Source organism: Blautia sp. OF03-15BH, from assembly GCF_003463065.1.
GTDB lineage: Bacteria > Bacillota > Clostridia > Lachnospirales > Lachnospiraceae > Limivivens.
The window spans coordinates 1-57,671 of record NZ_QSCM01000013.1; the positions used below are offsets into that span (position 1 = coordinate 1).

Sequence of the window (57,671 nt, forward strand, 5' to 3'; positions counted from 1 at the left end):
TGAACTTTCAAGGATATGTCACTGTTCAGTTATCAAGGTTCTTGGTTTGTTGCTGTTCATCAGTAACTTTTATATCATATCATGTTCGTTTCTGTTTGTCAAGAACTTTTTTCAACTTTTTTTTGAAAAGTTTTTGTTCTTTCGAACTTCTTTCGAGCATCTCTGCCGCAGCTCCCTGCGACGTTGATTATCATATCACCCCTTCCACGGAATGTCAACACCTTTTTTTGAAATTTTTCATATTTTTTAAACTGTTTATACAATATTAGAATCATTCGCGCAATTTCGTTGTTTTAGCAAGGTATTACACATTGCTGCTACTCATTCCACTTCGATCAGGACAGCCGCCAGCTTGCCAGGAATTTATTCTTTAAGAGTCCATTCACCAATTTTCCCCAGCCCAGTGGATAACCGGAAACACAAAGCAACTGCCAGCCTTTGCTGTTCTCTGCTTCTTCCGGTTCGATCCCAATGGTCTCTCCTTTCAGATAATGAAGGATCCGGGAATCGTCAGCAGGAAGATCGATCGTATTCCGGTACTGGGATTTCTTTAAAGCTGCAGCCAGAGCCTGGGAAGGTTCAAAGCGGTCTTTGCGGATCTCTCCGAGATAGAGACCGTTCCGAAGGAATACCAGACCACGAACAGCGGCAGACTCTGCCGGCACATAGTAAACCTGTCCTTTCCTTACTTCCACCCGCGAAAAATCCCAGTCTACTTTGAGATCTTCTGCAAAGGTAATGAAAGGCATCAGATCTCCTGATTTTTTTCCTGTTGGAAGTTCACCGGAAGAAGGCTGACCTTTCCTATTCTTCTTTCCCTTTTTCTCTTTTCTGATTTCTTTCTGTACATTTTTTAAAGGATCTTCTGCTTTTACCGTTGGAATCGTTTCATTTCGTAACGCTTCTTCTTCTCCTGTGTAAAAGTACATTTCAGGAAGCTTCCCATTCTCATCTTTTTTCCCGAGAAGAGCGAGGAAATGGCCTTCTCCTCCCATGCGGTGCGGCCAGATCCGGACACAGTTTTTCAAGGAAATCTTCTGTTCTTCTGTCAGATCATCAAAAATATCTTTCTCCCAGAGTTCGGACGGAAGCCATTCTTTTTCGATGAGCTCCGGACGACCGGAGGCAAAACCCTCATAGCGCTCAGGAATCGAAAGGATTTCAAACTCCGGGCGTTCCTTCATAAGAAAGGAGATCATCTGTTCATTTTCTTCCGGAGAGAACGTACAGGTCGAATAGAGAAGCATGCCACCGGGACGAAGCATATCTGCTGCCCGGAGAATGATCTCTTTCTGCATCCTGGCACACTCCAACGGTTTTTCCGGTTTCCAGGCTTTGGCTGTGTCCGGATCTTTCCGGAACATGCCTTCCCCGGAACAAGGTGCATCCACCAGGATCTTATCAAAAAATTCCGGGAAATTTTCTGCCAGTTTGGCAGGGACTTCATTGAGGATCAGCGAATTGGGAATGCCGAAGACCTCCACGTTTTTCAGGAGTGCCCGGGCTCTGGGACCACTGATGTCATTGGCTGCCAGAAGACCCTTGCCATGCAGTTTTGCTCCCAGTTCCGTGGCTTTTCCTCCTGGGGCTGCACAGAGATCCAGCACTTTATCACCAGGATTCACCGGAAGGATGTTGGCCGGTGTCATAGCACTTGGCTCCTGGAGATAATATAATCCACTATAATAGAAGGGATGGCGGGACGGACGGTCATTTTCTCCATAATAAAAACCATTATCTACCCAGGGGATCGGTGTCAGTTCAAACGGCGCCAGTTTTTCAAACTCCTCCGGCGTGATCTTATCCCGATTGATACGAAGGCCGAATTTTCGCGGGAGTTCATAGCCTTCACGAAAAGCCGGGTACTCTTCTTTCAGAATTTTTTTCATTTTTTCTTCAAAAGCCGGGGGCAGTGCAAACATAGCGTCGTTCCTTTCTCTTCCTGGGGCCTACGAATTGCTCTGCTGCAAAGCAACTCACACAATTCTATGACCATTCAACAAAATTATATGATGCTAGGGTCAAAAGTTCAAAAAGCCGTTCATGCTTGCATGATAAGGCTTTTGAACTTGGGATCCGCCAAACATGAGGTGCAGAACATCCAGTGGATGTTCGTTTTGCACCGACAGAAGCGGAGCGTAGACAGTAGCGATTTACGCAGTAAATCAGCGGATTTCGAATGTTTGTAGAATTGCGAGAGCTGCTTCACAGCGGAGCAATTCGTAAGCATCAGTTGGGGGCAAAAGACCTTTTGACCCCAACATCATTATATCCCATTCCCGGATTTCTGTCACCGGGAAATATAAAAAGGGCTGCCCAAAGCATCCAGGCAGCCCGTAAATTCAATATAAAATTTTTTCTACGTCTTCTTTTGCCGCAAAGGGACCTGGAAGGACACCGACTCCACGATGACCACCGAAATAGTCCGTGTCAAACTGAATCGCCGTTCCATCAGGATTTTCAAAAGGTTCTTCCGGCTCAAAGGCTTTTCCCAGAACTTCCGTATTGATCATACGGCTGTAGAAACCGCCGAGTACCTCGTAGAGATTCGTCTCCAACATATAGTTTCCATCTCTTTCCACGAGATCTACCTTTACTTTTTCAGAAACGGTCAGGCCATTTTTCTCATGCTCCCAGGCTTTGGCTCCATTCAGATAGACGTTTCCCTCGCTCCAGACCGGGAGATGACCCTCGTGAGCGGGATAGAGTTTTGCCATATCCGCAGGTTTGGAGAAATCAAACTGAGCGATCCATTCCTCATAAGTGGGATAACCGTCAAAGACCCAGGTACCGGCTTTCCGATTCTCGGTGTCAAAGCCTTCGGAAGAATCGCGGATTGTCACAAAATCCTCAGACGGCCATTTCTGGACAAAAATATTATTATAGAAGCGATCGTCCCCGTGGAGAATCGTCATAAAGCCCATGACCTCCGTGCGGTGAGGAATGTGGTAGGGCGTATAACGGGGCCCGGTGCCGTCTCCCACGCAGGTGAGGGCGCCGCAGATCAGGTTATGTACCATAGCAACTCCCTGAGTGGCAAAACGAAGGCTCTCATCAGAGAGCAGGATATTGTTGTCGATGAGAGTCGGGCCGTGGCCTACCTCTACGAAGATATCCTGGGACATCATGCCGCCCTTCAACGGTTTAGCGAAAGCCGGGCGCTGGTTATCATGAAGAAGGTTCTGTGAAAGGCGCGTGCCCTGGGCTTCCCAGTCGCACCAGATTCCCATGGTGCAGTGGTGAATATGGTTTCTCCGCATGACCACATCAATAGCCGCATGCATCTTGATACCTGCGATCTCCGCTCCGCCAAGCTCCATCATATTGTTGATGTGATGGATGTGGTTGTCCTCAATGAGGCTGAACACACCGCCCATCCGGCCGATGATACCGCCCTGCTCACAGTGGTGGATGTTGTTCCGACGAATGATGTGGCTTCCCACCTTTTCTTTCAGCCAGCCATGATACTGGCCACGGCAGACTGCATCACGTTCCATCTGGGTAGGACTCTTTACATATTTATAGGTAAAATAATGGTTATTGTCCGGATCCAGATATTTTCCAAGGGAAATGCCCGCGCATTTGCTGTTGGAGATCTCGCAGTCCTCAATGATCCAGCCTTTACTCCAGTGCGGGCCGATCATACCATCCTGATAAGCTGCCGGCGGTGCCCAGGTGGTAGCTGCCTTTGTCACTACGAAGCCGCTGACTGTGATATAGCCCACACCGGTTTTTGACGGCAGAAAGCACTCCCGGCGCACGTTGATCTCTACATTTTCCTCATTAGGATTTTTCCCCTGGAAATTGGCATAGATCACGGTTTCATCCTTTTTGGCGTCCTGTTCGGTATACCATTTATAGATAGATTCCTCCGGAACCCAGCTGCACTCGTAAACTTCGCCTTTCATGCATTCTTCCAGAGTGGCTGTCTCATAGAGCGCCCGATCGTTGAGATACACACATCCCGTATGTTTATCTGCTTTGGCAAAATACCAGTCTCCATATACCAGCGTGGTATACGGATTGTAAGTTCCAAAAAGACTGTTCGCCACACGGCAGACCCAGACATTCTCCTTGTATGGCGTCCAGGACTGGATTCTTTCCGCACCAGTAATAACTGCTCCCAGATGTTCTGTGCTTCGGTAACTGATTCTGGCTTCCTCTGTTCCTGCATAGATCGGATCCACATACTCCCGGTAAATGCCCGGAGAAACCAGAACTTCATCACCCGGTCTTGCGATCTTTGCCGCATCGTTGATGCGGCGGAACGGTCTTTCCTTTGTACCGTCTCCGTCACGGCCGACTTTGCCATTTACATAAATTTTCATACAAAACCCTCCCTTGAGTTCGTTTTGATGCTTCTATTTTACTCGTTTTAACTCCTGTGAAAATCTTTTTTATGACAAAAATGCCTTCTGGAGATTATTTTCCAAAGGAGTTTCTTACTTCTTTTGAGTAAAGCGGACATTCGCAATCCGCTTCGCTACTTGCTCATGAACGCAGTCGCTTCGCGATCTGTCAGTGGGAGCTTTCAACTCCCACTGACAGAAGCATCCCCCCTCACCCGCCGCTTAGTGCTCCGCGCACTTGAAGCGGGGGAATGCTTATCTGCGTTCAAACTCTTTATACGCTTCCACCACACTGCTGTTTCCGATCCATACCCGGAATGTTCCCGGTTCACTGCCAACCGTTCCATCACCCCGCAAAAAGCGGAGCATGGATTCATCGATGCGGAACGTTTCTCTTCTGCTTTCTCCCGGTTCCAGCGTAACTTTCCGGAACCCTTTCAGTTCCTTCACCGGCCGTACCACACTGGCAAAGACATCCTGGATATAGAGCTGCAGTGTTTCCGTTCCCTGGCGGGTTCCTTTGTTGGTCACTGTCACACTGGCTTCCAGACTGCCGTCTGCAGAAAGGGTATCTTCTGTCAGTTCCGGAGCGGAGATTTCAAATTCCGTGTAGCTCAGACCATAACCGAAAGGATAGAGAGGCTCATTCGGAATATCGAGATAACGGGAACGGAAATGATCCGTACAGCCCTTGAAATCACTCCGGCCTGTCGAATAAGCATTATAGTAGACCGGCACCTGTCCCACACAGTACGGAAAGCTCATAGGCAGTTTTCCGGATGGATTTACTTTTCCGGTCAGCACATCGATGATGGCATGACCGCCTTCCGTACCGGGAAGCCAGACCTCCAGAATGGCTTTCGCCAGACGGCTGACCTTTCGAAGATCCAAGGGACGACCGTTAAAAAGAACAACTGCCACATTGGGATTTACCCGTACAACCTCTTCCAGAAGTTCCAGCTGGATCTCTGGGATCTCGATATTCGCCTTACTGGCTGCTTCTCCGGATTCCTTAAAATGTTCGCCAAGAGGCATGATCACCAGATCGGCTTCTGCCGCTGCCTTCAGAGCTTCCTCTTTCATCTGTCTGCATTCTTCTTCCGAAGGCTCTTCCTCGACTTCAAGACGAAGCTGTGCCGTTCCGAAGCCCGGTGTCAGCACCGGACATCCCTGTAAATAAACCGTACGATCAGAAGCAAAGACTTCCTCTGCTGCTTCCCGGATCGTCACACTGTCTTTTGCGTCCCCGGTGATAGCCCAGCTGCTCAGCATCTCTTTCCGGTCTGTATAAGGTCCGATAAAGGCAATTTTTTTCTCTGTATCCACCGGCAGGATCCCGTCGTTTTTCAAAAGAACAAAGGATCTTTCCGCCGCTTTTCTGGCTGTCTTCCGGTGTTCCTGGCAGAGGAAGAGTTCCTTCTCTTTTTCTTCATCCGCATCTTTGTATGGATTTTCGAAGAGTCCCAGTCTGTTTTTCAGTTCCAGGATCCGCATCACGCTTTCATTCAGGAGTTCTTCTTTCAGAACGCCTTTCTGGATCAGATCTGCCACATGATCCAGATACGTAGTCGTCATCATATCAATATCCACCCCGGCACGAAGGGCATTTTCTGCGGCTTTCTCCCCATTCTCACTGTAGCCGTGGGCGATGGTTTCTTTAATGGCAGCAAAATCAGAGATCAGAACACCATCAAATCCAAGCTCTCCACGGAGAATATCTCTCATCAGATGACGGTTTGTGGATGCCGGGATTCCGTCAATGGTGTTAAAGGACGTCATGACCATACCAGCTCCGGCATCGATGCCCGCCTGATACCCTTTCAGATAAAATTCCTGAAAGGTATGGCTGTCCATGCTTACCGTGTTATAATCCCGGCCTGCCTCTGCTCCTCCATAACCTGCAAAGTGCTTGACACAGGCGCAGATTTTTCCAGGCGCTTTCATATCAGAACCCTGGAAGCCTTCCACCTGGGCTTTCACAAAACAGGAACTGAGATACGGATCCTCTCCGAAAGATTCCACCACTCTTCCCCATCTGGGATCCCGCACCAGGTCTGCCATGGGAGAAAAAGCCACATGGAGACCTGCAGCCGTTGCCTCTTTTGCCGCAATCTCAGAACCTTCTTTTGTAAGCTCCGGCTCAAAGGTAGCCGCCTGAGCCAGCGGAGCCGGAAAAATGGTCTTCATTCCATGGATCACATCCATCATAAAAAGAAGAGGGATCTGGTGGGGCTGATGCTCCATATATTCTTTCTGGATCTTTTTACTAAGTGCCGCTCCCTGAAGTCCCAGAACAGAACCTGTCAAAGCCCCGTTTTCATCGGAAAGCTTCAAGCCGCTGTCCGGCCCTGTAATAAATTTTTTTCCTTCTTCGACATAATAATAACCAATGATCTGAAAAAGCTGTCCTACTTTTTCCTCCAGGGACATCTCTTTCAGCAAGGCTTCCAGCTGCTGTTTTTCCATGGATTCTCCTCCTTGTATCAACTCCACTCAAGCTTTTCTTTTATTGTAAAGCGAATTCTTATCACTTGCAATCTCTTTTGTATTTTACCAGAATTCGCCTCCACCCCGCTATCATTTTTATCTTTTTTCTGTTATTTTTTCCCTGTATATGATACACTCGTTTCTGAAAGTCGATCAAAATTTCTGAAAACCCTACGGAGGAGCGTTTATGTCTGAAGCACAAGAAAAAATCCAATATTTCCGCACGATCCTTCTCAAGGTAAACCGGATCTTTTCCTGGGTTTATGATGAGGAGTTTTCTCTTATCGAGAGTAACTGTACCTGGGAGATGATCCTGAAAAATTTCTTTCTTCTGGACAGCCGGGAATGGCTTGACCGGATCCGAACAGAGTCCGGAACGCTCCCCTTTTATTTCACAGACGGGCTTTCCTTCAGTTGGATCGTGATCCCCTTTGAACATTCTTTTTTCGTACTGGGCCCCACCTTTTCTACCGATGTATCGGAACAATATTTCCGTAAGCAGATGGAGATCCGTGAAATGAGCGTTTCTTCCCGGATTAAGTTTTTAAAGCTCATGAAAGCTATTCCTGTGATACCGCTGACCACATTCGGTCAGCTCGCCCGAATGTTTTACTATGCCTGCTATGACAGAAATATCTTTTTTTCCAGTTTTCAGAAGCTCCGTCCCTCGGAGCCTCACGCAGAAGAGCCTTTTCAAGCCCGGGATATTCCCAGCAGCCACGGCACTTATGTGCTGGAACAGCGCTTTCTTTCCCATGTAGAAAACGGAAATATCCACTATAATGATGAAATCGACCATTTTTACGTTCAGAACAGCGACAACCATGTGACCGGAGCCCTCTGTCCCGGTGATCCCCTGCGTCAGGCCAAGGACGAGGCGATCGTTGCAACCACGCTCGTCACCCGTGCGGCCATCCGCGGCGGCATGATCCCGGAGGCAGCCTACTCCCTCAGTGATTACTATATCCAGGCCGTAGAAAACGGTACGGATATTCATGAGGTCCAGGATATCCACCAGAACATGTTCCGGGATTTCATCGCCAGAGTCCACAAGATCCGGGAGGCTCCAAAACTCTCTCTTCCGATCCAGAGCTGTCAGACTTATATCCAGCAGCATCTGGGCGAAAAGCTTTCCATGGAAATCCTTTCCCGGATCAGTGGCTACACGCCACACTATCTGGCAGCCCATTTCAAAGAAGAAACCGGCCAGTCTGTCAAGCATTACATCACTGAACAGAAGCTTGAAGCTGCCCGTCTTCTTCTGAAAAACAGTTCTCTTGACATGGCTGAGATCAGTGAGCGTCTGAATTTTACAAATCCCAGCTATTTTTCCGCCATTTTCAAAAAAAGAACCGGATGCACTCCCTCCGAATACAGAGAGGCAGAAGACCGTCACTGATCTTCTGCCTCTCTTTTATCCACTTTTCTGATTTTTTTCCGGAAAGTTATCCACACTCGCCGTCTTTATTCCACACTCTTCAGTGATTCCACCATATCGATCTTTTTCAGCTTGAAATGCATCAGAAGATTAACCAGAATGGAAAAGCAGAAGGTGATCGCTATGGAGATCAGATAACTCGGAAACTTAATGATCCGTCCAAACATATACGATTCGATCTCCACTGTCGTAATGACATAACGGTGCAGGGCAGAACCGAGCACTACACCCAGAATACAGCCAAAAACGGTAAGTAGGACATTTTCCCGAAAGACATAAGAGGAAACTTCTCCGTCAAAGAAACCCAGAACTTTAAGAGTTGCAAGTTCCCTTTTCCGTTCATTGATGTTGATGTTATTCAGGTTATAGAGAACCACAAAAGCCAACATGCCTGCGGAAATGATAAGGACCACAATAACTACATCCAGGCTTCCCAGCATATCATTCAACCGCCCCGCCAAGGTGCCAATATAGGTAACGCTCAAAGCCGCTTTATTTTTCAGAAGTTCCTGGCCAGTCTTTTCAATGGCTGCCTCATCAGAAGAATCCGTTCCCTTGAAGAGAATGTTGTTTGCTTCCGGAACAGAACCAAAAAGCTTCTCATAAAGGCCGGGGGAAATGTAGGCGAAATTCTGCATATAGTTCTCACAGATCTCTGCCACCGGAACTTCCACATCTTCTCCATCACGACTCTCCACGGTAATGCTTCCGCCGCTTTTTACCCCCAGCATTTTCGCTGTTTTTTCCGCCAGGATGATCCCCTCATCACTAAGGGTATACGCTTCCTTTGTGATCCGGTTTCTGGTGTGTATAAAGTCTGAAAAATTTTCCAGTTTCTCCGGCATCATAAGATAAACCTCACAGGTACCGTTCTCTCCCTTTGCCGCGTGCTTTTTCATATAGACATCCATACTCTCTTCCACATCGGAACGGGAAGAGAGGTCTTTCTTCAGCGCTTCCACCTCTGCATCCGAAGCATCTTCATTCAAAACGAGCATGCCGTCATAAAGCTGGATTTCGCCGTACTGGAGCAACACAACATCCATGATGGAATCCCGGAGTCCAAAGCCCACCAGAAGAAGCGCCATACAGCCGCCGATTCCGAAAACCGTCATGAAAAGACGTTTTTTATAACGGAAAAGGTTCCGCACCGTGGATTTCCAGCTGAAGCTTAAGTGTTTCCAGATAAAACCGATCCTTTCCAGAAAGACTCTTTTCCCTTCCTTGGGTGCTGGCGGACGCATAAGAACCGCCGGCATACTTGCCAGTTCCTTTCCACAGGCAGAAAGCGTTCCTGCCATGGTACAGAAAAGAGCTACCAGTGAAGCAACAAGCGCATGATCCAGCTGATAATCCAGAACCATCCCGTCCATATGCTGATACATGATCCGGTAAGCATCGATGATCACATAAGGGAAGATTTTTTCTCCCGCCAGAACACCAAGGACACTGCCTCCGACCGTAGCGAGAAGGGCATAGAAAACATATTTCCCGGCAATGGAGCTCTTGCTGTAGCCCAGCGCTTTTAACGTACCGATCTGTGTCCGTTCTTCTTCTACCATTCTGGTCATCGTCGTGAGGCTGATCAAAGCCGCTACCAGGAAAAACAGTACCGGGAAAACGGCACCCAGACTCTTCATCTGATTGGCATTATCCGCATAACCGGAGTAGTCTGTCATATCGTTCCGGTCAGAGACCGTCCACGCGGGAAATTCCAGCGCTGCCAGATCTGCTTCCGCGTCGGCAATCTTATCTTCGCCCTCAGCGATCTTATCTTCTGCTTCCTTCTTGGCCTCTTCATAATCTTTCCGGCCGTCTGCAAGCTTTGTCTCATTTTCTTTTATGGTTTCTTCCGCTTTTGCAAGTTCGGATTCTTTTGTCTCCAGCTCCTTTTCTCCTTCGGAAAGCTGCTCTCTTGCTTCTGCGATCTTTGTTTTACCCGCCTCGATCTCCGGCGTGCTTCCTCCAAACTGCGCCTCTGCCGTCTTCAGCTGTTCTTCCTGCTCATCCAGGGCCGTCTTCTGCTCATCCAGCTGTGTCCGTGCTTCTGAGAGCTGTTTTTTACCGTCCTCCAGATCTTTTTTTCCCTGCTCCAGTTCCTCTTCGCCATCCGTCAGTGTTTTCTCCGCATCGGCCAGTTTTTCATCCGATTCTTTTCTGCCGTCCGCAAGCTCCTGTTTCGCATCATCGATCTTCTCCTGCGCCTCGCCGGTGACCTCATCATACCGAACCTGACAGCGTTTTTCGGAGAGCTCTTCTACTTTTTCTTTTGCCGTCGCCACCAGGGAATCATAGGCGTCCGTAAAAGCAACCTCCTCTTCTGCTCCTTCCACCGAAAGAAAAACCTGTGTGTAAACATCCAGGTCAAAATTTTCCGGAAGAATATAGCAGAAGCCCAAAACTTCACCCGAACCGAGCGTCGTATTTCCGCGGCTGAAGGCAATATATGCCGGACTTCCGCCGATACCTGCCACCGTAAAGGTCTTTCTTTTCAGAACAGAATCACTTTCCTCTCCGTCCTCCTGTACGGTGATGGTATCTCCCACATGGACATCGAAGGCCTGAGCTGCCTGGGCATCCAGAAAACATTCATCGGCTTTTGACGGAAGCGTCCCCTCATCCGGCTGAAGCTTCTGAAAATCCTCTGTAACAGACTCCAGATGCAGAACCTTCTGGTTATCCCCTTCTCCACAGAGGACATCTGTCATATAAGCGCCTTCCGCCGTCTCTATACCTTCCGTTTTCTCAAGTTCCAGAAGATCCTCTTCTGTAAGCCCCAGTGTACTGACCACCTTCAGATCCATGAGTTTTTCCCGGTCAAAATAGACATCCCCGGAACGTTTCATATCCGGTGCAGCCGACTGGATACCGGAATAAAAAGACACACCAAGAGCCACAATAAAAAGGATCGAAAGAAAACGGTTCCGGCTTTTTCGTACTTCCACAAAAAAATCTTTTCTCAGTGCTTTCTTCTTCATACCTTCACCTACCATTCGATGGTTTCCACGGATACGGGATGTTCGTTTCTGTGCGTTTCCGATACTTTTCCGTTTTTAATCCGGATAACACGGTCTGCCATAGGCGTCAGGGCCGAATTATGGGTAATGACGATAACGGTCATTCCCCGCTCACGACACATGTCCTGAAGAAGTTTTAAAATGGCTTTTCCTGTCTGATAATCCAGCGCACCCGTCGGTTCATCGCAGAGCAGAAGTTTGGGATTTTTTGCCAGTGCCCTTGCAATGGAAACCCTCTGCTGCTCACCGCCGGAAAGCTGGGCCGGGAAGTTGTTCAGACGGTCACCCAGACCCACCTCTTGCATAACCGTCTTTGCATCCAGGGGATTTCGAGAGATCTGAAGAGCCAGTTCTACATTTTCCAGTGCGGTCAGGTTCGGAACCAGGTTATAGAACTGGAAAACGAAACCGATGTCGTTTCTCCGGTAGCCCGTCAGCTGCTTCTGGGAATAACCGGCGATGTCCTTTCCGTCCACCAGGACTTCTCCTCCGGAGGCCTTGTCCATGCCGCCGAGGATATTTAAAACCGTGGTTTTTCCGGCTCCGCTGGGGCCTACCACAACTACAAATTCGCCTTTATCAATGGAAAAATCAATGCCGTCTACCGCACGGATCTGCACTTCACCCATTTGGTATATTTTCGTCACATTTTTCAGTTTTACAAAATCTTTTTCCGCCATAATGCCTCCTTCTTACCTTTTTACTCTGTCAGTTTAATTATAACATTATTTTCAGGAATCTGTGATGCTATTTATTCTGAAAATTTTGTAAACGTCAGAAACGACTCAATCCGGTGACAACCATATTTTTTACGATGCATGGATTGACGGATTTTTTTCTCCATGCTATACTCCAACGCAGTTAGTTAGTCTTAACTTACCATTGAAAATTATTTTTAGGAGGTCTTTATGAAATTCAAAAAATTATCCGTTCTTTTTTGTTCCCTGCTGGCACTGACATCTGTTATGGCTGTTTCCGCTGCCGAGACAGAAACTGTTTCTGAAACCGAGGCAGTCTCTGCGGAGGAAAACACTGTCTCCGGAGCAGACGAGGAAACCGAATATCCCATTACGATCCAGCATGCCTACGGCGAAACCGTCATCGAGAGTAAACCGGAGCGCATTGCCACCGTCGGCTGGGAAAACCAGGACACGCCTCTGGCACTCGGCATTGCTCCCGTGGGCGTTTCCGCCGCCAACTATGGTATGGTGACAGAAAACAATCTGCATCCCTGGACAGATGAAGCCTTCCAGGAACTGGGTGTTGACGCTCCCAATGTTTTTGATGATGTGGACGGTCTGGATTTTGAAGCCATCAGCGACTGTGATCCTGATGTGATCCTGGCTTCTTACTCCGGTCTGACTCAAGAGGATTATGACACCTTAAGCCAGATTGCCCCTGTCATTCCTTATAAGGAAAATGCCTGGCAGACTACCTGGAGAGACCAGACGATCGAAAATGCCGAGGGTATGGGTATGAAAGCCGAAGGAGAAGCTAAGGTAGCTGAAGTCGAGCAGCTGATCCAGGATAAACTGGCTGACTATCCGGATCTTAAAGGCACCAAAACTGCGTTCTGCTGGATCAATGCTGACGATCTGAGTTCTTTCTATATCTATCTGCCTTCCGCAGACCCGAGAGCTGCTTATCTTCTGGATCTCGCTCTGGAACTTCCGGAAAGTGTCACCAGACTTGCCGGAGACAGCACCGATTTCAGCATCACAGTCAGCCGTGAAAATGCCGATCAGTTCAGTGATGTGGATATGATCGTTGCTTATGGCGATGAGACGCTTCTGGATGCCCTTCAGCAGGATGAACTCATGAGTCAGATCCCCGCAGTGAAAAATGGAGCCGTTGCTCTCATTGACAGCACCACTGCCCTGGCAGGTGCCGCAACTCCCTCCATCCTCTCCATTCCCGCTGAGATTGATGACTATTTAAGCCTCCTCTCTGCTGCTCAGGAAAAAATCAAATGAAAAAGCACCGGTTCCTTCTCACCGGTATCATCAGTCTGAGCTGCCTGGCCTTCTGTGTTCTGGCCTCTGTAGCCTGCGGAGCAAAATCCGTGGGCTTTCAGACTGTGATCCGGAGTCTTTTTCATCTGGGCGAGAGCAGTTTTGATGCCAATGTGGTCCAGGCAAGGATCCCACGTACGGTTTTCGGTATCCTCGCAGGAGCCGCTTTGAGTATCTCCGGTTCTCTCATGCAGGCTATCACCCGGAATCCCATTGCGGATCCCAGCATTCTGGGCGTCAATACGGGAGCTTCCCTTTTTGTCGTGTTCGGAATCGCGTTTCTTCATATAAATAGAGGAATCCAGTATATCGGTCTCGCCTTCGCAGGAGCCGCACTCACGGCTGTTCTGGTCTACGGGCTTGCCTCCATCGGGCACGGCGGCGCCACTCCCATCAAGCTGGCTCTGGCCGGTGCTGCTGCAAGCACCGCCCTCCAGTCTCTGGTCAATACCATTATGCTCCCCAGCACCCAGGTCATGGACCAGTTCCGTTTCTGGCAGACAGGCAGCATCAGCGGCGCAGACTGGGCGGATATCCGCCTGCTCCTGCCCTGCTTTCTCATTGGTTTTGCCTTAAGTATTTTTCTTGCGCCTTCCCTGAACGCTCTGGCACTCGGCGATGATGCCGCCACAGGGCTTGGGCTTAACGTCCCGCTGATCCGGGCTTTCAGCGCTCTTGCGGGAGTCCTTCTCTGTGCATCCACCACGGCTCTGGCAGGCCCCATCGGCTTTGTGGGACTGATGATCCCTCATCTCATGCGGCTGCTCCTCGGTCCGGATATGCGAAAAATCCTGCCGCTCTCTGCCGTTGGCGGAGCCTGTCTTCTTCTGTTTGCCGATGTACTTGGCCGTATATTGGGCCGCCCAGGCGAACTGGAATCCGGTATTGTCACGGCCCTGATCGGTGCTCCGGTATTTATCTTTATCATTCGGAAAGCGAAGGTGAATTCTCTGTGAAAAAACAAACAAAAAATCAGCTTTCCACGATAACGGACGGTTATCGGAAGCGCCAGCACCGGTACGTCTTTACGGCTCTTACGCTTCTTTTCCTCACTTTTGCCCTTGCCTGCATCATGATGATCTATGGAAACACCATTTACTCCCCGAAGACCGTACTGAAGGTGCTTTCCGGCGAGGACGTGGAAGGTGCTGTTTTTACGATCAGAACCCTCCGCCTTCCCCGGATGCTCACTGCCATCCTCTGTGGTCTGGCCTTTGGCATGGCCGGAAATACCTTTCAGCAGCTTCTTGGAAATCCCCTGGCCAGTCCTGACATTATTGGTGTCACCTCCGGTGCCAGTGTGGCTGCCGTTTTCGGCATTCTGGTGTTAAAGCTTAACGGAGGCACGGTCTCCCTGATGGCTGTTTTCTCCGGTCTTCTGGTTTCTGTCCTGATCTACTTTCTCTCCCAGGGCGGCGGGTTTTCCAACGCCCGGCTGATCCTCACAGGTATTGGCATGCAGGCTTTTCTGAGCGCAGTCATTTCGTGGATGCTTCTGAAAGCCTCCGAGTACGATGTGGCCAACGCACTCCGCTGGCTCAGCGGAAGCTTAAACGGCGTAAAACTGGAAAATGTCCCCCGCTTAGCGCTTGTCGTCTTCGGAGCAGGAGGTGCGATCCTTCTCCTGAACCGACAGCTCTCCATGCTTCAGCTGGGAGAAGCCCATGCCGTGACTCTGGGTGTTAACGTTAGAAGGATCCGGCTGACACTGATCCTTCTGGCACTCCTTCTGGTGGCTTTTGCCACTTCTGTGACCGGTCCGGTGGCTTCCGTAGCCTTTCTTTCCGGCCCCATCGCCACAAGACTTTCCGGAAACGGAAAAAACGGCATGCTCACCTCGGCTCTCACCGGAAGCACACTGGTACTGGCCTCTGATCTCATCGGCCAGTTCGCCCTCCCCTCCCGCTATCCCGTAGGTGTGGTCACAGGCATCCTCGGAGCACCTTACCTGTTATTTTTACTGCTTCAAATGAATGACAAAGGAGAACATGTCTGATGAACAATCCCATACTTTCTGCTGAAACAATTTCCGCCGGTTATGACGGTCGGAAAATCCTCTCTGATGTCTCACTGACGCTTCCTGAAAAGAAGATCAGTGTCATTCTGGGAGCCAACGGCTGCGGAAAATCCACGCTTCTCAAAACCTTTGCCCGGCTTTTAAAACCAGAGTCCGGTATGATTACACTGGATGGAAAAAGTATTTCTTCTCTTCCTTCCAGAGAAGTAGCCAAAACTCTGGGACTGCTTCCCCAGTCTCCGGTTGTTCCGGAAGGGATCAAGGTAACGGATCTGGTCGCCCGTGGGCGTTTTCCCTACCGGCGAGCCTTTGGCGGTATGCGTCCGGAGGATTTTGCCGCAGTGGAAGAAGCGCTGGAACTCATGGGTATCACAGAACTGGCAGACCGGAGTGTGGATGAGCTTTCCGGCGGTCAGAGACAACGGGTCTGGATCGCTCTGGCTCTCGCACAGCAGACCGATATTCTCCTGCTGGATGAACCCACCACCTATCTGGATATTGCTTATCAGGTGGAAATCCTGGATCTTCTCACGGATCTGAATAAAAAAAGAAACACCACGATCCTTATGGTGCTTCATGATATCAATCTTTCTGCCAGGTATGCAGACTATATTTTTGCCATGTATCAGGGACGGCTGGAGGCTCAGGGTGCTCCTCTTAAGATCATCACACCCGGTCTGATCAAAAAAATCTACGGACTGGACTGTCAGATCATTCCCGATCCGGTCTCCCGTACACCTCTTGTCATTCCCGAGGGACGTCATCACAAAACCATACAGGCTTAAAAAGAAACTGGAGGCCGGAGCCCATTGTAAAAAGCAATGAGTTCCGGCCTCCTGAAGTATCAGTTTTCTTCTCTGATAAAGGCCCGGAATTTTCCCGGAGTCGTCCCGCTCCATTTCTTGAACATTTTCCGAAAAGCCGCCTGGCTCTGGTAACCGGTGAGTGCCGATATCTCCGCAATGCTTTTTCCCGGATCCTTCAGAAGGACTGCCGCACGGTTCATTCGTACCTGATTGGCATAATCCCAGATCGTCTGCTGATACAGCTTTTGAAAACCTGCTTTCAGCTTCTGTTCTCCGATACTGAATTCCTGGCTCAGCGCATAGATCGTCACAAAGGTTTCCGCATGATCCCGTATCCGGTCATGAACCTGTATGATTTTCTGAAAATCCTCTTTCTTCATACGGATCTCTTTTTTCCCTACTTTGATCTTTCCGGTGAGCATCGCCTCTCCATTCGCAAAAACGGAACGGATTTCCGGACGCACCAGCTGAGATACAAACTCTGCTGCAAGAGATCTTAAAAGACTCTCCGTCATTTCTTGTTTCCGAAGAAGCTGCTCTACACGAAAGATCAGATCCTGCAGTTCCTCCGGTAAATGAAGATAACGAACGTTTTTTTCCAGAAAATCCAAAGCCTCTGCGGAAAGACCCAGGAAAGGAAGAAGTGTTTCCCGGAGATATCCCAGTTCCACGGAGATCTCCACTCCTTTGAAATGCTGGCCTTTTTTCCAGCAGTTGATGCCTCCTGCCGCCTGTTCCATCGCCAGGAACGCAGAAGGTGTAGCGAATTCCTTCATATGGTTATCCACCAGTGAATAGGTAACCCCTTCATAGATGATCCCTGCATGAAGATATTCCGTATCGTATTGAAATTCCGAAAGGAAATCCACCGGAACCGTATACTCTCCGATTCCCATCTGGATCGTATCCATCGTTCCAAAGGTATAGATATATCCCCCTTCATCGTCTCTCCAGCTGTTTCCTGTCTCCTCTTCCTGTTTCTTCAGACCGATCTGGCGGTAGAAAATCGTCTGGTAAGCGGTCGGATCCTTCGCCTGATGGTAGATCATTCCTGTCCTCCCTTCAGAATCAAAGCCACGCTGAAAGCAGCAGAGCGTCCGGTTTTCCTGTTATTCTGCTTTCCGGATAATATCATCAAACTTCGCCCGGGCAACTTTGGCCAGCGCCTGGGGCTCTACCTTGATGGAAGTGCCGATCCGGCCTCCGCTGACATAGATTTCCGGATAAGCTTCTGCACTTTCATGGATCACGGTCGGAAACTGTTTCTTCATGCCCAGAGGGCTGCAGCCGCCCCGGACATAACCGGTGATGGCGGTGATATCCTTCACATGGATCATTTCCACGGATTTTTCACCTACCGATCTTGCTGCGGCTTTTAAGTCCACTTCCTCCGCAATGGGGATCACAAAGACATAATAACCGCCGCTCTTCCCTTTCGCCACCAGCGTTTTAAAAGACTGCTCTACCGGCGCCCCTGTGGCCTGTGCGGTATGAAGACCATCGATAAACTCATCACATTCGTAATTGAGGATCTCATAGGGAACTTTATTCCGGTCGAGGATCCGCATGACGTTTGTTTTTACTTCTTTTCCCATTCTTATTTCATCTCTCCGTAAAGGCGTACCAGCTCTGTCAGGGTATCTACCACGATATCCATGCCCTCAGCAGTGGTATGTTCATAAGGACCATGGCAGGCATAGGAACCGGTACCAAGGTTCGGGCAGGGCAGACCCATGAAGCTTAACCGTGCGCCGTCTGTACCGCCGCGCACCGGGATCACCTGCGGCTCTACGCCGGATTTCTGGACTGCTTTTTTGGCATTCTCGATGAGGTGGAAATTCGGTTTGATCTTTTCTGCCATGTTGCGGTATTCTTCTTTGAGTGTCAGGCTCACCGTATCGGCTCCATATTTTTCATTGAGTTTCGCAGTGATCTCTTTCATGATCTCCTGTCTCTTTGCGATATTATCGGCATCGTGGTCTCTCAGAATATAGTTGAGATTTGCTTTCTCCACGTTTCCGCTCATGTGGTTCAAATGATAAAAGCCTTCGTATCCCTCGGTATCTCTTGGCGTCTCACCGGCCGGAAGCATACGGTCAAATTCCATAGCCACCAGAGCCGCATTGATCATGGTATTTTTGGCTGAACCCGGATGGATGTTGAAGCCTTTGAAGTCCACGTTGGCTCTTACCGCATTGAAGTTCTCATATTCGATCTCGCTCTCTGCCCCGCCATCTACGGTATAGGCAAAATCCGCGCCAAAGCCTTTGACGTCAAAATGATCTGCTCCGCTTCCGACTTCCTCGTCCGGGGTAAAGCCGATGCAGATTTTTCCGTGAGGCATATCGCTGTTTAAAACGCGCTCTGCCATGCACATGATGGCTGCCACGCCGGCCTTATCGTCTGCTCCCAGGATCGTAGTTCCGTCGCTGGTGATCAGCGTGCGGCCTTTCAGGGACGGCAGATGCGGGAAAAGGGCTACCTCCAGGGTACGACCGCTCTCTCCCAGGGGAAGATCCTTTCCATCATAGTTTTCGTGAACGATGGGCTGTACCATATGATCGGCGAAATCAGACACGGTATCCATATGGGAAATGAAGCCCAGGACTTTGCTGTCCTCGTAGCCCGGTGTAGCGGGAATGCTGGCATAAACATAGCATTTGTCATCGACTCTGGCATTTTTTACACCCATCTCCTGCAGCTCGTTTACCAGGATATGAGCCAGGTTGAACTGGCACTCGGTGGTGGGAACTGCTGCGGAATTTTCATTACTGGCCGTGGGAACCATGGCATATTTAATCAGACGTTCGTAAGCTCTCATTTTTATATTCTCCTTTACTTCAAGGCGTTTCCGCCCTTGCTGATAACCACTATACGCCCCTTTTTCTTTTCTGGCAACGAGTTTTCTTTTCAATAGCAGAAAACCGGAGCAGCTTCACGCCGCCCCGGTCTTTTTACTCTTTATTATTTGCTGATTTTGCTGTTGTAGATATCCATTGCTGCCTGGATATCGCCCATCTTGTTGATCTCTTCGATGTAGGAATCCCACTCGTCAAAGGAACGGTCGCCCTTGATGAATTTTACCTTCTGCTCTTTTGCATAGGTCTCTACCGGAGTCATGATATTCGCATATTCACTGGACTCATCTGCGGAGATAGAGGGATTCGGCTGGCCGTCTCTCGGGGTGGTGTTGCTCTCGTTCATCACGCTGCTGGAGAAAGCAACCAGTTTATCTGTTACGATCTCGCCATTCCAGTAGATCGGAGCCGGCTCAGAGATCTCGATTCTCCAGAGATCCATATCCTGCGGCTGCGGGAAGATGCCGGAACGCATGGAACCGGATACGGGCATACCATACTCTGCATACTGATCTTTGGTAACGATCAGGCTCTTCTTGCCATCTTTCATTTCATAGGTCTCGCCTTCGATTCCCCAGTTCAGAAGATTGATAACATCCTCGTCATACTGAGCGTCTACAAATTTCACGAGCTCGTCAGCGATCGGAGACTGAGCGGAGATTACCATGCTGTATCTCGGGTTGAATTCGTACTCGCTGGTGAACTCTCTCTCAAACTGCCATGCCTCATCCGGATAAGCATCGGAGGTCGGAAGCGGTACTGCTACCCATTCGTCTTCCGGACGCTCATCAGCCCAGGCTCCGGGATAACCTTCCCATGCAGAGGGCAGGATGCAGGCGGTGCCGGATTCCAGATCGGCATTACCCATATCAGTGGTGTAAGTAAAGTAATCCGGGGAGATCAGTCCTTCGGTGTAAATCTTGTTCAGATACTGCAGAGCCTGTTTGTAATCATCGGAAAGCGGGCCATATTTGAACTCGGTTCCGTCATAGTAACGGTTGGAAGCGGTGTGATAAGCGTTGAATACCACATCCTCGGGGTTCTGCCACTCTTCCAGCTGAACAATGGGATATTTGGAAACGCCGGCATCCTTGATTGCCTTGGCTACATCATAAACCTCATCCAGAGTGGTCGGGATCTCAAGGTCCAGATCTTTCAGCACGCTGTTTTTCACAGCCATCATCGTGGAGAAAGCGCCGTGAGCGGAACCAGTCGGAACGATGCTTAAGTTGTATGCACCGTAGAGGTTTCCTTCCGGAGTGTACAGAGTGCTCTGGCTCTGCGGATCCTTGTCCAGATAGCTCTTGTAGTTCGGCATATCATCCAGACGCTCGGCGAGATCGAGGAAAAGTCCCTTGGAACCGTACTCATCTACCATGAGTTTTGCGTTGCTGTTGGTGGTGTAGCAGGTCAGAATGTCAGGCAGATCGCCGCCTGCGTTGATTACCTGCAGTTTCTCTGTGTAATCGCCGGTGTGAATGTACTCGAAGGTAATGTCAAGCTTTCTTCCCAGTTTTTCCTCGCAGAGTTTGATCCATTCCTCCTGAATCTTGGTGTTCTCCGGAGACTGATCACCGAAATATACGGTAGTCACTTTGAAAGAAAGGGGCTCTTCTTCAGAAGCGTGAGCGGTAAGGCCTGCGGCGCCACTCAGCAGCATGGTTCCGCACAGTCCCAGCGCGGTGATTCTGGATACATTTTTTCTCTTCATATTGGGTTCCTCCTTTTATGGGTTCAGGCGCACCTGAACATTCTTTATTCATCAGCCCTTTACGCCTCCGACCATAACGCCTGCGGCGAAATATTTCTGGATAAAGGGGTAGATACACATGATGGGCAGCATGATGACAACGATGGTCGCCATCTGAATGTTTGCCGGGGTGATCGTGCTGTTACGGAACATCTGCATGACGGAAGGGTCCATCTGGGCAAAAACCGTAGAGTTGAACAGGATCTTTCTGAGGATCATCTGCACCGGATAATAGGCCTCAGAGTTTAAGTAGATCAGAGCGGAATACCAGTCGTTCCATTTTCCAACGATCGTGAAAAGGGAAACTGCCGCGATGATCGCTTTGGAAAGCGGCATAATGATCTGGATCAGGATGCGGAACTCTCCTGCTCCGTCGATCCGGGCGGACTCTCTCATGCAGGGGTCGATGCCCTCGAAGAAGGTCCTGAAAAGAATCAGGTTATAAGCTGTTACCACGAAGGGAACTACCATAACCAGCGGGTTGTTGATAAGATGCAGCTCCTTCATCAGAAGGTAAGTCGGGATCGCACCGCCGCTGAAGAACATTGTGATGGTGATGAAAATGGTGATTCCTTTTCTCAAGGGGAAATCCTTGATGGTCAGCGGGTAGGCCGTCAGAGCCGTGAGGATGATTACCAGAGCCGTATGGGAAAAAGCGTAAATCACAGTGTTAATGTAGGAACGGACAATCATATGGTCCTGCAGCACTTTCTTGTAGCCTTCCAGCGTAAAGCCGTGGGGCCAGAGGAAAAGGCCGCCCTTCTGGATCTCAGATCCCAGTGAAAAGGATACGCAGACCACATGGATAATGGGAGCCAGCATGACCGCCATGATGACCAGCATGATAAAGATGTTCACCGCATTGAAGATCCGGTCGCTTAAACTTAATTTGATCTTGGTTTTCTTATTCATCGCTCTTCCTCCTTACCACAGACTGTTGTCGCTGATCTTTTTGCTCAGGAAGTTTGCAGTTATCAGAAGGATGAAGGAAAAGAGTGAGGTCAGAAGGCCGATGGCCGTCGTGTACTCGAATTTTCCGCCCAGAATACCTTCTCTGTAGACGTAGGTTCCGATGATATCTGCCGTCTCATAGGTAGATTCATTATAAAGAAGCAGAACCTTCGTAAAGTCAGAGGAGATGATTTTTCCGCTCTCCAGAATCAGCATGATGGTTGTGGTCGGAACGATGGCCGGCCAGGAGACGTAACGGATACGCTGCCAGCGGTTGGCTCCGTCCAGAGTCGCTGCCTCATGAAGCTGGGGATCCACACCGGAGAGGGCTGCCAGATAAACGATGGCTCCCCATCCAAGTCCCTGCCAGATGTTGCTGGCGATGAAGATCGTCCGGAAATATTTCGGGTCCGTCATAAAGGAAACCGCATTAAGTCCGAAGAACTCGCGGATTCCATTAATCACGCCGTCCACGCTGCAGAAATCTTTTACCAGACCTACGATTACCACCGTTGAAATGAAGTAGGGCAGGTAGGAAATGGACTGCACGGTTTTTTTGAACTTCGCGTTGGTCAGCTGATCCATCAGAAGGGCAAAAATGATCGGGGCCGGGAAGCTCCAGAGCAATGTATAAATACCCAATAATAATGTATTTCGGATTAGTCGGAACAGATAGGGATTCTGTAAAAACTGCTTGAAATATTTGAATCCTACCCAGTTGTTGTGTCCAAACATTCCTTCTACGGGGTTGTAATCCTGAAAGGCAATCAGGATACCGTACATGGGAATGTAGGAGAAAATGAATACTGCGATCAGTCCCGGCAGAGACATGAGGATCAGGGAACGGTACTTCACGCAACGTTTCCAGAAGCTCCTCTGCTTCGGCACTGGCTTTTTGTTCTGTCTTGCCATTTGCTTTTTCTCTCCCTCCGTTTTTTTCGTTTTCGGCGAAACCGCTGTCCGCCCGTCTGACCTCACTATAGCGGATCATGGGAGATTACGCAATTTTCGTTTTTCTATCTCTTCTCTTATTTTAATTTTTATCTGAAGTTTTGATAAAGATGTTAAAAAATAGCAACGATTTATCCTGTTTTAATGCTTTTCGCCCAAAAGTTTTCGTGTTAAGATAAAAGCAGCTTGATTATTGACTATATTTTTTGTGTTTTGGGAAGGAGTTTTTGACATGTCATCAAAGCGAAGTATTTTAAACCGGGTCCTGTACCTGAATCTGACGATGGCCGTTGTGCTGACTTTAGTTTTTCTCTGCACCAGCGGACTCTATACCAGACAGCTCACCCGAGAGCGATACAACCTGGCCAGCACAACGCTCACCAAAGTCAATACCGATTTTCAGCTCGAAATGAACCGCCTGGATTCCCTGTTGACTCTGTGCCTTCAGGATTCCTCTCTGGTATTCAGCATCTCTGACCGGCTGGACACCAGCTTCTTCCTCGACAATGCCGAGGACGCCGCTTCCCGTCTGTCTCTGATCCGCCAATCTCTTCCTTATGCAAAACTTGTATATTTATACACTCATAATTCAGACAAGGTAGTCCGGGACAACGGCTCCCTTTATAAAGGAAAGGATTTTTCACGGATCGTTCTGGACAAGACGGTGGAGGATATCAGCCAGCTTCCCGACGGCCTTTCCTTTTTCCAGGATTCCACGGCCCTCTATGTAAAGAATCTCTACAGCCATGGATATGTAGCAGTCGAACTGGACCTTTCCAAATTTGCCAACATCAACAAGACGATCGGAGATCAGTTTCTAGGCTATGTGATCCAGCAGAAAGACGGCCGCTGCATCCTCGAAAACAGCAGCGTTCCTCTCTCAGAGGAGCAACTTTCCGCCGCCCTTGACGGAGGACTGATCGGTGTGAATGGAACCAAATATTACTGTGTTTCCGCTCCCATGAACATTCTTCCCTACACCGGCCTGGTACTCATCAACAACGACGCCCTGATGCTTCCCCTTCATTATATGTATCTTGTGATGGTGATCGCTTTCGGCGTGCTGCTGGCAAGCTCTCTCCTTCTGGTAGTGCTGAATTATAAGATTTACCTGCCTTTGCGGAAGTTCACCTCTCAGTTTTCTGATTCCAGGGAAAATGAGATTTCGATCATCGAAAACGAGATTCACGACCTTCTCTCAGAGATCAACACCTTAAGCCAGCACTCCAAAGAGCAGATTCCGGAGAAAATCGCCCTCCACTATCTTCTCTGCGGCGGTTCCCAGCTGGACGAGGGGAGTCTGAAGCTTCTGGAAGAGAAATATCCTTATTATATGATAATGGCTCTGGCTATTCAGAAGGACAGCGGCATCGAGGACCTGCTCTTCACTTCCTCTCTGGAGAAAACACTGACCTCCCAGTTTGCCCTGAAATTCATCAGTCTGGACAAATTCAGCTTCGCGGTCCTGGCCCGGCCCGAGGACAAGGAGGAAATCCTGGCCGGCCTCCAGGAAGCCGCCGAAGAAGCCTCGAAAACCACCCGGCTTTTCGCTGGCATCCGCGAATACTGTACGGATATCCGGGAACTTCAGACCGAATACAGGCTGGCTGAAAACTGTCTTCTCTCCGCCCAGGTCCTCCCCATGGAAAATTTCGCCTTCCAGGAAAATGCAGCGGTTCTTCCGAGAAAACGGCTGGGCCAGGAGGTGCAGAACCGTCTCTTTGAATATGCCCGAAACGGCGCTCTGGACCAGCTTCTGCCGGAGTTAAAGGAGATTTTTTATCCGGCAGGCGGCTGCAGCCTTTCCGACTGCCGTTTCCATTATCAGGAGGTCTGGGCTGTCTTTGAGAAGGCCTGCCTCGCCAGAAAGAAGGCCATACCGCACATGGCGGAAGAGATTCCCCTCTACAATCCGGAGTATCTCTGCCAGCAGCTCACGCGCATTGCCACGGAGTCTTTCCCCTCCCGCCGGGAGCAGCCCCAGAATATGCAGCAATGCATGGAGAAATATATTGCTGACCATCTCAGCGAACCGCTGACCCTGGACACGGTAGCGGAGGCCTTCTCCATCACGCCGGTTTATCTCTCCAGCTGGTTCAAGAAGAATCTCGGCGTAAATTTCTTGAATTACATCTCTGCCGCCCGTATGGAGCGGGCCGGCGAGCTCCTCTGCCAACCCAATCCGCCCAAGATCTACGAAGTGGCTCTGGCGGTGGGTATAGACAATACGGCGACCTTTATCCGGCAGTTCAAGAAACACACGGGTCTCACCCCGTCCCAGTATCAGAAGGAGCGGCTGCTCCAGAAACAGCAGGGTGCTCTTCTGGGTGGGAAGACATTATCATAAAAAACAGAATCCGGCCCGAAGGGCTGAAAAAGGTGCTGGCAGGCAAAAATCCAATGAAACTCGCCTTTGGCGATGGGATTTTGGCATATTCATGCCAAAACATCTCGCGAAACAGTGGCTGCTGAATAGAATAGTTAAATCAATCTACATAGTGGACCCGCTCCACCTCATAGCGATCCTCCTGAGTTCGCTCCTGGGCCGGGTAGCCGCAGGGAACGAGGGCGAAGGGCTCCAGCTCCCCAGGAATATCCAGGACCTTCCGCACGTCAACCATACGGTCCTTCTGAGGTGCAATGCCCATCCAGACAGCGCCCAGCCCCAAAGAATCGGCCTCCAGCAGAAGATTTTCCACTGCGGCGCTGAGATCGATCTCGGCATACATCGGCACCTGGCAGTTCTTTCTGTAGCAGGGAACAAAGACCACCGGCGCTCCCTTGGCACAGCCCGCATAAGGGCTTGCCTCGGACAGCTCCTTGATCTTCTCTTTATTGCGGACCACATAAAACTCCCAGGGTTGCTGATTGCAGGCGGAGGGCGCCGCCATCGCCGCCCGGAGCAGAGTCTCGATCTTCTCTGACTCTACCGGCGTTTCCTGATATTTTCTGATACTTGTTCTGTGAAAAATTGCATCCATAATTTTTATCTCCTTTTCCTGTTTCCCTCAAACCCGCCATTTTGCAGAAAAAGCGCGAAATCATTGGGTCTAAGCATACCCGGATTTCACGCTTTATAAGCCGGCCTGAAAAACAATATTTTTTGTAAAGCTGTCAATCCCAGTATAATCAAAGTTTTTGTAAAAAACAATGATTTTCTGTAACAGTTCAGAACATCAGCAAAATGAAAAATCAGACTATGCAAACTCGTTTGCAATAGGATGAATTTTCATTTTGGAATGGGCGGAACGCCCATTAGCCTCAGACAGAAGCTACGAATGCAGCGATAGCGCATGCAATGCGCGTGTCTGTGGCCTGTTGGGCTGAACGTCCTGAACAGTTACGATTTTCTTTTATAAACGATACATCACACATTAAAATTCCTTGCCTTTTCCCCAAAAATGCGCTATATTATAAAACTGCCAACGGCAAACCGAGAAGTTCGGGCTCTAAATCCTTCTCGTAAAATAAGAAAACCAAGGAGAACAAAAAAATGAATCAAGGAAAGAACCAGGGGCTCCTGGCAGAACTGAAGCTTCTGCTCCGCAGCGTGCCCTCACTCACTGTAACTGTATTTATTGTTGCCACAATTTCCATGAACCTGCTGGCGAATAAGAGTATCAATCTACCCTTTTCGTGGCTAGCTCTGGATTGTGGCATTATTGTTTCATGGATCATCTTCCTGTGCATGGACATGATCACCCGGCGTTTCGGGCCCAAAGCGGCCACGATGCTCAGTGTGGTCTCCATCGCCGTCAATCTCGGGATGTGTCTGGTATTCTATCTCGGCAGCCTGATCCCGGGAACCTGGGGCGAATCCTATGTAGATGGGTCCGAAACAGTCATAAACACCGCCCTAAACCACACCTTCGGCGGAACCTGGTATGTGCTTCTCGGAAGCACGATCGCCTTCTTCGTTTCCGCTGTCGTAAATAACTTCGTAAACTGGTACATAGGCAGAGCCATCAGGAAAGACCAGGGCTTCGCCGTCTATGCCTGCAGAACCTATATTTCCACAGGAATCGGCCAGTTTGTGGACAATCTGATTTTCGCCCTCATTGTCAGCCATAACTTCTTCGGCTGGACTCTGACACAATGCATCATGTGTGCCTTCACCGGCGCTATTGTCGAGCTGCTCTGCGAGGTCGTTTTCTCTCCCATCGGCTATCGGATTTCCAATCGCTGGAAAGAAGAGGGTGTCGGAAACGAATATCTCGCCAAGTACCCTGTAAAAGAATAATTATTGGAGGATCTGAACATGAGAATATTGATCACGGGAACAAGTTCCGGAATTGGAAAAGGAATCGCAGAGAAGTTTTTGAGTGAAGGCCACTGTGTCACCGGCTTCGACCGCAAAGAAGCGACCATTCAGCATACGGCTTATACCCATATCCACATGGATATCCGTGACAAAACACACTTTCCGGCATTAGAGCCCTTTGATATTGTCATCAACAACGCCGGCGTGCAAAACGAAGAAGATATCGATGTAAACTTAAAAGGAACCATCGCGATCACAGAAACCTACGCCATCCATCCCGGCATCCGCGCAGTTCTCATGATCGGCTCTGCCAGCGGCCACAACGGCTCCGAATTTCCGGAATATGTGGCCAGCAAGGGCGGCGTCCTCTCCTACGCCAAAAACGTCGCCCTTCGCATCGCCAGCTACGGCGCTACCTGCAACAGCCTGGATTTCGGCGGTGTCCTGACCGAACTGAACAAACCGGTCATGGAAGACAAAGCTCTCTGGAATCAGATCATGGATGTGACCCCTTTAAAGCGCTGGATGACTGTCGAAGAAACGGCTGACTGGGCCTATTTCATGACCGTCACCAACCGCTTCTGTACCGGTCAGAATATCCTCATCGACGGCCTGGAAGCCGGAAACGCACATTTCGTGTGGCCGGAAGAATAAGGAAATCTCAGGCGGTTGCCATTCAGACATGCCGCCTGCTGTATTTTCGCATAGCTGCGAACCTTATCCACAAAAATCATATATTCCCGCAAGGTTTTACACACTTTCAGGATCTTCTGGTTATAACCTGCATTGATGTTCAACACCTGTACCCGCAATTCCAGATCCGGATCTGAAACCGGAGTTTCATAGGCGCTGGAAAGGGGCCGGGATCTTCACAAGACCTGTACTGTAAAGGTTTTCCTGCTCCGTCAGCATAGAATTAGCTGTCACTGATATAGAAAAGACAGCGCAGCGGCATATTTGGATTCCTGGTAGCCTGCTGCTCAAAAAGGCAGATCCCGCTGTGAAATAAAAAAGAAAGATCATTTCTCATTCCCATATAGATTGCATTTTCCAGAGTCACGATCTTTAAATCCTGTGGCCGTTTATAACAACTCCCATTTAATGCGTTATAAAGCTCCAGAAGCTTCCTTTTATCGTGAAAAAGCATACGGAATATTCGATCTTTATATGCCCGGTTCGCTTTTGTCGGCTTTTTTTCTATTTTGTTGGAAAATTCCTGTATCTGCGAACGCAGTATGAAATACAGCTCTGGCTGACTGCCAGATAGAATTCTATAAATATAAAAAGGAATTTTTCTGTTGGAAGTATTCTATCATATGTTGATTCTAATTGCAATTTTTTATCTTGCACAGTCATCTAAGATTTCAGAGTATGATTTTTTTACCTTTGCAGGTTCTTTTTCGTGAAAATCACCAATAGATAAGGACTGCCGGAAACAAAATCCCCAGCAGCCCATTTTCTCAATGCGTCAGGTCTTTCACCCATTTATATTTTCGGAAATGATGGATCACCCAGGGCAGTTTTCCCACTTCATCCACACAGGTACACGCATAGACCACAACTACCGGCCAGTGGAAATAATAGGTTCCGGCCGCTGCCAGCGGAATGGCAATGCACCACATGCAGACTGCAAGACTGTACATATCAAACAGGGTATCGCCGCCTGCACTGAAGATTCCGTTGATCGTCACATCATTGATGGCACGGCCGATCATGTAAAAAGCGATCACGGCAAACATACCTTTCAGGTAGGCAGACGCCTGTGGGGTCAGCTTCACAAAATGCAGGATGACCGGTGCCGCTATGCACATCAGAAGTGACGCTGCGATCCCGCATACACAGGAAATTTTCATCAGGCGGATCCCATATGCTTTTCCCCTTTCCAGATTGCCTGCCCCCAGTTCATTTCCTACCATGATACCAGTTGCACCGGAAATGCCGCCGCTCAGACAGCAGACCACATCTCTTACTACGGCAGCCACGGAATTGGCTGCTGCCGCATCGGCTCCCAGATGACCCATAAAGGAAGAATACGAAGTAAATCCGATCCCCCAGAACAGTGCGGCTCCCAGGATAGGCATTCCGCATTTGTAGAAATCTCCGGAAAGCTGCCGGTTTCTGTAAAACAGGAATTTCATCTGCGGATGGATATATCCCTTCCGATAAGAAATAAGCATCGAAACGGTCAGTTCTGTGATCCTTGCGATCAGAGTCGCCACCGCAGCTCCCCGCACCCCCATGGCCGGGATCCCAAACGCTCCATAAATGAATACTGCATTCAGTACAATGTTGATGCAGACGGTCGCAGAGCTGACTGCCGCCGTGGTCTTGGCGTGTTCACTGACTTTCATGATGATCAGATAGCACTGGGAAATTCCGGTCAGCAGATAGGAAAAGCCCGCGATACGAAGATAACTGACTCCATATTCGATCAGCACACTTTCATTGGTGAAGATCAGCATAAGATATCTTCCTGCAAATACACAGGCCAGAAAGAATACAGCAGATACCAGACCGCATAAACGCAGCGCCATACAGAAAATCTCATCCAGAGTTGTCCTGTCACCTTTCCCCCAGTACTGTGCGCCCAGGATCCCGAGACTTGCCGTTGCAGCCGCCAGAAACATATTCTGGATAAACTGGATCTGCGTTGCCAGGGAAACAGCAGACATATAGTTCTGATCCATCCCACCAAGCATGAAAGCATCCGCCACTGCCACCAGTGCCAGCATCAGATTCTGCAGAACGATGGGAATCATCAGCCCCCAGAGTTTCTGATAGAATGCTTTGTCATACGTTCTTTTCTTCATTTTTTTCTCTGTTCCTCCTTATTTCTCAACAATGAGATACACTGCGATTTCTTTACACTCAGAATAGACTGCAAATAATAAGATGTCAACCGGTTAATTTCCATTGAAAGAAATGCTGCTGGCGCTCTTTCCTATAAAGTGAAAAAACCAGATAAGACAACACGGTCTTATCTGGTTCATGATCTGAATCGGAAGATTCCTTTTATGCTTCTTTTCTTTTACGGAAAAGATACTCATCCAGCTGCTTCTTAACATCCTCCGGTATCTCTCTCTTCACCGGGCAAACCGCAGCATTTGTAAAGCGATCGGTAAACAGGATAAGGAAATCAATATCTTTCTGCAGCTGCTCCATGGACATGACCTCTTTCACATCATAACGGCAATGGATCGGTGCAACGGTTCCACCTGCAAGGCGCGCAAAAGACACTGCCGGGATTCCTTTGTCTGCAAACGGCGTCGAATCACTGGAATAGACTCCTGTTTCTGCCGCAACAGGAAAGCCGGTCTCTGCTGCCATATAGCTGATATAATGGGCAAGCTTTTCTTCTGCAGACGCACAGGCGATAAATTTACCCATGTACGTTCCGATCATGTCAAGATTGATGTTGAAAACTATTTTCTCAAGCTCTGCCTCGTGGTCTTCCACATAGGCTTTTGATCCTAACAAGCCCCGCTCTTCACTTCCGCAGAACACAAAACGAAGACTATAATTGCGCTCTTTGTCTTTCATGTACTCCATGATCCCAAGCAGTCCTGCACAGCCGCTCATATTATCATAAGCGCCATGTGAAAGAGAAGTTGTATCATAGTGTGCGGTCAACACGATCCATTCCTCTTTTTTTCCTGGAAGCTCGGCGATCACGTTATGGGATTCTCCGTCATACTCTCTCTGCTCAACCTCTAAGCGGATCGTTTTTACATTGTTTTTTACCAGTTTTACGCCATCAGAGCAATGGATCATTGCGCAGAGCACTTTTCTTTCCTCTCCGACAACCACTTTGCGAAGATCTCTCTGATCAATATCCTGCTGCGGATAATGGAGATTTCCATACTGAAACAGGATTGCTTTTGCGCCGGCTTTCATCAGATCCTGATAAACAAAAAATCCGACTCCCTGCGTATCCATCAGAACGATCTTGTCCTTTGCACCTGCGATAGAAACAGGATCCGTACCAGGCATGTAATAAAGCTCGCCCTCTGCCACTCCGCTTCCGCAGCAGGTGAAAGCCTTACAGGTCACTTCTTCCCCGTCAGCGTATAAATGTGCCGTTTCGATCTCACCCATTGCCACACGAAATCCTTCTATCCTGGAAGCGACCCCCATGTTTTCACACTGCGTCTTTAAATACTCCGCAACCTGCAATTCCTCTTTTGTTCCACTTGCATGGACAAAATCCGTGTTGTCAAAAATCTGCTGTAAATCCATTTTCCCAATACTCCTTTTCTTATTATTTTTTTCGTTTTTATTACCCCGTTTGACTGAATTATACCAGAAGCATGCAAAATGTCAATGTCAGATCGGTATCGACAGATGTATGGATCAAAAGGATTGTTTTTATAGAATGAAAATGTTATGATAGGCTATACGTGAGCATAAAAATAAAAGATTTGAGGTTAAACATCTTGGAAAGTAATTTAACAAAAGGGCCGATTCTTAAGTCCCTGATAAAGCTGGCGATCCCGATCATGGCATCGTCATTCCTTGCAACATTGTATAATATCACAGATATGGCATGGATCGGACTGCTGGGATCAAAGGCCGTGGCCGGAGTCGGTGTCGGCGGCATGTTTACCTGGCTTTCCCAGGGGCTGTCTTCCATTGCCAGAATGGGCGGACAGGTGCAGGTAGCCCAGTGTATCGGACGGGGTGACAAAGAAAGCGCCCATAAATATGCACAGACAGCTATGCAGTTATCCTTATATATGGGACTGCTCTTTGCCGTTTTCTCTCTGGTCTTTGTACGCCAGATGGTAGGCTTTTTCAATCTGACCGATGTGGAAGCTTATGATGCTGCCATTTCCTACACACGGATTGCCTGTGGTCTGATCGTCTTTTCCTTTATGACCATGACACTGACCGGTGTCTATACGGCACAGGGGGATTCCAAAACGCCATTTCTGGCTAATCTGGTAGGACTGGTAACAAATATGATCCTAGATCCTCTGCTGATCCTGGGACCCGGTCCGTTACCAAAGCTTGGTGTCAGCGGGGCAGCGATCGCAACCGTTACCGCCCAGTTCATTGTTATGAGTATTATGGTGCTTGACATCATCTGGCAGAAAAAAGAAAATGTGCTGAAAAGTATCCATCTGATCGGCAGAATGTCCGGAGAATATCTGAGCGGGATCTGCAAGATCGGTATCCCGACCGGGATCCAGGGAATGGTATACTGTATGATCTCCATGCTTATCACCAGGATGGTATCTGCATTCGGTGCGGAAGCAGTCGCTACCCTGCGTGTCGGAGGGCAGATCGAATCCGTATCCTGGAATACTGCCGATGGTTTTGCCACTGCACTCAATGCTTTTACTGCACAGAACTACGGAGCCGGAAAGATTGACCGAGTCAAGAAAGGATACCGGGCTTCCCTCTGGACGATCGGTATCTGGGGATTACTGATCACTCTGATCTTTATCTTTACACCAACCCCGATCGCCACGATCTTCTTCCACGAACCTTCTGCCATTGCAACTGCTGTCAGCTATCTGGTTATCATCGGATTCAGCGAAGCCTTTCTGTGCATCGAGCTTACTACCATCGGTGCCATATCCGGACTTGGCAAAACAAATCTGTGCAGCATCATCAGCATCCTCTTTACAAGTGCAAGAATCCCGCTGGCTATGATCCTTGGAAATACTTCTATGGGTCTGAACGGTATCTGGTGGGCATTTTCTTCCACCACTATTATAAAAGGAATTATTTTCACCGGAACCTTCTTCTGGATCATAAAAAAATGTCCCCAAAACATGAATACCCCTTCCTCTCAGGCCTGAGCGGTGTGGGGTGTTTTTTTGCAGATACTTTTCTGACAGCCGCTTCATCATAAAGCGGACATTCGTGCTCCGCGCACTTGACGCGGCGAAATTCTTATTCTGCTTTCAATAAGTCAAAATACCGTAAGTTTCTGTCATATTAGCAGTAGATTTTTTCTTCTGCCGCAGTTATAGTAGAAGATAACAAAGCAGAATGATTCCGTCAGTTTTTTGCGAAATCAACCGAAAAAAATACATTTCAGAGTCAGAATAGTGTTACCTGCGGTCACTTTTCCGGCTCAAATGACAACAACCATACAGGAGGAAAAAACGATGGCAGAAGAAAAAAAAGCATGGTGGAAAGAAGCCGTTATTTATCAGATTTATCCGCGCAGCTTCGCGGACAGCAACGGTGACGGCATTGGTGATCTGAATGGTATCACCGCACATCTTGATTACCTGGAGACGCTCGGGATCGATGTGATCTGGCTTTCTCCGGTTTACAAATCACCGAACGATGACAACGGCTACGATATTTCCGATTACCGTGATATCATGGATGATTTCGGTACTATGGAAGATTTCGACCGTCTACTTGCAGAGGCACACCGTCATCATATCAAAATTGTCATGGATCTTGTCGTTAACCATACCTCTGATGAGCATGCATGGTTTATCGAAAGCCGCAGTTCCAAAGACAACCCTTATCGTGATTACTACATCTGGAAAGACCCGAAGAATGGAAAAGAGCCGAACAACTGGGGTGCCTGCTTCGGAGGTTCCGCATGGGAGTTTGACGAACGTACCGGCATGTACTATCTGCACTGCTTTTCCAAAAAACAGCCTGATCTGAACTGGGAAAACCCGAAAGTCCGCGATGAAGTCTTTGATATGATGAACTGGTGGTGCGAGAAGGGAATTGACGGCTTCCGCATGGATGTCATCAGCATGATCTCCAAGGATCAGTCCTTCCCGGACGGAACGGTCGAAGACGGATTATATGGCAATTTTTCCCCATATGTATGCAACGGTCCCCGTGTCCACGAATTTCTCCGGGAAATGAACAGCCGTGTACTCTCCCATTACGATCTGCTCACCGTCGGTGAGGCCGCCGGCGTTACCATCGAAGAGGCCCAGAAATACGCAAACAATGAAGGAACCGAGCTTGGAATGGTATTCCAGTTTGAGCATGTAGATCTCGTAAGAGGACCGATCGGAAAATGGTCGGATCAGAAACCGAAGCTGGCTGACTTCCGCCACATTATGAACAAATGGCAGTATGAGCTGGAAGGCAAGGCATGGAACAGCCTTTTCCTCGATAACCACGATCAGCCGCGTGCTGTCTCCCGTTTTGCAAACGACTCTGAAAAATACCGCGTTGTTTCTGCAAAAATGCTCGCCACCTGCCTGCACATGCTCAAGGGTACACCTTATATTTACCAGGGCGAAGAGCTCGGTATGACAAACGTTTACTTTGACAAGCTGGAGGACTACCGTGACATTGAGAGTATCAATGCCTTCCATCAGTATGTAGACAACGGACTGGTAAAAGCAGAGGATATGATGCGTTATCTCAAAGAAATCAGCCGTGACAATGCCCGTACTCCGATGCAGTGGGACGATTCCAAAAATGCAGGCTTTACAGACGGTACCCCGTGGATCAACGTAAACCCGAACTATAAAGAGATCAATGCCAAGGCCGCCCTCGCCGATCCGGATTCTGTTTTCCATTATTATCAGGAGCTGATCCGTCTGCGTCACACGCTTCCGATCATCGTTTACGGAAAATTCCAGGGACTTCTCGAGGACAGCGAAACCATCTATGCTTACAAGCGTATTCTTGACGGACAGGTACTGACCGTTGCCTGCAACTTTACCGATCAGGAACAGGACTGTGTTCTTTGCGAAGATCCGGCTGCCGAAGAGCTGATCTCCAATTACAAAGGACATAAAGCTGGAAAACTGCAGCCGTACGAGGCACGCGTCATTCTTCATAAATGAAGACAGAGACAACATATAACCGGCTTCCTTCTTTCTTAAAAGAAGCAAGGCAGCATGGAAGCTTCAGTTTTCCATGTGCATTTTACCAGGCGGTGCGTGAGACTAATCCGCCTGGTTTTCCATTTACGGTCAAACATCACTGGCATGAACCCATCGAGATCATCTATCTTGAGCAGGACTCTTATCAGGTTGATATCAATATGACACTGACTCATCTCAAAAGCCCATGCTTTTGTTTTATCAACAGCGGAGAACTGCATGCACTTACCTCTGATTCTGATCAGTATCGGGAACAGGCAGTCGTCTTCTCTCCCGATCTGCTCACATTCGCCGCTCCAGACCCGGCACAGGAACAGTTTCTGCTTCCGTTATCAGAACACAAGCTTTCCTTTCCGTCTTTTCTCGGACCTGAGCACCCGGCTTTTTCGGAAATACAACAGGAATTTTTTCGGATCCGCTCGATCTTCTTTCGGGAAAACCGGATCTGTCTGGACCAGTTTACAACCGAAAATCCTGTTTCGCAATTGCGGATCAAGGCTGCGCTTTTGAATATTCTCGGAATTCTCGCGGAACATGCTCTGCTTGCCTCAAATGAACCGGTACGCAATCCGCGCGTGGAACTTCTTAAGACCGTGATCAGTCACATCCGCCAAAACTACCAGCATCCGCTTTCTCTTGGAGAGCTGGCTGCACTTGCCGGAATGAATGAGCAGTACTTTTGTCGTTTTTTCAAAAAATCACTCGGTAAAACACCCGTTTCCTATATCAACGACTTCCGTATCCGCCATGCGGCAACATTGCTGCGTACGACCGAACTGCAGGTCACGGAGGTCTGTCTGGAAAGCGGGTTCAATAATCTCGGGCATTTTATGAAGGAATTCAAAAAGGCGACCGGATTTACCCCTCTTCAGTTCCGCAAGCAAAATATAGAGGAAACTTTTCCGAAAATAAACACTCATTAAATAATGAAAGGTATTTTACTATGCAAAAAAAATGGTGGCACACAAAAACAGCCTATCAGATCTACCCGAAAAGCTTCTGTGATTCTAACGGAGACGGCATCGGTGATCTTCCGGGCATTATCAGCAAACTCGATTACCTCAAAGACCTCGGCATCGACATTATCTGGCTCTCTCCAATCTACTGCTCACCGCTCGCAGATCAGGGCTATGATATTTCTGATTATTACAACATCGACCCGCGCTTCGGCACAATGGATGACATGGACCGTCTGATCGCCGAAGCAAAAAAACGCGATATGTATATCCTGATGGATCTCGTCGTCAATCACTGCTCCGATGAGCACGAATGGTTCAAAAAAGCCTGCGAGGATCCGGATGGCGAGTACGGAAAATATTTTTACATTGAAGACTGTCCGGACGGAAAACTGCCATGCAACTGGCGTTCTTACTTCGGCGGCAGTGTCTGGGAACCGCTCCCGGGTCATCCGGACAAATATTATCTGCACATGTTCCACAAAAAGCAACCGGATCTGAACTGGGAAAATCCGAAGCTGCGCGAGGAAATCTATAAAATGATCAACTGGTGGCTGGATAAGGGACTTGCCGGCTTCCGTATCGATGCGATCATCAACATCAAAAAGGCGCTTCCGTGGCGGGATTATCCGGCGAACCGTGCAGACGGCATGTGCAGCCCGGGTGAAATGCTCGAGCACGCAGTCGGTGTCGGCGAATTTCTGGGAGAAATGCGTGACCGTACTTTCCTTCCGCACAGTGCATTTACTGCAGGCGAGGTCTTTAATGAAAAACCGGAGGAGCTTCCGGATTTCATCGGTGACAACGGATATTTCTCAACGATGTTCGATTTCAATGAGGCCATCTTCGGCGGCAGTGAGAAGGGCTGGTATGACCAGACTCCAATCACCCCGAATGACTACCGCAGCTGCTGCTTCGCCAGCCAGAAAAAGATCGGCGATATCGGCATGCTCTCCAATATCATCGAAAATCATGATGAACCGCGCGGCGTTTCCCGCTATATCCCGGAGGGTGAATGTACTCTCACCGCCAAAAAACTGCTTGCCACAATGAATGTCATGCTCCGCGGCCTTCCGTTTATCTATCAGGGCCAGGAGATCGGTATGGAAAATGTAGAATTCCAGTCGATCAGCGAAGTGGACGATATTTCAACACTCGACGAGTACCAGGTAGCTTTAGATGCCGGTCTGACACCAGACGCTGCCCTGAAGGCGGTAAACCGTGTCAGCCGTGATAATGCCCGGACTCCGTTCCAGTGGGATGCTTCCGCGAATGCAGGTTTTACAACCGGCACTCCATGGCTGAAGGTAAACCGCAATTACACAAAGATCAACCTGGAAAGCCAGAAAAATGATCCGGATTCCGTTTATCAGTACTACCGCCGCCTGCTTGCGCTGCGTAAGGATCCGGCTTATAGCAAAACTGTCGTATACGGCGATCTGCTTCCTGTCTTTGAGGATCAGGACCGTGTCATGGCATACTACCGGAAATCCGCAGACCAGACACTGCTCGTGATCGGCAACTACAAAACACAGCCGCAGACCCTGACGCTTCCGTCAAAGATCAAAAATATCGTGCTGAACAATCTTCCGCAGCTTAAGACAGATGGAAATAAGATTACACTGGAAGGATATCAGGCAGTCGTTCTGGAGGTATGATCTGAAGCGACTACGATTCTTATCTCGTGTGTCACAAACTTGTTGTTTTCTTGATGTCAGGATTCCTAGTACAGTGAAAATTAAGTATCTGCTATATTGACGCAGGATGATTTCTTCATATGCAAGGCGGAGGAATGAGGCGTAGCGGTGGCTACGTCGATTGACGACAACGCAGCAGATGAAAAATCAGACAAGTCAATATGGCGGTTACTTAATATTCACTGTACTAGACATGCGATGGAATGAAGTCGGGGGCAAAAGGTCTTTTGCCCCCGACTGATGCCTACGAATTGCTCCGCTGCAAAGCAGCTCCAGCAATTTTATTATCCATCTGAAAGATTTACACAGAATCATTTACACCACCAATTTCTCGACCGATCAGTTGATCAATGGTATCTTCATTCTCCGGTCAGAGTCATTTTCAGAATGTGTTTAAGAAACAGTTCGGCGTGCCGCCGCTTCAGTATCGGAAGAACCCGGAACTGCAGCATCCTCTGTAATAGTTTTTACGCTTTCTTTCTCAATGATTTTTCCGGAAACAATCTGCAGATCATCTCCCTCAGTTATGCGGTCCTCCAGTTTTTGAAATATCCTCTGGAACATGGTATCCGTTTTCAACCAACTTTTTGATCAGTTCATTCGCTATGAAATCGCAGTTGCATGCAAAAGCAGACGGCATCTGCTCCGGTAATTTTCCTATCTCGATCTCACCTGTTTCAAGATCACGGTCTTCAATGATCCAGTCTTCCCTGACGGGTATCTGATTTTCCTGAAGTGCTTTGCAATATCCGTGATAGCGATCCATAATACTGGAACTTGCAAGAATCGATCCCACATAACCGATCTTTACATGTCCTTTACGGATCAGATATTCTGTCATCCGATACATCCCGTAATAGCCATTAGAGATCTTCTGCTTTTTTTGATATGCTTATATTGTAAAGAGAAACCATGAACCTGCCGCAGAAAAGGATGTGATGCTCATGAAACATTCTCAAAAACGTACATTCATGGATATAGAAAAAATGAATTCTAATGAATTTAGGGCATTTTGTCGGTCTGGTAACCAAAATCATTTTACCAGAACCAGAAAAATGCCTCTTCAGGATCTTCTTTTCACAATGATAAACAGAAAGGGGCTGACATTGGCATTGGAACTGAGAAATTATATGAAAATTGCTCATCCGGGAACTTTCATTTCCAAACCAGGATATCTGAAACAGCGTATGAAACTTAATCCAAATGCTTTTTGCTAAAGTTAATGACATTGATAACACACTAGACTTTCCTGCCGGAAAATCGTGTGCCAAGGGTTACGCTGTCCCCTTTGGATACCCCTGCCAAGGGCAACACTGCTTCCCTTTGGAAACCTCCCGCGTTTCCTGAGTCTATGAGTACCCAAACTGTAAAATCACAATGTGAATACCATGCCTTGGAAATAAAAAAGTGGACAGGGCCCTATCTCTCATGATAGAAGCCCTGCCCATTTTTTATGAAACCGCCTTTCGGTTCAGTGCTGACAAGATACGTCCAATGTCCGCATCCAGACAGACGGAACGCTCTGCGATTTCCCTCGGTGCGTATGCCTGCCCAAAGTTCACGCAGGCATAGATAGCGTTTGGGTTTTCCAGCGTATATTTCCAAAACGGATACTTGATAATAACCGGCGTATTATTTCCTACCCCCAGCTCCAGATACAGCACCGTCCCATGCTTGTGCCGCCGTACAAAGTCCGAATACCGGCTTTGGGCGGCATACCAGCCCTCATCCTGCACAAAGGTATTGTCACAGCGCAGGTTCATGGTCATGAGGGAGCCACATACCGGGCACCGGGGAATCAGATCTGACGGGATTTCCATATCCTGCTGTTGGTCTATCATCTGCCGAACGGCATCTTCGTTATCATAGGTCTTGTTATGACAGGCTTTGGAACATTGCCATAAGCCGTAATCTCCCTGGGTATAGAACAGTTTCTTTTTATCAAAACCTGCCCGCTGGAATTGGTGATCCACATTGGTGGTCAGCACAAAATAGTCCTTGTCCTTAACCAGTGCCAGAAGTTCCTGATATGCCGGAAGTGGAGCATCTACATAGCGGTTATAGAAAATATGGCGGCTCCACCACGCCCAGTATTCTTCCAGCGTGCTATAAGGATAAAACCCGCCGGAATACATATCAGTGATCCCATATTTCTGATGAAATTCTGCAAAATAACGTTCAAAACGCTCTCCACTATAGGTAAGTCCAGCGGAGGTAGACAGTCCCGCACCGGCACCGATCAGGACAGCATCCGCTGTTTCCAACGCCTGTTTCAGCCGTTCAATCTGTACTGAGCAGTTTCCTGTATATTCTTTCATCCTGTTCTTTAAAAACATTGAATACCACCTCGATCTTACTTCCGGTTTCCGCCTTATATTCCTGCACCGTCTGCACGGCAATCTCCGCCGCCCTGTCATTTGGGAACATAAAAATGCCCGTAGAGATACAGCAGAACGCAATACTACCTACATTGTTTTCGTCTGCCAGTTCCAGACAGGAACGGTAGCAGGATTTCAAAAGTTCACAATGCTGTCTGGTCAATTTTCCCCGCACGATGGGGCCTACAGTGTGAATTACATAATCACAGGGTAAGTTATAAGCAGGTGTGATTTTAGCCTGTCCGGTGGGTTCTTCATAGCCCTGCTGTTTCATAATCTCAGCGCACTTCAAACGAAGCTGCACCCCAGCATAGGTGTGGATACAGTTATCAATACAGTTATGGCAAGGCTGGTAGCAGCCGGTCATGCCACTATTTGCCGCATTGACGATTGCCCCACAATCCAGCGTAGTAATGTCTCCACGCCAGAGATAGATTCCATTCTGAAGCGGGGACAGTTCAGACAGCCGGGTAATCTTCTTTGCTGCCAGTTCTCCTTGCAGATAGGCATCCTGCACTTCAAGAAATCTCTGGCTGATGGCTCCCGGATGACGAACATTCATCAGTGAACGCAGCAGCACCTTCTGACGGTCTGTATCTGCCGAGATTTCCTGGCGGCGGCAGGAAGGACGCTCCCGCAGCAATTCCTCAATTAAAAATCTTCTTCGTTCTTCCTGATTCATGGCGTTACCTCCGCTTCATAATGGCTCTGGCCGGACAGATTTCAAAGCAGTTGCCGCAATGCAGGCAGTTTTCCTGATGAATGACCGCAGGCTTAGAAGAAATGTCAATGCACTTTTGCGGACATTTGGAATAGCAGATCTTGCAGCCGATACAGGCGTGTGTGATAAAATAACCTTCCTGCACTTCTTCTGCACCGCCAAAGGTAAAGCTGGAACGCTCAATCGGCTTTTGGGATAAGTCGAACCGTTCTCCGCTACCTTTATAGATGACAAAGACGGTCAGTGCACTTCTGGATGCCGCATCCGGGTATATCTCGTTCATATAGGGATTCTTTTCAAACAGCCGGGGCAGCAGATCACTGCCAAGCTCTCGCACCTTTCCCCGAATGGAAAGAGCAGCACAGTGCATGGTATCCTCGCCCTTCATTCCGGTCAATGCAAGGACTCCACGCTTTTTCAATCGGTCATAGAACCCCTTTCCCTTTGCTGTCAGGAAGTAACGCCTCCTTCATCGGCATCCATCATATCAATGGCGGCCGTTACTGGCAAGCCGGCATCATCCACGGTTGCAACTACTGTGGTGTGAATTTCCCGGACGAGATAGGATAAATAATCTTTGCTTCCCATGTGAGGATTCTCCTTTCAGACAGTACCTTTCAGTACCGGGCGCAGTCGTTTATAGACTAACATCGTAACACCGCTGATTACAAGTCCCTTCAGAAGATTAAAAGGAAACGCATTGTAAAGAACTACATCCAATTTCGTATGAATAAATGGGATGAACTCTCCAAAGGAAACGATCAGTTGTTCCAAAGGCATAAACTGCTCAAACAGCGGCAGAAGAATAAAATAATTTGCGACAGCCGCAACAATACTCATCACAATGCTGCCGACAATTCCGGCAATCCATGCCGTTTTTTTCGTCTTATGACACCCATAAATCAGCCCGGCGGTAAAAACAAAAGATGCACCCATCAGAAAGTTTGCCAGTTCGCCGACTCCGCCTGTTGAAGTGGAGAAAAGCTGCAAGGCATTCTTTACAAGCTCAATCAATAAACCTGCCACAGGCCCAAAGGCAAAGGCTCCGATCAAAGCCGGAAAATCGGAAAGATCCATTCTGGCAAAAGCAGGAGACAGCGGAACCGGGAACTCTGCAAACGCCAGAATATAAGCGATTGCGGATAGAAGCGCAGTCATGTTAATGGTACGGACAGAAATTTCGGTTGCGGAAACAGTACGCATAATTCTCCTTTTGAGATATGATTTGGATTTAAGAAAAAACCCCGAAGATTGCATTACAGTTCTTTCTTAGAACTCGTAAGGAGGATTGCCTGAGAAGTCGGCAATCACGCCGTGAGGATCTTCCAGATAGAACACCTCAAAAATGGGATTGTCGGCGGTCTGGTACTGACCCTTGACAATCGGATTGTTCATGCAGTCTTCCTTAACTGCCATGTTATTCTCAAACACCGCCTTGCCATGCAGACGAATCCATGCGTAGCTGGGGCTGGAGACGGACACTTCCACATAGGGATTGGCCTGCATATCCTGATAGACATCCTTGGTGTTGTTGGTGCAGAACCAGAGCTTGCCGCCCTGCTCGAAGCAGAACATGAAGGGACGGCACTTGGCTTTTCCGTCACGGCCAACGGTGGCGAGATACTGAACGGGATTTTCCTGCAAGAATTCAACGACTTTTTTCATTATAATTACCTCCAGAACGTGTTTTGGTTTCGGAAAGGTTGCTTTTTCCTTTCTCTGGTACTATAATAACGCTGTAGTTCTAATTCGTAAAGTAAGCACAATAATGTGCTGTAGTTACCAAAAAGAAACTATTGGAGGATTTAACATGGAAGACATCAAAACAAGTGAAACAACGCCGGTAAAAGATTTACCTGCCTGTCCGGTGGAAACCACTCTCATGCTGATTGGGGATAAATGGAAGGTTCTGATCCTGCGAGACCTGATGCCTGGAACGAAACGCTTTGGAGAATTAAAGAAATCCATTGGCCATGTTTCGCAAAAAGTATTGACGGCTCAGCTTCGGGATATGGAAGCAAGCGGGCTGGTCAACCGTAAGGTCTATGCAGAGGTACCACCCCGTGTGGAATATACATTAACGGAACTGGGATACAGCTTGAAGCCAGTACTGGATGCGCTCTGGAATTGGGGCGAAGAATATAAGGCCAAACAATGAAAAAGCCGAAGCAACACCATGAATGAAGGGTTGCTTCGGCTTTTTATTTCTTGTACTTCGGGCTAAATCATTTGAAAATACTTCAATGCCTCCATAATCGCAGTTTCTTTTTCAGGTGGGCATTGCGGCTGTTTGGCATTTTCCTTTTTTGACAGGTTATAATTTTGCCCGACCTCCAGACCGCATTTCCGCTTGATCTGTGAGATATACAGGAAAGATACCTTTAATCCGGTCTGCTCCATCACCCGTTTCTTGATCTGTTCGTAAGTAGCTCCCTGCTGGAAGCCAGAGGTATCCATATCCTCCAGCGAGAACTCCACCCGTATTTTCTTCGAGTCGATCTCACCCTTTGGAAAGCAAGACAACCGTATGAACATGTGAATTATTATCCAAACTAATACTCATATCTTCTTCAATAATCGGAAGCCTAAACTTAATGGATTTCAGCCACTGTCCGTTTTCCTGTCGCTCTGGATATATCTGAATTTCAGAAATCAGCGATTCCATAACCTGTCGTTTTTCCTGTTCGTTCATCACTGCATACAGTTTATCAAAGCAGATCAAGACCTTGTAGATATTATCTCCCGTCAGTTTTTCTGCTTCAATTGACATTTTCTTTGCCCTGGCAGCAATCAGCAGATTTTCTGTATCCTCAATCTTATCATACAGCTTGTAAAGGCGGTCATCAAGGTCTGTCTTGTGCTTGATATAATGCTTATCATCCGGATCAAGGGAATCGATTTCTTCCATCAGCCTTGTTTTTGTAGAATAGCTCTGCCGGAGCTGCCTTTCATGCGCTGCGATCTCCTGCTCAATCACAGAGGTATCCACTTTCATATTGATTTTTTCCTGCATCATGGCGGCAAATTTTGGATTACTAACTAATTTTACAATGACTTCTGCCACAGCATCATCCAGCAATTCCTCATTGACTTGCTTTTTATAATCACATTTGTGTCCATAAAGCATAGTGCGATGCTTGCAGCCATAATAAAAGAAATCCTTGTACTTTGTACCGTCAGCTTTATGCTTGATGCTTTTATTGCCGTACATCCCAGCTCCGCAAACCGGGCATTTTACAATACCGGACAGCAGATGGATCTTATTATCTTTGCCATGATTGACTTTTTCATATTTTTTCGCCTGTGCCAATAACTTCACCTGCGCTTCATGCCAAAGTTCCTCTGAGACAATCCCCTCATGCAATCCATCCACCAGTAAATAATCATCCTGCTCCACAAGCTTATAGTCATTTCTTGTACCATGAACCTTTTCCGTTCTGCGTCTGCCATAAGCAATTTTCCCGCAGTACACAGGATTTTTCAGTATCCTTCTGATTAATGCCGCATCGAACAACGGATTTTTCCCGTTCTGTCTTGGTATCTTACGAATACCATGATTTTCAAGATATTTTGTCAGTCCGTTTGCTCCTATATCTGTGTGCACGTACTGATCAAATATCACACGGATTGCTTTTGCTTCTTCCTCATTGATAAAGAGCTGTCCCTTTTCCAAACTATATCCATACGGAGCAAAACCACCGTTCCATTTACCCTCACGGGCTTTCTGAATTCTGCCCTCCATGGTCTGCACACGGATATTTTCACGCTCAATCTCTGCCACCGCTGACAGTACGGAAATCATCAGCTTTCCAGCATCCTTAGATGAATCAATCCCATCCTCAACACAGATTAGGTTAACGCCAAAGTCCTGCATGACCTGTATGGTAGAAAGGACATCCGCAGCATTTCTGCCGAAGCGTGACAGCTTAAATACCAGAACAAAGGAGACACCATCCTTGCCGGATTTAATATCCTTCATCATACGGTTGAACGCTAATCTGCCCTCGATGGACTTACCGGATTTACCGGCATCTTCATACTCACCAACAACCTCATAGTCATTGTACTCGGCAAATGCTTTCATTCTGGATTTTTGTGCATCCAAAGAGTATCCATCAATCTGCATGGCGGTAGATACTCTTGTATAAATATATACTTTTGTTTTTTCTTTTTTCATCCCACTAGTGCCAATGAGATCTTTAGATATGAGGTCGTGCAATGGCTTCCACTCCCATGAATCCACACACCCGCCGTCCGGCTGAGTTGGTGATGTTGTTGCAATGCTCCAGATTGATCAGGCGTTTTCCGGTTCTTCGCCATGGTACGCCACCTCCTTCTTCTTTCGTGCGGTGTACTCTTGCAGAAAAGCAATCTTGCCCTCCTTCATCAGCTTGTCCACCAATGCCACCCGCTCTTCCAAATCGCCCACAGTCAGCACATTGGCAGGTGCTTCGCTCCTTCTATTATGGTTATGACGGATTTTTCAAAAAACAGGCTAATGACAGGACAACTTATCTGAGAACGTAGATTTCTTCACATTTACATGATATAATCAGAAAAATGGAAAAACAGGACAGGAGGGCAAAACATTTCCTGTCGGTACGCTTGCCTGTGATGCACTGAATGTCCCTGCGGATACCATTGCAAAGGCGAACGAGCAATGCGAGAAAATCAATCTGCTGCTCGAAACATTAAACACCGGACAGGATGCTTCTGCACTCTGTCCTATGGCAAGGGAAGCTACTCTGGCGATGCTGGATATTCTCAGCGAACCCCCGCCGTTCTCCTATATGGATATACCAAAGCACAGAGAACGGATAGAAAGGGTCTTTACTGCGGACAATGCACTGAAATATGTGGAGTTTGTCACAAAAATCGCAACCAATTCTTTGCAATTTGAAGAAATCCAGAACTATGCCGAAGCAATCACGCTCCAGCGCTATACCGCCGTATGCGGGCATCTGGCCTACTCCCTTGGGGAATACCACACAGCCATGCTTGATTTTACAGAAAAATCGGATTGCAATGAAGCAGACCGCACTGCAGAGGGCTTTGCCAAAATGTTCGGCAGCTATTTCCCGCCGGAGTTTTCTATCACGGAGGGCAATGCCTGGATGTCTGTTGCAAATAACTCTGTTCAATATGTGGCAACCATCCGTCCCGGCGAAAAAGTTGCGAAGCTGGTCAAGCGGATGCACTATGTATCCTTTGTGGGGATGTTCCGGTCTGATCTCTTTGAGGGCCTGTGTGTTGGTCATGCACCGAAGAAATGCAAAATCTGCGGAAAGTGATTTCTGACCACCAGCGCAAGGCACACCAAATACTGCGGCGGCTATGCACCGGGGGCCAAGCTGCACCGCACCTGTCGGCAGATCGGCAACCTGAAAGGCAGAGAACAACGGGAGCTTGCGAACGATCATCCGGTGAAACAGATTTATGAGAAACGGCTGAACACCATAAACCGCTATGTGAAGTGTGGTACTCTGGACGCTGATCTTGCAGAGGTTATGAAAAAGCTTGCAAAGGATAAAATGCTTCGAGCGCTGAGCAATGTCGCCTATGCCAAAGGTGATTACGAAAAAGAGATGGGACAGGCGGCTTTGAAGAAAGAAGCATTGAATAAATATAACTTATAGGTATAAACAATGAAAATTATTGAGGTTACAGAAAACAAAAAGGAATATCTGGATTTGCTGTTATTGGCTGATGAGCAGGAAAACATGGTAGATCGCTATCTTGATAATGGCAGGATGTATATCCTCGATGATAATGGAGTTAAAAGCGAATGTGTCATAACCGGCGAAAGAAATGGTGTGCTTGAAATTAAGAACATTGCAACAGTTCCAGAACATCAAGGCAAAGGCTATGCAAAAGCTTTGATTGACTTTATCATCGAGAAATACAGCGGACAATATGCTGTTCTGCAAGTTGGAACGGGCGATAGTCCACTGACAATACCATTCTATGAAAAATGTGGTTTTGTCCGTTCTCACATAATACCAAATTTCTTTACAGACAATTATGACCACCCAATATATGAAGGTGGTGTACAGTTGGTGGATATGGTGTATTTGCAAAAAAAGTTCTAAATGCTGATATGGTAAACCGGAAGGAGGTGCGCTATGCTGAATGATTTTATATGGAATATGACCGGATACATACCAAAACACCAAGTCAATCCGCACGGTGACGGTATCATTCCCTATGTGGCAAAGCGCATCTTCCAACTGGAACCGGAGCCGCCAACGGTGGGCAGTCTGAATGAATATATCCTGTCTGCCTTGCGGGAAAAGAATTTGCTTTATTGAGACTGTGAGAAAAAGTCTGTAAATAAGATTCTTCTATGACAATGAAGGGTGAAAAGTTCTTTCATAGCGCTTTTCGCCCTTGCTTTATATATAACAGTTGCCAATCTGCATGTCAAGAGCAGGCGGATCTTCCGCCTGTCTTTAACATGTCTCAAAACGGCTTATTCTGGTAATCGTCCCTCGTACATAATACTCAGTTCTCCGTAGACCTGTGCCCAGTTCCGGATGGTAGTCGTCCATTTTTTTGTTGCCTCAAATGTGGCCAGATACAGGGCTTTCAGAAGTGCGGTGTCACTTGGAAATACGCTTCTCTGGCGGTTCAGCTTACGGTACGTGGAATTCAGGGATTCGATCGCATTGGTCGTATAAATGACCTTCCTGACGGTGGCTGAAAACTTGAAGATCGGAGAGATCGCATCCCAGTTATCTTTCCAGTGTTTCATGGAATTCGGGTATTTCGGAGTCCATTTTTCGGTTACCCGCTCAAGGGCTGCCAGAGCTTTCTTTTCGTCAGCTGCCTGGTAGATCGTTTTCAAGTCTGTTGCAAAGGATTTTCGATCTTTATCGGGAACATATTTCAGAGTATTTCTTACCTGATGCACGATGCAACGCTGGTACTCTGTTTTGGGAAAAGCGGCAGCAATCGCTTCTTTGATTCCAGTCAGGCCATCTGCACAGATGACCAATACATCTTTTACACCCCGGTTTTTCAGCTCATTCATAACCGACAGCCAGTATTTTGCACTTTCATTGTCTCCGATACTGATCGTCAGGACTTCCTTCTTTCCTTCTGTATTGATTCCCAGAATGACGTAAGCGGCAAGCTTACGGATCACTCCATTATCCCGCACAGAATAATGGATCGCATCAATATACAGGATCGGATATACCTCATCTAATGGTCGGTTCTGCCAGTCCTCGATCTGTGGAAGGATCTTGTCTGTAACATCAGAAATGAAACTTTCGGATGTTTCAAAACCATAAATATCTTCGATAGTTTCGGAGATCTGTCGTGTAGTCATGCCTTTTGCGTACATGGAGATAATCTTTTGATCAATATCAGAAATGTCTTTCTGGCGTTTTTTTACTACCTGTGGTTCAAAAGTTGACTTACGATCCTGTGGTACTTCAATCTCCATAGAACCATAACGACTGTTGACCTGTTTGCGTTTATAGCCATTTCTGTAGTCGTCATTATCAGAACGTTCTGATTTTTCATAGCCAAGGTGGTCGTCCATTTCCGCTTCCATCATCTCCTTAATAGTGCCGCCTAAAAGGTCTTTCAGGGCATCCTGGATATCTTCTGCGGGCTGAATATCATACTCTTCAAGAAGCTGGTGGATGATGTTTCTTTTACCTTCTGTCATTTGTACTCGATGTACAGGTTTCTTTTGTCTTGCCATAATAAAAGGCCCTCCTAATGATATTTATTTTATCATAGAAGAACCTTCTAAACATTATTTTACAGAAAAAGTTTCATACTCTCGCTTTTTCATTTTGCCGTAAGTTGCAGTAAGGATATTTTTGATTTTCTAATTGAATCTTAATGATACCTCTGGACAAATTGTCCAGAAGTCATTTTGACATTTACGAAATTCCGGACACCTCATCAAGAATTTATAATACAAAATCTCTACGCCTTATTTGGGTGCAAGTTGCACCGTAGTACTTCATCCCAACTTGGGACGAAGTTGATTTTCAGAAAATAGAAGCACTGTCTTGTGTTCAATTCGTCCACAAGCATAAAGCTCAGCCCTTCAACTTCTACACAAATTATGTCGAAGTGATTTTCGTTTTTCTGTTTCCTACATTTTTAACTTTGTGCCAAGTTGGCACGAAGTTTTTCACCCAACTTGGGATGAAGTTGTATCCGAGCATTGCCACTTTTGTTACTTGTGGGCGAGTTGCCCACAAAGTTTCCCGACAATTTGTCGGGAAGTGGATCGCCATACATCACATAAATAATCAGTGACAACTTCTCCCATGTTTTCATGTTTTCATGTTTTCATTTTTTCGTTTATAGAAAATTGAACTTCTATGCAAATTGCGCAGAAGTCAGTAAGTAAAGGTATTCAGAATGAATGCGTAGCCGACACTGCAGGTGGCGTTCAAAGGGGATTGGGGATGCTTCCCCAACAAGCAATTTACGAAGATTGACCCAGAGGGGAAATCAAGAAAATGCGTAAACCTGTACAGGTTTACACTGCTTGCCAAGTAGCGATTTACTTTATATTGGCTTAAAAAATTCCCAACTTGGAAATTTTTACGGAACAACTTTGTACCAAATTGGCGAGAAGTTCTAACATCAATCATTTACTTCAGACCAACTTGGTCCAAAGTTAAATTTTTAAAATCCTATACACCGAAAGATAACTTTATCCCAATTGGGGATGAAGTAAAAATACTCAGATTCATAACTTTCCGACAATATGTCGGGAAGTTTTTTGGCAAAAATCAATCCCCGGCATATTGCCGAGGATTGATACGAAATTTAAATCTCAGCTTCGGTGCAACTTGCACTGAAGTTACCGATATGGGATCAGTCTAAATTACAATCACTATTTATCTAATTCAGACTCACACATTATTTCAGCTTGCTCTATTATCAAATCTACCGCAGTTGCCTGTTTATCCGGTGGATATTTATATTTTCTGAGCAACCTTTTTACAGTAATTCTCATCTGTGCCCTAACACTTTCTCGTACATCCCAATCAACCTTAATATTATTTTTAATGCTGATTGTTAGTTCTTTAGCAATTTGTTTTAGGACATCATTTTCATAGAAATCTCTGGCAGATTCATTGGAAGATATCGCATCATAAAATGCCAGTTCATCGTCTGATAACCCTAGCTTTTCTCCTCTTTTATGAAGCTCATTCATATCTTTTGCCATATCAACCAGAGCCTTTATAACCTCTACCGTCTCTAAAGAACGTTTTTCATATTGAATTACTGAGGCTTCAAGCATTTCAGAAAATTTCTTTGCTTGTACAACATTTTTTTTAGTTATTGCCTTAATCTTGCCGTCAAGCAAACGTCGTAAAAGTTCCAGAGCTAAATTTTTTTGTGGCAGTTCTTTTACTTCCTCAAGAAATTCATCAGATAAAATTGAAATATCCGGTTTATTCAATCCAACGGAAGCAAATATGTCAACGACTTCTTCAGAAATAACTGATTTGGAAACCAATTGACCAATTTCATATTCTATTTGATCTTTCGTTTTCTTCTGTTTGTCTCTTGGTAGTATTTTTATAATACCTGATTTGATGGCTTTAAAATAACTAATCTCTACATTGATTGCCTGAGCTTGCTCAGAGGTCGAACATAATGCGTATGCCTTACCAATTTCTACAACCAAGTTAAGAAATTCTTTTTTCTCGTCTTCCGGTTTACCCAAAACAAAATCCACACCAGAAACAATACACGCCATTCGTTCACTTGCCGAGCCGCTTATATAAGAAGAGTAATCCAATCCATGCAATATTCCTTGAATTTGCTCATACTTCTCAAGCATAAGATCTATTGCTACTTGTGGATCAATACCTGTTGTTTTTCGGTCAGACGGTGTATATTGTGCTAATGCACTTCTTAAATTATCTGCAATACCAATATAATCTACAACTAAACCGCCGGGCTTGTCTTTAAACACACGATTAACTCGTGCTATGGCTTGCATAAGGTTATGACCGCTCATTGGTTTATCGACATACATTGTGTGAAGGCAAGGTACATCAAATCCCGTCAACCACATATCACAAACAATAACAATTTTTAATTCATCTTCAACATCTTTCATTCTCTTTGCAAGTAGCTTTTTCTGAGATGCAGTAGTTGAATGCGGCTGAAATTCAGGTGGATCAGATGCTGCAGAAGTCATAATGACCTTAATTGTACCTTTATCAATGTCGTCACTATGCCATTCCGGACGGTATTCTATAATTTTTGAGTAAAGTTTTACTGCAATCTTTCTGGACATAGCTACAAACATAACTTTACCATTAATCGCCTGTTGTCTAAGGTCGTAATGAGCGATAAAATCTTTCACCACTACATCAATACGACTATCTGTTCCAACAATGGCTTCTAACCTTGCCCATTTACGCTTTTGGCTTTCAGCGTAAGTTTCTTCCTGTCCCTCAACAATGCTGTCATACTCATTATCAATCTTTGGCTTTAATTCCTGCGGAAGATCTAACTTTGCAATCCTGCTTTCATAATAAATCGGAACAGTAGTTTTATCTTTAACCGCTTGAGTCAAATCGTAAATATCAATATAGTCACCAAACAGGGCAGGTGTATTCTTATCGCTCAACTCAACAGGGGTTCCAGTAAATCCAATAAAAGAAGCATTCGGCAATGCGTCTCGCATATGTTTCGCAAAACCAAAAGAAACTTTTCCATCTTTTTCTTTTGCTTCTAACCCATACTGACTGCGATGCGCTTCATCTGCTATAACGACCACATTTCGTCTGGTAGTCAGTGCTTCCATCGACTGGTCACTCTCATCTGGCGAAAACTTTTGGATAGTCGTAAATACAATGCCACCAGCTTGAACGCTTAATAGTTCTCGTAGTTTCTTTCTTGTGTCTGCCTGCTTGGGTGTTTGACGCAAATAATCGGCACTTTTTGAAAAAGTGGTAAACAGCTGATCATCCAAGTCATTTCTGTCAGTAATAACAACAATGGTCGGGTTATTCAATTCTAAAACTAATTGACGAGTATACATGAGCATAGAATAACTTTTCCCGCTACCCTGTGTATGCCAAATTACACCCGCTTTTCCGCTTCCATTTTCAGAAGCTGCCAAGTGAGTGGTATACAATGCTTTATTTACAGCAAAAAATTGATGATAACCAGGCAAAATTTTGAAAGACTTATCTTCCTCGTGAACAAAGAAGCTATACTTTGAAACAATGTCCAAAAATCTCTTTTTATTCGTCATTCCATACAGCATAACTTGCAATTGCGGAAAAGAAAGTCCCGATTCTTTTTCTCCATCAATTGTTCTCCAGAACATAAAGCGATCCAGATCAGAAGTAATTGTACCAACTTTTGCATTGATACCATCACTTGTGATCATAAAGGCATTGTAATAAAACAAAGAAGGAATATCTCTTTTATAAGTCTGAAGCTGATTAAACCCCTCAACAATATCTACTTCTTCATTTGTCGCATTTTTCAGTTCTATTACAACAACAGGAATACCATTTAAGAACGCAACAATATCAGGTCTGCGTTCTTTTCCGTTTTCAATTACAGTGTATTGATTGATTGCCAAGAACTCATTATTTTCAATATCTTTGGCATCAAAAATATAAGCTTTTTCGGTTTTTATGCTTCCGTCCTTCTGCTTAACCTCTACATCAATACCATCGGTTAATAATTTTTGAAACGCAACATTGTTTTGGATAATAGACAAGCTCTGCTGGCGTGTAATCTTTTTAACCAGTTCTGAAATCGTATCATTAGAATATTGTTTGTTAATACGTTTTAATGCACTATGTAACCTGTCGTACAGAACAACATCTCCAAAACTTTCTCTCTCTGAAAAACTTCCTCCCGGTGAAATATCTGGTCCATATTGAGTTTGATAGCCTAAATCTTGAAACCACTCCATTGCTGCTTGTTCAAGATCATTTTCTATAAATTTGGACATTTTATTCACCTGCCTTTACAAAATGTCTTTTTTTGATATACGATGTCTGATGCTCTAATTCTGGGTAGACGAATGCTTCATTTATTCCAATCATATCAAGTTCATGAAGTATCGAAGATTTCTGCTCTGCTGGGATACGTAAATATCTTGGAATCCCTTCATCTACATATTCACTGAGACTATCTTTTAAATTGAAACTGTTTTTTAGATAATAATCAGGAGCAGATATGTCTATTCCCAATATTAAAAACGCACCATTTTGACGTCTTATACGTTCATTGTTCTTAGGAGCTACCACCGGGACATATTTATTTTGAAACTGCGTCTTCAGTCGCTCCACTTTCTCTTCAAAGCTCGATAAAATATCATCCCCGAGTCCTTTTCTTGAAAAATAATCTAAAAAATTACCTTCGCTTCTTCCATCATATTCTGCAAGTGCAGAAAACAATTTCACTTCTTTTTGTGTAGGACGCTGTAGCGATTCGATAAACAAAATCAGTTCACCGTCTTTGTCCTCATGTTCAGAACAAGCAAAATAGAGAGCGATTAAAGGATTGGTTGTAATATCCAGCAATCGAGTCGGCAAGCCGTAATGTTGCATTTTCACCAACTGTTCAAAATCCGTCATATGATTTCCAAATTCCAGTGGCTCTTGCAATATCAGTTCATTAACAATGGTAGTTTCTTTTGCTAATAGTCCATTTCTAAAAATACTTCCATCGATGCCGAATTCAATGTCAGATTGTCCACGAAACAGCAATGTACCAGGTATTTCATTTTCAGAAATTATACGACTATAATCAGATAGCTTTGACAGTAAGTGAGAAACAGAATATATTGAAAATTGTTCATCTACCTCATCTTGTGGATATTCTTTGTATCCTTCACGTTCATCCATCAATTTTCACCTACTTTCACTGGCAGTTCTCCACTCATCAATTTGGGGAGCAGGGTATCTCTAATCTCTGCCAACACTTCGTTTTCTTCTTTGAGTTTTGCGATTTTCTGTTCAATAGGTTTTGCGATTTCTTCAAATTTCAATTGAAGTTCCATCGGCGGTACAGCTATAGGAAACATTTTAAACGCTTCAAAAGGGAAGTTTTGCCTTGTTGTGCCAATCGCATGATGTTTGACTATTTCCTGAAATATCGGTTGTTTCATATAGTAATAAAAGAAAGTAGGAGTAATCGTATCCTTCATCTCAAAAACAGTGTAGATTGGACTAACGAGTCCAATATCATACTCATTGAGCATGGCAATAGAGCCGATATTTGCCCTTGCCGGATTATATGCTACTTGATTGCGGCGAACAATTTTGTAGTTTTTAGTACTTTTACTATAAACTTGTTTTGTAAAAACATCTTCTGATGCTTTAAATTCTCCTTCTTTTACAACCGAAAGGACTGGATAGTCTTTTTCCTCCTTATTTTTATCTTTAACTTCTTGAACAATATCATAAACAGATAATACTTTCCACCCTAATGACGTAACATTTGTTCCAATGGTTGTAAAATCATTAAATTGCAAAAAAAGTTCTTTGTAAACTTCAGAAATAAAATCTAATAAAACACTCTGATATTTAATACATACATCTCGTTTTTTATCTATATCATTCAAAATTTTAGCAATACTACGTCTTGTTTTTTCATCTGGTAATATGAAGCTAAAATTTTTTATGCTATTCTGTGTAATACTCGCCTGACTCGCACTACCTCTGGCTGTAGATACAATATAATTTTTAAATGTCTTATTTTTTAACAAATAAAACAAAAATTTCTGATCTAATGGATTTTTTGTTCGTACACGAACAGCATTTTGATTTAATAGAGAACCTGCTGCTTCTTTTTGTACTCTTACAACTTTTCCAACTACAGACATAGGGCTTGTTTCCCAAGATCCCACAGTAGTTATTATAACATCATCCTCTAATAATTTATAATTCTCATATTGCGCAGAATCTTTTATATAAACACAATTATCTAATGTTATATTATATTCATTTAAATCAGAAACTTTTATGATTCTAGTTCCTTCGGTTGCATAATCTTTTGATCTAAATGCAAAACCTTTTTGAAAATCACAAAACTCCTCAAGAAATATTTTATTCATTTTTGATCTCCCCAACGTCTATTTTATAACCAAACATATTAAATACATTTTTTACATCTTCATCTAACAGAGCCGACTCTCTCATTATTAGTGACAACTTTTTAGATAACTCTGTCATCTTTTCAGAAAACGGCTTTTCATCCTCTTTTATTTGAACCACACCAACATAGTTCGAAGGAGCTAAATTATAATCTTTTTCACGAATTTCTTCCAATGTTGCTATCTTCCAAAATCCCTGTTTATCAGCATATTCAATCTCTGTACCCTCTGCCTTTGCTGCTTTCTTCTCATGGTTACGGAAAGAATGATATGCAGAAGTGATTTCATCAATAGTTTTTGCAGTCAGCTGTCTCTGTGTACGACTGTCCTCATAAGGTTCTGTTTCCATATTTCTAGCATCGATAAACAGAATTTCTCCATGGCGATCACGGTGTCCGTTTTTCAGCTTATTGCGAGCCATAAACCACAGGCAAACAGGAATCGATGTTGTTGAAAACAATCCTCCCGGCAAAGTAACAATACAATCGATTTTGTCATCTTCAATCAAGTTTTTACGAATATTATATTCACTGATTGTAGAAGATGAAAGCGAACCATTCGCCAATACAAAACCCGCCGTTCCGCTTGGCGCTAAGTGATAAAGCATGTGCAAAATCCAAGCATAGTTGGCATTACCCGTAGGCGGAATACCGTATTTACTCCATCTTGGATCATCTATTAAACGCTCGCCGCCCCAGTCACTAATATTAAAAGGCGGGTTTGCCATAATATAATCTGCCTTTAAACTCTTATGCTGATCGTTATGGAAGGAATCCGCATTTTGCTGACCAAGGTTTGCTTCTATTCCACGGATAGCAAGATTCATTTTACAAAGTTTCCAAGTATTATAATTGGATTCCTGCCCATAAATAGCTAATTGTCCGTCAATTCGTCCCTCTCTGTCTTCAACAAAGCGTTCACTCTGTACAAACATACCGCCTGAACCACAGCAAGGGTCATAAACTCGTCCATCGTGAGGTTCAATCATAGCTACAATCAACTCAACTACACTGCGTGGAGTATAGAACTCTCCACCAAGTTTTCCTTCAGCACGTGCAAACTTTCCAAGAAAATATTCATATACAGATCCTAAAGTGTCTTTGTTCTTATCGTTTCCAATCTCAAGTTCAGATAACAAATCAACCAACTCACCCAAAGAACGTTTATCTAAAGATGCTCTTGCAAAATCTTTAGGAAGTACGCCACGAAGGGAAGAGTTTTCCTTTTCAATCACATACATGGCATTATCGATAACCTGACCAATTGTCGGATCTTTAGCACTGTTTTTAATTGTTTCCCAACGTGCTTCCTGCGGCACCCAAAACACATTTTTTGCAAGATATTCGTCTCTATCTTCCGGATCGGCGTATTCATCTTGAGAAATTTCTTGATAAGCTCTTTCAAAACTATCAGAAATATATTTCAAAAATATAAGACCAAGACATACATGCTTATATTCTGCAGAATCCATATTATTACGAAGTTTATCCGCCATTACCCACAAATCTTCTTTTCTTAATTCAGCCATTTTTATTCCTCCACCATCAAATAATCTGCGATACTTTTGCCCAGATTTGCTTTTCATTTGGACTTTCTTTTGCCGTTCTAATAATTTTTAATATTGATTCATTTTCCATTAGGTATTCTTTGATATCTGCTGGAACATCTTTTCTTTCTTTTGCAGCTAAATCATACAGCCTGTTCCTTATATCCGGAAATTCTTCTAACTGTAATGCTGTAATTATTCTGTCCAATAATTCTCTTTCGGGAGGTTTATTATTACCCTTTTCGATATCACTGATATATGTAGGTGTTTTATTCACCGCTTTTGCAAGTTGACGAATTGATATTTTTTTTGCTTGTCGGACGGAACGCAAATATTGACCAAATTCAGCATTTTCTGTTTTTAATTTCAAATCATCCACCTTTATCACCTCCATTGTAAGTTAGTTAGCTTACATACTTATTTTATACTGTTTGCTCAACTGTGTCAACCGATATACTTACTTCTTTATTTCCGGATAAGATAGGATCAGTATTACTATACTCAGTATTATTAATATCAGTATTATTAACTTGTGCTTTTGACAACTCTTGAATTGTCAAAAAGACAATTCAAGAGTGTCTATTTCACAATTCAAGAACTGTCTTTCCACATAAAAAATGGGCTGCAAATTAAAGCAACCCATTTTTTCTTAACTATAAATTAACTCCGCTAAAACTATTTCTTCTGCCTGCGCTTTTAGGCTGTTCATGTGTTGTACCCATGCCATTTGATGTGTCGCTTTGTTTGGCGTTGGATTTCTCTTAAGTAATTCAGTCATCAACTTCTCTACTCTGCAATGTGCCGTTTCATCAATCTCCCACAGATACGGAAATAGTTGCTCCCTGAGAATTAGGTCGTTTAGTAGCATCGGATTCTTCTCTTGCAAATATGCTCTCCTCATTCTGCCGTATTTGCCCAAGACTTTGTGTTTGTATGGACTAAACTGGATATCAGGAATAAAATAATCGCCACACTTATAATATCTAAACTCTTGTCCCATAAGGATACCTCCAATCAATTTCTATTTCTAAAGTTATTGTAGCCTGTTTATATCCTTATATGAAGTTTGTCGATTGCTTTTCATTTACGGCATCCATAATTTGCTGATAGACTTTTCTGGAAGGTCTGCGATTTCCTTTTTCCATCTGATAGCAGTAGCTTGCTTTCAAGCCAACAAGCTCGGCAAACTCACGCTGATTCAGTTTTAATTCTTCTCTGATTGCCTTCAAAGCCTCTGTATAAGGCGATGCAATGAACGCAGCAAATGAATCACAGAGAAGTTCCTCATCAATTTTCAGCCGTTCTGAGAGTCTCACAGCGGTATCATATGGTATCGGAGTAATCCCCTGTTCATATTTCAGCAGAGTTGCCGGAACACAATGCCTACCTGCTCGGCAAGTTGTCTGGTTGTAAGATTATTTCGTAGCCGATAATAACGCAGATACTCTCCCGGTTGATTGCCCTTTGGTCTTTTCTCAAATGGCAATATCAGATGAAGGAGCAGCTTTCCATGATGGTATTGATACAATGATGTGTGATT

The 57,671-nt window shown here is 46.0% G+C and carries 46 protein-coding genes and 2 pseudogenes (1 of these 48 running past the window's edge); 16 read left to right on the forward strand and 32 right to left on the reverse strand.

Annotated elements, in window-relative coordinates; all coding sequences use genetic code 11:
- Positions 1 to 335 precede the first annotated feature (335 nt).
- The 3 genes from DXA57_RS12670 to bglX form a co-directional block, all read right to left on the reverse strand.
- Positions 336 to 1,922 (reverse strand): RsmB/NOP family class I SAM-dependent RNA methyltransferase, encoded by a 1,587-nt coding sequence (locus DXA57_RS12670; RefSeq protein WP_117767716.1) that lies wholly within the window; start codon positions 1,920 to 1,922, stop codon positions 336 to 338.
- Positions 1,923 to 2,342: 420 nt separating this feature from the next.
- Positions 2,343 to 4,328 (reverse strand): right-handed parallel beta-helix repeat-containing protein, encoded by a 1,986-nt coding sequence (locus DXA57_RS12675; protein WP_117767717.1) that lies wholly within the window; start codon positions 4,326 to 4,328, stop codon positions 2,343 to 2,345.
- Between the two features lie 276 nt (positions 4,329 to 4,604).
- Positions 4,605 to 6,815 (reverse strand): beta-glucosidase BglX, encoded by a 2,211-nt coding sequence (gene bglX, locus DXA57_RS12680; RefSeq protein ID WP_117767718.1) that lies wholly within the window; start codon positions 6,813 to 6,815, stop codon positions 4,605 to 4,607.
- Between the two features lie 208 nt (positions 6,816 to 7,023).
- Between bglX and DXA57_RS12685 the strand changes: the two genes are divergently transcribed.
- Entirely contained in the window at positions 7,024 to 8,235 is a 1,212-nt protein-coding gene (locus DXA57_RS12685) for a helix-turn-helix domain-containing protein (RefSeq protein WP_117767719.1), read from the forward strand.
- 65 nt (positions 8,236 to 8,300) lie between these two features.
- On the opposite strand, the gene DXA57_RS12690 is transcribed toward DXA57_RS12685, so the two are convergent.
- On the reverse strand, positions 8,301 to 11,252 hold the full coding sequence (locus DXA57_RS12690) for an FtsX-like permease family protein (RefSeq protein ID WP_117767774.1): 2,952 nt from the start codon (positions 11,250 to 11,252) through the stop codon (positions 8,301 to 8,303).
- Positions 11,253 to 11,260: 8 nt separating this feature from the next.
- On the reverse strand, positions 11,261 to 11,971 hold the full coding sequence (locus DXA57_RS12695) for an ABC transporter ATP-binding protein (protein WP_117767720.1): 711 nt from the start codon (positions 11,969 to 11,971) through the stop codon (positions 11,261 to 11,263).
- Between the two features lie 228 nt (positions 11,972 to 12,199).
- On the opposite strand from DXA57_RS12695, the gene DXA57_RS12700 reads away from it, so the two are divergent.
- The 4 genes from DXA57_RS12700 to DXA57_RS12715 are packed head-to-tail and all read left to right on the forward strand — an operon-like array spanning position 12,200 to position 16,105.
- Positions 12,200 to 13,264, forward strand: a complete 1,065-nt coding sequence (locus tag DXA57_RS12700) for an ABC transporter substrate-binding protein (RefSeq protein ID WP_117767721.1) — start codon at positions 12,200 to 12,202, stop codon at positions 13,262 to 13,264.
- Complete coding sequence (locus DXA57_RS12705; RefSeq protein ID WP_117767722.1) at positions 13,261 to 14,259, forward strand: FecCD family ABC transporter permease; 999 nt, start codon at positions 13,261 to 13,263, stop codon at positions 14,257 to 14,259. The genes DXA57_RS12700 and DXA57_RS12705 overlap by 4 nt, the downstream gene beginning before the upstream one ends.
- Positions 14,256 to 15,299, forward strand: a complete 1,044-nt coding sequence (locus tag DXA57_RS12710) for a FecCD family ABC transporter permease (protein WP_117767723.1) — start codon at positions 14,256 to 14,258, stop codon at positions 15,297 to 15,299. The genes DXA57_RS12705 and DXA57_RS12710 overlap by 4 nt, the downstream gene beginning before the upstream one ends.
- Positions 15,299 to 16,105, forward strand: a complete 807-nt coding sequence (locus DXA57_RS12715; RefSeq protein WP_117767724.1) for an ABC transporter ATP-binding protein — start codon at positions 15,299 to 15,301, stop codon at positions 16,103 to 16,105. The genes DXA57_RS12710 and DXA57_RS12715 overlap by 1 nt, the downstream gene beginning before the upstream one ends.
- A 59-nt stretch (positions 16,106 to 16,164) precedes the next feature.
- On the opposite strand, the gene DXA57_RS12720 is transcribed toward DXA57_RS12715, so the two are convergent.
- The 6 genes from DXA57_RS12720 to DXA57_RS12745 form a co-directional block, all read right to left on the reverse strand.
- Positions 16,165 to 17,175, reverse strand: coding sequence for a helix-turn-helix domain-containing protein (locus DXA57_RS12720; RefSeq protein WP_117767725.1), 1,011 nt, complete (start codon positions 17,173 to 17,175; stop codon positions 16,165 to 16,167).
- A 60-nt stretch (positions 17,176 to 17,235) separates the two neighbouring features.
- Positions 17,236 to 17,721 carry a Cys-tRNA(Pro) deacylase gene (gene ybaK / locus DXA57_RS12725; protein ID WP_117767726.1) on the reverse strand — a complete coding sequence of 162 codons (486 nt, stop codon included), beginning with the start codon at positions 17,719 to 17,721 and terminating at the stop codon, positions 17,236 to 17,238.
- Between the two features lie 2 nt (positions 17,722 to 17,723).
- A complete protein-coding gene (gene pepT, locus DXA57_RS12730; protein ID WP_117767727.1) occupies positions 17,724 to 18,947 on the reverse strand; it encodes a peptidase T in 1,224 nt (407 codons plus the stop codon).
- A gap of 143 nt (positions 18,948 to 19,090) precedes the next feature.
- On the reverse strand, positions 19,091 to 20,695 hold the full coding sequence (locus DXA57_RS12735; protein ID WP_117767728.1) for an extracellular solute-binding protein: 1,605 nt from the start codon (positions 20,693 to 20,695) through the stop codon (positions 19,091 to 19,093).
- Between the two features lie 51 nt (positions 20,696 to 20,746).
- Complete coding sequence (locus DXA57_RS12740; RefSeq protein ID WP_117767729.1) at positions 20,747 to 21,646, reverse strand: carbohydrate ABC transporter permease; 900 nt, start codon at positions 21,644 to 21,646, stop codon at positions 20,747 to 20,749.
- Positions 21,647 to 21,658: 12 nt separating this feature from the next.
- Positions 21,659 to 22,597, reverse strand: coding sequence for an ABC transporter permease (locus DXA57_RS12745; protein ID WP_117767730.1), 939 nt, complete (start codon positions 22,595 to 22,597; stop codon positions 21,659 to 21,661).
- Between the two features lie 271 nt (positions 22,598 to 22,868).
- On the opposite strand from DXA57_RS12745, the gene DXA57_RS12750 reads away from it, so the two are divergent.
- A complete protein-coding gene (locus DXA57_RS12750) occupies positions 22,869 to 24,983 on the forward strand; it encodes a helix-turn-helix transcriptional regulator (RefSeq protein WP_117767731.1) in 2,115 nt (704 codons plus the stop codon).
- Positions 24,984 to 25,122: 139 nt separating this feature from the next.
- On the opposite strand, the gene DXA57_RS12755 is transcribed toward DXA57_RS12750, so the two are convergent.
- Complete coding sequence (locus tag DXA57_RS12755; RefSeq protein WP_117767732.1) at positions 25,123 to 25,617, reverse strand: nitroreductase family protein; 495 nt, start codon at positions 25,615 to 25,617, stop codon at positions 25,123 to 25,125.
- 512 nt (positions 25,618 to 26,129) lie between these two features.
- Here DXA57_RS12755 and DXA57_RS12760 point away from each other — a divergent pair.
- Together DXA57_RS12760 and DXA57_RS12765 are read left to right on the forward strand one after the other, a co-directional pair.
- Positions 26,130 to 26,876, forward strand: coding sequence for a VUT family protein (locus tag DXA57_RS12760; RefSeq protein ID WP_117767733.1), 747 nt, complete (start codon positions 26,130 to 26,132; stop codon positions 26,874 to 26,876).
- An 18-nt stretch (positions 26,877 to 26,894) separates the two neighbouring features.
- Positions 26,895 to 27,551 carry an SDR family NAD(P)-dependent oxidoreductase gene (locus tag DXA57_RS12765; protein WP_117767734.1) on the forward strand — a complete coding sequence of 219 codons (657 nt, stop codon included), beginning with the start codon at positions 26,895 to 26,897 and terminating at the stop codon, positions 27,549 to 27,551.
- Positions 27,552 to 28,357: 806 nt separating this feature from the next.
- On the opposite strand, the gene DXA57_RS12775 is transcribed toward DXA57_RS12765, so the two are convergent.
- Both DXA57_RS12775 and DXA57_RS12780 read right to left on the reverse strand, forming a co-directional pair.
- Positions 28,358 to 29,707, reverse strand: a complete 1,350-nt coding sequence (locus DXA57_RS12775) for an MATE family efflux transporter (RefSeq protein ID WP_117767736.1) — start codon at positions 29,705 to 29,707, stop codon at positions 28,358 to 28,360.
- 202 nt (positions 29,708 to 29,909) lie between these two features.
- Positions 29,910 to 31,133 carry a M28 family metallopeptidase gene (locus DXA57_RS12780; RefSeq protein WP_117767737.1) on the reverse strand — a complete coding sequence of 408 codons (1,224 nt, stop codon included), beginning with the start codon at positions 31,131 to 31,133 and terminating at the stop codon, positions 29,910 to 29,912.
- A gap of 197 nt (positions 31,134 to 31,330) precedes the next feature.
- Between DXA57_RS12780 and DXA57_RS12785 the strand changes: the two genes are divergently transcribed.
- From DXA57_RS12785 to DXA57_RS12800, 4 genes are all read left to right on the forward strand, one after another.
- Positions 31,331 to 32,701, forward strand: coding sequence for an MATE family efflux transporter (locus DXA57_RS12785; protein WP_117767738.1), 1,371 nt, complete (start codon positions 31,331 to 31,333; stop codon positions 32,699 to 32,701).
- 312 nt (positions 32,702 to 33,013) lie between these two features.
- Positions 33,014 to 34,681 carry a glycoside hydrolase family 13 protein gene (locus tag DXA57_RS12790; protein WP_117767739.1) on the forward strand — a complete coding sequence of 556 codons (1,668 nt, stop codon included), beginning with the start codon at positions 33,014 to 33,016 and terminating at the stop codon, positions 34,679 to 34,681.
- A complete protein-coding gene (locus DXA57_RS12795; protein ID WP_117767740.1) occupies positions 34,678 to 35,643 on the forward strand; it encodes an AraC family transcriptional regulator in 966 nt (321 codons plus the stop codon). Before DXA57_RS12790 ends, DXA57_RS12795 begins: the two co-directional genes overlap by 4 nt.
- Positions 35,644 to 35,663: 20 nt before the next feature.
- The gene (locus DXA57_RS12800; RefSeq protein ID WP_117767741.1) at positions 35,664 to 37,334 is read left to right on the forward strand and encodes a glycoside hydrolase family 13 protein; all 1,671 of its coding nucleotides are present in this window, start codon (positions 35,664 to 35,666) and stop codon (positions 37,332 to 37,334) included.
- Positions 37,335 to 37,893: 559 nt separating this feature from the next.
- Here the strand turns inward: DXA57_RS12800 and DXA57_RS12810 are convergent.
- The 7 genes from DXA57_RS12810 to DXA57_RS12840 form a co-directional block, all read right to left on the reverse strand.
- Complete coding sequence (locus DXA57_RS12810; RefSeq protein WP_158571327.1) at positions 37,894 to 38,214, reverse strand: substrate-binding domain-containing protein; 321 nt, start codon at positions 38,212 to 38,214, stop codon at positions 37,894 to 37,896.
- Positions 38,215 to 38,824: 610 nt separating this feature from the next.
- A complete protein-coding gene (locus DXA57_RS12820; protein WP_117767743.1) occupies positions 38,825 to 39,709 on the reverse strand; it encodes an SIR2 family NAD-dependent protein deacylase in 885 nt (294 codons plus the stop codon).
- Positions 39,654 to 40,433 carry a protein-ADP-ribose hydrolase gene (locus DXA57_RS12825; RefSeq protein ID WP_117767744.1) on the reverse strand — a complete coding sequence of 260 codons (780 nt, stop codon included), beginning with the start codon at positions 40,431 to 40,433 and terminating at the stop codon, positions 39,654 to 39,656. Before DXA57_RS12825 ends, DXA57_RS12820 begins: the two co-directional genes overlap by 56 nt.
- 4 nt (positions 40,434 to 40,437) lie before the next feature.
- Positions 40,438 to 40,893, reverse strand: coding sequence for a 4Fe-4S binding protein (locus DXA57_RS12830; protein WP_330423266.1), 456 nt, complete (start codon positions 40,891 to 40,893; stop codon positions 40,438 to 40,440).
- A 29-nt stretch (positions 40,894 to 40,922) separates the two neighbouring features.
- On the reverse strand, positions 40,923 to 41,060 hold the full coding sequence (locus DXA57_RS17755) for a hypothetical protein (protein ID WP_330423267.1): 138 nt from the start codon (positions 41,058 to 41,060) through the stop codon (positions 40,923 to 40,925).
- Between the two features lie 15 nt (positions 41,061 to 41,075).
- On the reverse strand, positions 41,076 to 41,675 hold the full coding sequence (locus DXA57_RS12835; RefSeq protein ID WP_117767745.1) for an ECF transporter S component: 600 nt from the start codon (positions 41,673 to 41,675) through the stop codon (positions 41,076 to 41,078).
- 66 nt (positions 41,676 to 41,741) lie between these two features.
- Complete coding sequence (locus DXA57_RS12840; protein WP_117767746.1) at positions 41,742 to 42,137, reverse strand: pyridoxamine 5'-phosphate oxidase family protein; 396 nt, start codon at positions 42,135 to 42,137, stop codon at positions 41,742 to 41,744.
- Between the two features lie 145 nt (positions 42,138 to 42,282).
- Here DXA57_RS12840 and DXA57_RS12845 point away from each other — a divergent pair, with 145 nt between their 5' ends.
- Positions 42,283 to 42,630, forward strand: coding sequence for a winged helix-turn-helix transcriptional regulator (locus tag DXA57_RS12845; protein ID WP_117767747.1), 348 nt, complete (start codon positions 42,283 to 42,285; stop codon positions 42,628 to 42,630).
- Positions 42,631 to 42,692: 62 nt separating this feature from the next.
- On the opposite strand, the pseudogene DXA57_RS12850 reads toward DXA57_RS12845, so the two are convergent.
- Together DXA57_RS12850 and DXA57_RS12855 are read right to left on the reverse strand one after the other, a co-directional pair.
- Positions 42,693 to 42,905, reverse strand: a pseudogene (locus DXA57_RS12850) (23S rRNA (uracil-5-)-methyltransferase RumA); the annotation flags it as partial.
- Positions 42,906 to 42,972: 67 nt separating this feature from the next.
- Positions 42,973 to 44,649, reverse strand: a complete 1,677-nt coding sequence (locus tag DXA57_RS12855; protein WP_199612733.1) for a recombinase family protein — start codon at positions 44,647 to 44,649, stop codon at positions 42,973 to 42,975.
- Between the two features lie 817 nt (positions 44,650 to 45,466).
- On the opposite strand from DXA57_RS12855, the pseudogene DXA57_RS17760 reads away from it, so the two are divergent.
- The 3 genes and pseudogenes from DXA57_RS17760 to DXA57_RS12875 all read left to right on the forward strand — a co-directional run bounded on the left by DXA57_RS17760 (position 45,467) and on the right by DXA57_RS12875 (position 46,780).
- Positions 45,467 to 46,108: pseudogene (locus DXA57_RS17760) on the forward strand (DUF6076 domain-containing protein).
- Positions 46,109 to 46,117: 9 nt separating this feature from the next.
- The gene (locus DXA57_RS12870; RefSeq protein WP_117767749.1) at positions 46,118 to 46,561 is read left to right on the forward strand and encodes a GNAT family N-acetyltransferase; all 444 of its coding nucleotides are present in this window, start codon (positions 46,118 to 46,120) and stop codon (positions 46,559 to 46,561) included.
- A 33-nt stretch (positions 46,562 to 46,594) separates the two neighbouring features.
- The gene (locus tag DXA57_RS12875) at positions 46,595 to 46,780 is read left to right on the forward strand and encodes a hypothetical protein (RefSeq protein ID WP_243005796.1); all 186 of its coding nucleotides are present in this window, start codon (positions 46,595 to 46,597) and stop codon (positions 46,778 to 46,780) included.
- Positions 46,781 to 46,941: 161 nt separating this feature from the next.
- Here the strand turns inward: DXA57_RS12875 and DXA57_RS12880 are convergent, their stop codons facing one another.
- The 9 genes from DXA57_RS12880 to DXA57_RS17530 all read right to left on the reverse strand — a co-directional run.
- The gene (locus DXA57_RS12880; RefSeq protein ID WP_117767750.1) at positions 46,942 to 48,183 is read right to left on the reverse strand and encodes an IS256 family transposase; all 1,242 of its coding nucleotides are present in this window, start codon (positions 48,181 to 48,183) and stop codon (positions 46,942 to 46,944) included.
- 1,155 nt (positions 48,184 to 49,338) lie between these two features.
- Positions 49,339 to 52,437 (reverse strand): type I restriction endonuclease subunit R, encoded by a 3,099-nt coding sequence (locus tag DXA57_RS12885; RefSeq protein ID WP_117767751.1) that lies wholly within the window; start codon positions 52,435 to 52,437, stop codon positions 49,339 to 49,341.
- Position 52,438: 1 nt separating this feature from the next.
- Positions 52,439 to 53,335, reverse strand: a complete 897-nt coding sequence (locus tag DXA57_RS12890) for an FRG domain-containing protein (RefSeq protein WP_117767752.1) — start codon at positions 53,333 to 53,335, stop codon at positions 52,439 to 52,441.
- Complete coding sequence (locus DXA57_RS12895) at positions 53,335 to 54,546, reverse strand: restriction endonuclease subunit S (RefSeq protein WP_117767753.1); 1,212 nt, start codon at positions 54,544 to 54,546, stop codon at positions 53,335 to 53,337. Before DXA57_RS12895 ends, DXA57_RS12890 begins: the two co-directional genes overlap by 1 nt.
- On the reverse strand, positions 54,539 to 56,113 hold the full coding sequence (locus DXA57_RS12900; RefSeq protein WP_117767754.1) for a type I restriction-modification system subunit M: 1,575 nt from the start codon (positions 56,111 to 56,113) through the stop codon (positions 54,539 to 54,541). Before DXA57_RS12900 ends, DXA57_RS12895 begins: the two co-directional genes overlap by 8 nt.
- Before the next feature lie 16 nt (positions 56,114 to 56,129).
- Complete coding sequence (locus tag DXA57_RS12905) at positions 56,130 to 56,510, reverse strand: helix-turn-helix domain-containing protein (RefSeq protein WP_158571328.1); 381 nt, start codon at positions 56,508 to 56,510, stop codon at positions 56,130 to 56,132.
- 270 nt (positions 56,511 to 56,780) lie between these two features.
- The gene (locus DXA57_RS12910; protein WP_117767756.1) at positions 56,781 to 57,131 is read right to left on the reverse strand and encodes a TnpV protein; all 351 of its coding nucleotides are present in this window, start codon (positions 57,129 to 57,131) and stop codon (positions 56,781 to 56,783) included.
- Between the two features lie 55 nt (positions 57,132 to 57,186).
- Positions 57,187 to 57,447 carry a helix-turn-helix domain-containing protein gene (locus DXA57_RS17330; protein WP_199612735.1) on the reverse strand — a complete coding sequence of 87 codons (261 nt, stop codon included), beginning with the start codon at positions 57,445 to 57,447 and terminating at the stop codon, positions 57,187 to 57,189.
- 41 nt (positions 57,448 to 57,488) lie between these two features.
- A protein-coding gene (locus DXA57_RS17530) for a hypothetical protein (RefSeq protein ID WP_243005797.1) crosses the window boundary here: on the reverse strand, positions 57,489 to 57,671 show its final stretch. It continues 297 nt past the right edge of the window; the window shows 183 of its 480 coding nt (coding positions 298-480); its start codon lies beyond the right edge, outside the window; it ends in the stop codon at positions 57,489 to 57,491.

Coding starts and splice junctions, on each gene's coding strand:
- DXA57_RS12700 (WP_117767721.1), top strand. CDS start 12,200: ATGAAATTCAAAAAATTATCCGTTCTTTTTTGTTCCCTGCTGGCACTG.
- DXA57_RS12820 (WP_117767743.1), bottom strand. CDS start 39,709: ATGTTTTTAAAGAACAGGATGAAAGAATATACAGGAAACTGCTCAGTA.
- DXA57_RS12880 (WP_117767750.1), bottom strand. CDS start 48,183: ATGGCAAGACAAAAGAAACCTGTACATCGAGTACAAATGACAGAAGGT.
- DXA57_RS12910 (WP_117767756.1), bottom strand. CDS start 57,131: ATGGGACAAGAGTTTAGATATTATAAGTGTGGCGATTATTTTATTCCT.
- DXA57_RS12800 (WP_117767741.1), top strand. CDS start 35,664: ATGCAAAAAAAATGGTGGCACACAAAAACAGCCTATCAGATCTACCCG.
- DXA57_RS12760 (WP_117767733.1), top strand. CDS start 26,130: ATGAATCAAGGAAAGAACCAGGGGCTCCTGGCAGAACTGAAGCTTCTG.
- pepT (WP_117767727.1), bottom strand. CDS start 18,947: ATGAGAGCTTACGAACGTCTGATTAAATATGCCATGGTTCCCACGGCC.
- DXA57_RS12840 (WP_117767746.1), bottom strand. CDS start 42,137: ATGAAAAAAGTCGTTGAATTCTTGCAGGAAAATCCCGTTCAGTATCTC.
- DXA57_RS12695 (WP_117767720.1), bottom strand. CDS start 11,971: ATGGCGGAAAAAGATTTTGTAAAACTGAAAAATGTGACGAAAATATAC.
- DXA57_RS12675 (WP_117767717.1), bottom strand. CDS start 4,328: ATGAAAATTTATGTAAATGGCAAAGTCGGCCGTGACGGAGACGGTACA.
- DXA57_RS12775 (WP_117767736.1), bottom strand. CDS start 29,707: ATGAAGAAAAGAACGTATGACAAAGCATTCTATCAGAAACTCTGGGGG.
- bglX (WP_117767718.1), bottom strand. CDS start 6,815: ATGGAAAAACAGCAGCTGGAAGCCTTGCTGAAAGAGATGTCCCTGGAG.
- DXA57_RS12810 (WP_158571327.1), bottom strand. CDS start 38,214: ATGACAGAATATCTGATCCGTAAAGGACATGTAAAGATCGGTTATGTG.
- DXA57_RS12750 (WP_117767731.1), top strand. CDS start 22,869: ATGTCATCAAAGCGAAGTATTTTAAACCGGGTCCTGTACCTGAATCTG.
- DXA57_RS12845 (WP_117767747.1), top strand. CDS start 42,283: ATGGAAGACATCAAAACAAGTGAAACAACGCCGGTAAAAGATTTACCT.
- DXA57_RS12735 (WP_117767728.1), bottom strand. CDS start 20,695: ATGAAGAGAAAAAATGTATCCAGAATCACCGCGCTGGGACTGTGCGGA.
- DXA57_RS12720 (WP_117767725.1), bottom strand. CDS start 17,175: ATGATCTACCATCAGGCGAAGGATCCGACCGCTTACCAGACGATTTTC.
- DXA57_RS12765 (WP_117767734.1), top strand. CDS start 26,895: ATGAGAATATTGATCACGGGAACAAGTTCCGGAATTGGAAAAGGAATC.
- DXA57_RS12690 (WP_117767774.1), bottom strand. CDS start 11,252: ATGAAGAAGAAAGCACTGAGAAAAGATTTTTTTGTGGAAGTACGAAAA.
- DXA57_RS12790 (WP_117767739.1), top strand. CDS start 33,014: ATGGCAGAAGAAAAAAAAGCATGGTGGAAAGAAGCCGTTATTTATCAG.
- DXA57_RS12670 (WP_117767716.1), bottom strand. CDS start 1,922: ATGTTTGCACTGCCCCCGGCTTTTGAAGAAAAAATGAAAAAAATTCTG.
- DXA57_RS12855 (WP_199612733.1), bottom strand. CDS start 44,649: ATGAAAAAAGAAAAAACAAAAGTATATATTTATACAAGAGTATCTACC.
- DXA57_RS12835 (WP_117767745.1), bottom strand. CDS start 41,675: ATGCGTACTGTTTCCGCAACCGAAATTTCTGTCCGTACCATTAACATG.
- DXA57_RS12900 (WP_117767754.1), bottom strand. CDS start 56,113: ATGGCTGAATTAAGAAAAGAAGATTTGTGGGTAATGGCGGATAAACTT.
- DXA57_RS12780 (WP_117767737.1), bottom strand. CDS start 31,133: ATGGATTTACAGCAGATTTTTGACAACACGGATTTTGTCCATGCAAGT.
- DXA57_RS12890 (WP_117767752.1), bottom strand. CDS start 53,335: ATGGATGAACGTGAAGGATACAAAGAATATCCACAAGATGAGGTAGAT.
- DXA57_RS12685 (WP_117767719.1), top strand. CDS start 7,024: ATGTCTGAAGCACAAGAAAAAATCCAATATTTCCGCACGATCCTTCTC.
- DXA57_RS12895 (WP_117767753.1), bottom strand. CDS start 54,546: ATGAATAAAATATTTCTTGAGGAGTTTTGTGATTTTCAAAAAGGTTTT.
- DXA57_RS12745 (WP_117767730.1), bottom strand. CDS start 22,597: ATGGCAAGACAGAACAAAAAGCCAGTGCCGAAGCAGAGGAGCTTCTGG.
- DXA57_RS12715 (WP_117767724.1), top strand. CDS start 15,299: ATGAACAATCCCATACTTTCTGCTGAAACAATTTCCGCCGGTTATGAC.
- DXA57_RS12705 (WP_117767722.1), top strand. CDS start 13,261: ATGAAAAAGCACCGGTTCCTTCTCACCGGTATCATCAGTCTGAGCTGC.
- DXA57_RS12740 (WP_117767729.1), bottom strand. CDS start 21,646: ATGAATAAGAAAACCAAGATCAAATTAAGTTTAAGCGACCGGATCTTC.
- DXA57_RS12755 (WP_117767732.1), bottom strand. CDS start 25,617: ATGGATGCAATTTTTCACAGAACAAGTATCAGAAAATATCAGGAAACG.
- ybaK (WP_117767726.1), bottom strand. CDS start 17,721: ATGGGAAAAGAAGTAAAAACAAACGTCATGCGGATCCTCGACCGGAAT.
- DXA57_RS12870 (WP_117767749.1), top strand. CDS start 46,118: ATGAAAATTATTGAGGTTACAGAAAACAAAAAGGAATATCTGGATTTG.
- DXA57_RS17755 (WP_330423267.1), bottom strand. CDS start 41,060: ATGGGAAGCAAAGATTATTTATCCTATCTCGTCCGGGAAATTCACACC.
- DXA57_RS12885 (WP_117767751.1), bottom strand. CDS start 52,437: ATGTCCAAATTTATAGAAAATGATCTTGAACAAGCAGCAATGGAGTGG.
- DXA57_RS12825 (WP_117767744.1), bottom strand. CDS start 40,433: ATGAATCAGGAAGAACGAAGAAGATTTTTAATTGAGGAATTGCTGCGG.
- DXA57_RS12875 (WP_243005796.1), top strand. CDS start 46,595: ATGCTGAATGATTTTATATGGAATATGACCGGATACATACCAAAACAC.
- DXA57_RS12795 (WP_117767740.1), top strand. CDS start 34,678: ATGAAGACAGAGACAACATATAACCGGCTTCCTTCTTTCTTAAAAGAA.